Raw genomic sequence first — 57,671 nt, forward strand, 5'->3', positions numbered from 1 at the left:
CATGTTCCCCGGCACGCTTTGTGCGCTGGCAACAAACGCCACAGGGGCTGGAATCACGCCTCAATGATGTGTTGATTGACCGCTATCAGGATGGTGAAAACGCAGGTTATCCAACGCTGTGTAAAGGCCGCTATCTGGTTGATGACCAGAAATATCACGCGCTTGAAGAACCAACCAGCCTGAACACACTTGAACTGTTACCTGAGTTACTTGCCGCAAATATTGCTTCGGTGAAAATCGAAGGCCGTCAACGTAGCCCGGCGTATGTCAGCCAGGTCGCCAAAGTGTGGCGCCAGGCAATTGACCGTTGCATAGCGGACCCGGAGAACTATCGGGCGCAACCCGCCTGGATGGAAGCATTGGGCGCGATGGCCGAAGGCACACAAACCACACTCGGTGCCTATCACCGCAAATGGCAGTAGGAAAACCCATGAAATATTCATTAGGGCCAGTGTTGTACTACTGGCCAAAAGAGACGCTGGAGAAATTTTACCAGGCTGCGGCAAACAGTAGTGCCGAGACGATTTATCTTGGTGAGTCAGTGTGCAGCAAGCGCCGTGCAACCAAAACGGGCGAATGGCTGGATATGGCGAAAAGCCTGGCAAGCCAAGGCAAACAAGTTGTCCTCTCCACGCTGGCACTGGTTCAGGCTCCATCTGAGTTAAATGAGTTGAAACGCTATGTCGAGAACGGCGATTTCCTGATTGAAGCGAACGACCTGGGTGCCGTGAATATGGCCGCAGAACGCAAGCTGCCGTTTGTCGCAGGCCATGCGCTCAACTGCTATAACGCGGTGACGCTGCGCATACTCCTCAAACAAGGTATGGTTCGCTGGTGTATGCCGGTTGAGCTTTCACGTGACTGGCTGGCGAACATGCTGACTCAGTGCGATGAATTAGGTATTCGCAATAAGTTTGAAGTTGAAGTTCTCAGCTACGGCCATTTGCCACTGGCCTATTCCGCACGCTGCTTTACCGCGCGTTCCGAAGACAAACCAAAAGATGAGTGTGAAACCTGCTGCATAAAATATCCGGTCGGGCGCAATATGCTTTCTCAGGAAAACCAGCAAGTGTTTGTGCTTAACGGCATTCAGACCATGAGCGGGTATGTTTACAACCTCGGTAATGAACTTGCGTCGATGAAGGGCCTGGTCGATATGGTGCGTTTGTCGCCAATGGGGATGGAAACTTTGCGCGTTCTGGAAGCCTTCCGCAAAAATGAGAATGGCAATGCACCGTTATCTCTGGCGCAGCAAAGTGATTGTAATGGTTACTGGCGACGCGTCGCTGGCTTAGAGCTGGTGACTCAGAGCTAAAAAAGGCTCACTTTGTTACTTAATTGTGATGGTTTTCGGCAATACTGAAAGACAATCATCACTAAACAGAGTGAGCCGTTATGTCTCAAACTCCTTTTTCACTACTCGATCTAGCCCCTATTCCACAAGGCTCTCAGCCTCGTGATGCGTTTCATCGTTCCTTAGATTTAGCTCGCCTGGCCGAGAAGCGTGGCTATCACCGCTACTGGCTGGCAGAGCACCACAATATGACCGGCATCGCGAGTGCTGCGACGTCCGTGTTGATTGGCTATCTGGCGGCGAATACCGAAACGTTGCGCCTCGGTTCCGGTGGCGTGATGTTGCCGAACCACTCACCTCTCGTGATTGCCGAGCAGTTTGGCACCCTGGAGACACTTTACCCCGGGCGTATTGACTTAGGATTAGGTCGCGCGCCGGGAAGCGATCAGCGCACAATGATGGCATTACGCCGTCATATGAGTGGCGACATCGACAATTTCCCGCGTGATGTGAGTGAACTGGTGTCATGGTTTGATGCGACAGACCCTAACCCGGCAGTGCGCCCCGTACCTGGCTACAACAGCAAAATCCCTGTCTGGTTGCTGGGCTCAAGCCTGTATAGCGCTCAACTTGCAGCACAATTCGGGCTGCCATTTGCTTTCGCCTCGCACTTTGCACCCGATATGTTGTTCCAGGCGCTGCAACTTTATCGCGCCCAGTTCAAACCGTCTGCTCGCCTGCAAAAACCCTATGCAATGGTGTGTATTAATATCATCGCAGCCGACAGCAACCGCGATGCAGAATTCCTGTTCACTTCGATGCAGCAAGCCTTTACGAAATTACGTCGTGGTGAAACCGGCCAGTTGCCACCACCAATCGAAAATATGGACAGCTTCTGGAGCCCGGCTGAAAAATATGGCGTGCAGCAAGCATTAAGCATGTCGCTGGTGGGAGATATTGCGAAAGTCCGCCACGGGTTAATTTCGTTGCTGCGGGAAACCCAGGCCGATGAAATTATGGTTAACGGGCAGATTTTTGATACTGAAGCGCGGATGCATTCGTTTGATTTAGCGATGGATGTGCACGAGAGCCTGAAGGACTAACTTCCCCTCTCCCTGGGGATAGGGAGAGGGTGAAGATCGAGCATTCAATGATAAACCGGCAGTAAATCGAAGCTCGAAAGAATATGAATCGCGGCGTTCGTGACACCGAAGAGAAGAATCAGCGCGATCATTTTATTCCCGCCCCACACCCGGTAAGTCGGGCTGCCAAATTTCTTGCGTGAGGCTTTTGCCAGAAGCGCCGGAACGATAGCGGCCCAAATAGTCGCTGCCAGCCCTGCATAACCAATCGCGTAAATAAATCCGTCAGGCCAGATAACCCCACCCAACATCGGTGGGATAAATGTCACCAGGGCGGTTTTCAAACGGCCAACAGGTGAGTCATCAAATTTAAACAGGTCGGCCAGATAATCGAATAGACCTAATGTCACGCCCAGGAATGAACTGGCAACAGCGAAGTTGGAGAAAACGATCAACAGTAAATCCAGGGTGCGACTGTTCAGTACACCACTCAATGCACCGACCAACACATCAATATTCCCGCCTTTATCAGCAATAGCAATAAAGTCGCTGCGCGGAATATTTCCCATGCTGCCAACTAACCAAATAGCGTACAGCACCAGTGCCATCAGCGTTCCCCAGACAAGGCATCGCTTAATGGTCTGTGGATCTTTGCCGTAATATTTCATCAGGCTTGGTACGTTACCGTGGTAGCCAAACGAGGCCAGGCAAAATGGCAACGTCATAAACAGATACGGCAAATAGCTTGGGTTGATGGCTTTGCTATCGAGAAGTGTTGCGGGTTCGACATGCCACATCAGGCCGCCAAACGTCATAAAGAAAGTCAGGATTTTCGCGCCAAGCACGATGGTCGTCATGCGGCTGACTGCGCGGGTACTAAGCCAGACGATAAAGGCGACCACCAGGGCAAATATCAACCCGGCGAACCTTGCGGGGAAATCGACAGACATTTTGCCAAGCGTGTGGTGAATCACCGAGCCGCTTGCCGAAATATAGGCGTAGGTCAGGATATACAGCACAAAAGCGATAGAGAGGCCGTTAATCAGATTCCAACCTTTCCCCAGCAAATCTTTCGTGACCGTGTCAAAACTTGAGCCGACACGGTAGTTGAGGTTGGCTTCCAGAATCATCAAACCGGAATGCAGCATACAAAACCAGGTCACGACCAATGCAGCTAAAGACCAGAAAAACCAGGCACCCGACATCACCACCGGCAGGGAAAACATTCCCGCCCCAATAATGGTGCCGCCAATAATCATAATGCCGCCGAAGATAGACGGCGAGGCCTGGGTGGTCGATAAGGTTGCCATACGAATTCCTGAAACAATGAACGGCTGTCGAAGCGACAGGTTTACTGCGCTACATTGTACCAGTACATGAGTACAATTTGGATAAAAAAAATCCCGGTTGTATTAACCAGGATTTTTATCACTGCCTGCTGGTAAACAGCAGGCATAAACTTCTGTGATTATGCTTCTGTGGTACGACGACGAGCAGGAGCTGCACCGTCTTCACGACGTGGGCCACGACCGCCTTCACGACGTTCGCCGCTGAAGCTACGTGGTGCACCAGCACCTGCTGGGCCATCACGACGTGGACCGCGACCGCCTTCACGACGCTCACCACCACCGAAACCACGGCCAGCACCTGCTGCTGCACCGCCGCCACGACGTTCGCCGCCACGGTCAGTACGAGGCTGAGCATCACCCATCAACTGCATATTCATTGGTTTGTTCAGAATACGAGTACGGGTAAAGTGCTGCAGGATTTCGCCCGGCATGCCTTTTGGCAGTTCGATAGTAGAGTGAGTACCGAACAGTTTGATGTTACCGATGTAACGGCTGCTGATATCACCTTCGTTAGCGATAGCGCCAACGATATGACGAACTTCAACACCATCATCACGGCCAACTTCAATACGGTACAGTTCCATATCGCCAACATCACGACGTTCGCGACGTGGTGCATCGCCATCACGCTGTGGACGATCTGAACGCTCTGGACGGTCACCGCGTGGTGCACGTTCTGGACGATCGCCACGTGGAGCACGGTCTGAACGCTCGAAACGCTCATCACGTTCACGGAATTCACGACGTGGACGCATTGGTGCATCTGGTGGCAGGATCAGAGGACGTTCGCCCTGTGCCATCTTCAGCAGTGCTGCTGCCAGCGTTTCCATATCCAGCGCTTCTTCAGATTCAGCAGATGGCTGAATTTTTGCAAGCAGACCACGGTACAGATCCAGATCGCTGCTATCCAGTTGTTGCTGAACTTTAGCTGCAAACTTAGCCAGACGACGCTCACTCAGCAGATCGCGGTTTGGCAGTTCAACTTCAGGAATAGTCAGCTTCATGGTGCGTTCGATGTTGCGCAGCAGACGACGCTCGCGGTTCTCAACGAACAGCAAAGCACGGCCAGCACGACCAGCACGGCCGGTACGGCCGATACGGTGAACGTAAGACTCAGAGTCCATCGGGATGTCGTAGTTAACAACCAGGCTGATACGCTCAACGTCCAGGCCACGAGCTGCAACGTCGGTTGCAATCAGGATGTCCAGACGACCGTCTTTCAGACGCTCCAGGGTTTGCTCACGCAGTGCCTGGTTCATGTCACCATTCAGTGCAGCACTGTTATAGCCGCTCTGTTCCAGCGCTTCAGCCACTTCCAGAGTTGCGTTTTTGGTACGTACGAAAATGATCGCCGCATCAAAATCTTCAGACTCGAGGAAACGAACCAGTGCTTCGTTCTTACGCATACCGTGCACAGTCCAGTAGCTCTGGCTGATGTCCGGGCGAGTAGTCACGCTAGATTGAATGCGCACTTCCTGCGGATCTTTCATGAAGCGACGAGTAATACGACGAATCGCTTCTGGCATAGTTGCAGAGAACAGAGCGGTCTGGTGACCTTCTGGGATCTGCGCCATGATGGTTTCAACGTCTTCGATGAAGCCCATACGCAACATTTCATCAGCTTCGTCCAGTACCAGACCTTTCAGGCTGGACAGGTTCAGCGTGCCGCGTTTTAAGTGATCAAGCAGGCGGCCTGGGGTACCAACAACAATTTGTGGTCCCTGACGCAGGGCGCGCAGCTGCACGTCATAACGCTGGCCACCGTAAAGGGCAACAACGTTTACGCCATGCATATGTTTAGAGAAATCCGTCATGGCTTCAGCAACCTGAACCGCCAGTTCGCGGGTCGGTGCCAGCACCAGGATTTGTGGTGCTTTCAGCTCTGGATCAAGGTTGTGCAGCAGCGGTAAAGAGAACGCTGCAGTTTTGCCGCTACCAGTCTGGGCCATACCCAGTACATCGCGGCCAGCCAACAGCTGTGGGATACACTCTGCCTGGATTGGAGATGGTTTTTCGTAACCCAGATCGTTCAGGGCTTTAAGGATGGAGTCGTTAAGACCCAGATCAGAAAAAGTAGTTTCGATAGTAGTAGTCTCGATGATGTCAGTCATGTAGTACACGTGCCTCGTAGATGGCGGCCAGTCTACATAACTCATCGTGAAATTGACCTGCAATTTTCATTGAAAAGTGTGAACCGGCTCAAATTTGGTTGATTAACGAACAAAAACGCCCTCACCCGTTAAGGTGATGACTTTAATAAAAAAGTTTATGGGCTGATCGATGTTCGTCAGCTATTGCTGGTCCGATTCTGCCAGGTCATCTTGCTCCTGGCCCAAGAGCGCTAATTCCAACAATGCATAACGATGCTCAACGTAGTTGTGTACGTTGTTAGCGACCGCTAACTTGAACAGTGCCGTGGCGCTGTCCTTTTCCCCCAGACTTAGGTAATACTTACCTAAATAGAAGTTGGTTTCACTGAGATGCTCAGCGAGCGAGGTGTTATCCGTTGCGTCCGCCTCGAGGCGTTCCATTAACGTTTTTTCGTTAATGTTCCCCAGGTAGAACTCGACAATGTTCCATCCCCATTGTTCTTTGTCCGATTTATCGAGGCGCTGTTGTAACGCCACTTTAGCCTGCTTTGCATCTAAATTGCTTTCAGCAATGTAGAGCCACAGACTACGGAAAGGATCATTGGGATCGTCTTGATAAAACGCTAGCAGATCATCTTGCGCCAAACGATAACGACCACCGTAGTAGAGGGCGATACCGCGATTTAAATGCGCATAGTTGTAAGTTGGATCAAGCTCAAGTACAGAATCAAACGCTTCATAGGCAGCATCAAAATTGCCTGCCTGCGTTAAATATATACCTAAGTAATTGAATACTTCAGGCATATCGGGGCGGATTGCCAACGCTTGTGAAAAATCATTTCGCGCCAGAGCCCGCAAGCCAAGGCTATCATACAACACTCCGCGCTCATATAAAAGCTGCGCGCGTTCATCATCGGTTAAAGCCCGGCTAGCAAGTATCTGCTCCATGCGTGCAAGAATGACTTCTTGCTGCAAAGTCGGCTGCAATGGCACCGCCAGGACTTCACTTTCACGCCAGGCAGAATTGCTGCATCCGGCCAGTGTGAGAGCTGTCGCAACGAAACACCAGCGCAAAAAAGGCTTCATTTCCCACTCCCGAAGACAACATATGGTTGACGTCCTGTCCGCCGGCTCTAAAACGAGACTCCCTGCCCCGTAATAAATAGCTCTCCATGTCGCCATGGAGAGCTTAAACGGTATCGCTTACTCAGCTTCTGGTGCAGCAGGTGCTGCGCTTTCTGCTGGAGACTGCTCAGTTGCTTCTTTGATGCTCAGACGTACACGGCCCTGGCGATCAACTTCCAGTACTTTAACTGGAACTTCTTGACCCATTTGCAGGTAGTCAGTCACTTTCTCTACGCGCTTGTCAGCGATTTGAGAAATGTGCACCAGACCTTCTTTGCCGCCGCCAATTGCAACGAATGCACCGAAATCTACGATACGAGTAACTTTACCCTGGTAGATACGGCCAACTTCGATTTCAGCAGTGATCTCTTCGATACGACGAATAGCAAATTTCGCTTTCTCGCCATCGGTCGCTGCGATTTTCACGGTGCCGTCATCTTCGATTTCGATAGTTGTACCGGTTTCTTCGGTCAGCGCACGAATCACAGAACCACCCTTACCGATCACGTCTTTGATCTTGTCTGGGTTGATTTTGATGGTGTGAATACGTGGAGCGAACTGAGAGATATCGCCACGCGGAGCGTTGATAGCCTGTTCCATTACACCAAGGATATGCAGACGCGCACCTTTAGCCTGGTTCAGAGCCACCTGCATGATTTCGCGGGTGATACCTTCGATTTTGATATCCATCTGCAGTGCAGAGATACCTTCACGGCTACCAGCAACTTTAAAGTCCATGTCGCCCAGGTGATCTTCGTCACCCAGAATGTCAGACAGAACAACAAAGTTCTCGCCTTCTTTAACCAGACCCATCGCAATACCGGCTACAGCGGCTTTGATTGGCACGCCTGCATCCATCAGTGCCAGAGAAGCACCACATACGGAAGCCATGGAAGAAGAACCGTTAGATTCAGTGATTTCAGACACTACACGCACGGTGTACGGGAAGCGGTCAGCTTCTGGCATAACAGCCAGTACGCCACGCTTAGCCAGACGACCATGACCAATCTCACGACGCTTCGGTGAACCGACCATGCCGGTTTCGCCTACGGAGTACGGAGGGAAGTTGTAGTGGAACAGGAAGTTGTCGGTACGTTCGCCCATCAACTCATCCAGGTTCTGTGCGTCACGTGCGGTACCCAGAGTTGCTGTAACCAGCGCCTGAGTTTCACCACGGGTGAACAGTGCAGAACCGTGAGTACGTGGCAGAACGCCAGTACGCACATCCAGACCACGGATCATGTCTTTTTCGCGACCATCGATACGCAGTTCGCCAGCCAGAATACGGCTACGAACAACATTTTTCTCGATAGCGTGCAGGATGTCGCTAACTTCGCCAGCATCAATTGAATCGTCTTCAGCTGACAGTGCAGCGATAACGTCAGATTTGATAACGCCGACTTGTGCGTAACGCTCTTGCTTGTCAGTAATACGGTAAGCATCGCTCAGGCGGGATTCAGCAAGTGCAGCAACGCGCGCATTCAGCACTTCGTTAGCGGCTTCTGGCTGCCAGTCCCAACGTGGTTTGCCAGCTTCAGCAACCAGGGAGTTGATGTTCTGGATAACAACTTGTTGTTGTTCGTGGCCAAATACTACCGCGCCCAGCATCTGGTCTTCGCTCAGCAGTTCAGCCTCGGATTCAACCATCAGCACAGCACCTTCGGTACCGGCAACAACCAGATCCAGCTTGCTGGTTTTCAGTTCGTCAGCAGTTGGGTTCAGCACGTACTGGTCATTGATATAGCCCACGCGAGCAGAACCAATTGGACCATTGAATGGAATACCAGACAGGCTCAGAGCGGCAGAAGCACCGATCATTGCAACGATGTCAGGGTGAACTTGTGGGTTCACGGAAACAACGGTCGCGATAACCTGAACTTCATTCACGAAACCTTCCGGGAACAGCGGACGCACTGGGCGGTCAATCAGACGCGCGATCAGTGTTTCGCCTTCGCTTGGACGGCCTTCACGACGGAAGAAGCTACCTGGGATACGACCAGCAGCGTAAGTACGCTCCTGATAGTTAACAGTCAGTGGGAAGAAATCCTGACCCGCTTTCGCTTTTTTCTGACCGACTACGGTCACGAATACAGCGGTGTCGTCCATGCTTACCATTACTGCTGCGGTAGCCTGGCGAGCCATCATACCGGTCTCTATTGTGACCGTATGCTGACCGTATTGAAATTTACGGACAATCGGAGTTAGCAAAATAATATCCTTAATAATCTTTGGTAGCAGGTGATTGCACTTGCTCCATTTAACCCGATCTCTATCGCATCCTCGCGACTAATGACAACCCTGACCCGCCCTTGCGGATAAAGCCTCTCATTAGCCGCGCGAACCTCTGCAACAAAGATCACACCCTGCAACAATACATTAGTTTCCATAGAATTGCTGCCATATGGTTGAAAAAAGGGGCCTTAAAAGGCCCCTTTTTCTGAAACTCGCAAGACTTAGCGACGCAGACCCAGACGCTCGATCAGGCTGGTGTAACGTGCTACATCTTTACGCTTCAGGTAGTCGAGCAGTTTACGACGCTGAGAAACCATACGCAGCAGACCACGACGGCTGTGGTGATCTTTTTTGTGTTCTGCAAAGTGACCTTGCAGGTGGTTAATCTGTGCAGTCAGCAGTGCAACCTGAACTTCGGTAGAACCGCTGTCGTTAGTACCACGACCAAACTCAGAAACGATTTTAGCTTTAGCTTCAACGCTTAGAGACATTTTAAACTCCAAAATTATAGATAAAAAGATAGAGTGCCGATCTCTAATTCAGCAACTCCAGTGCACTTTCACAACAATGTTAAACAAGGGTATGAAAGTTAAGCTGCTCCATTTTACCTGTAGCCACCTCTTATCGCAAGGCAACTCCAGGTGTCAGAGCGGATACTCAACGACCAGACGACGAGGCGCAACGCGTCCATCATCATCAATTTCGGCCATGCCGATAAATTTGCCTTCATCACCTTCGGTGACGCGAACTAGCCCTTCTGCTGGGCTGCCCGAGACTTGCACCGGCTGCCCATTCTTGAAGTAACCCGCAACAGCAGGTAATAAATTCACGATGGGGAAGTCCGAAGCAGGACTGTCCATTGGCATCAATAACGGGTCTAACAACACGGATGGCTCAATTTCTTGCGCTTGTGCTTGCTCAACCAATGCATGCAATTGCTCAAGCGTTACCATGCGTTCGACAGGATACTTGCTCACTGCAAGGCGACGCAGGAAAGTCACATGGGCACCACAACCGAGTTTCTCACCTAAATCATCAGTGATGGTCCGGATGTACGTTCCCTTAGAACAGTGAATTTCCAACTCAAGTTCATTGCCTTCATGGCGAATAAACAGAAGTTCGTAAACCGTGATAGACCTCGCTTCACGCGGCACTTCGATACCCTGGCGCGCATACTCATAAAGTGGCTTGCCTTGATATTTCAGTGCGGAGTACATCGATGGAACTTGCTGTGTTTCACCACGAAAGCTATCTAACGCTTGCGCCAGCTCTTGTTCGGTAAAGGTTACCGGACGCTCCTGAACGACTGTGCCATCAGCATCAGATGTATCAGTGCGCTGCCCAAGGCGGGCAATAACACGGTAACGCTTGTCGGAATCGAGCAGATAACGCGAGAATTTTGTCGCTTCTCCGAGGCAAATCGGCAGCATTCCGGTTGCAAGCGGGTCAAGCGCTCCGGTATGACCGGCACGGTTAGCGTTATAAATACGCTTCACTTTCTGCAACGCGTCGTTCGAAGATAAACCCTGAGGTTTATCTAACAACAGTACTCCGTGGATATCACGACCACGACGACGAGGACGACTCATTAATCCTCCTTGCTGTCATCCGTATCGTTTACACGGCGCTCATCATCGTTTCTGATGACGTTAGAAACCAGATTCGACATGCGCATACCTTCAACCAACGAGTTATCGTAGAAGAAAGTCAGTTCAGGCACGATACGCAGGCGCATTGCTTTGCCCAGCAAAGAACGAATGTAGCCAGAAGCATCCTGTAAAACCTTGATGCCTTCTTTCACTGCTTGTTCGTCTTTATCGTTCAGGAAGGTTACAAACACTTTGGCATAAGCCAGATCGCGTGACACTTCGACACCAGAAACGGTGGTCATCATACCCAGACGCGGGTCTTTAATTTCGCGCTGCAGGATGATTGCGATTTCTTTCTGCAATTCCTGGGAAACACGCTGTGGGCGACCAAATTCTTTCGCCATAATAAATTCTCCATAAAATCAGGGGGCGCTCGGCCCCCTAAAGATATTAGCTATGTACCCGGCTGATATCAGGCGATGGTACGTTGGATTTCGATGATTTCGAATACTTCGATCACATCACCAACACGCACATCGTTGTAGTTCTTCACGCCGATACCACATTCCATACCGTTACGAACTTCGTTGGCGTCATCTTTGAAGCGGCGCAGGGATTCCAGCTCGCCTTCATAGATAACAACGTTGTCGCGCAGAACACGGATTGGGTTGTGACGTTTGACCACACCCTCGGTAACCATACAACCTGCGATTGCGCCAAATTTAGGTGATTTGAACACGTCGCGAACTTCGGCCAGGCCGAGGATCTGTTGTTTCAGTTCCGGAGACAGCATGCCGCTCATTGCTGCTTTAACTTCGTCAATCAGATGGTAGATGACGGAGTAGTAACGCAGATCCAGGCTTTCTGACTCGATAACGCGGCGTGCAGATGCATCAGCACGAACGTTGAAGCCAACCAGAATAGCGTTAGAAGCTGCAGCAAGCGTAGCGTCAGTCTCAGTGATACCACCAACACCGGAACCGATGATTTTAACTTTAACTTCATCAGTAGACAGTTTCAGCAGGGAATCGCTGATCGCTTCAACAGAACCCTGAACGTCAGCTTTCAGCACAACGTTAACTTCAGACACTTCGCCTTCGGTCATGTTGGCGAACATGTTTTCAAGTTTAGATTTCTGCTGGCGAGCCAGTTTAACTTCGCGGAATTTACCCTGACGATACAGAGCAACTTCACGAGCTTTTTTCTCGTCACGAACAACTGTTACTTCATCACCCGCTGCCGGAACACCGGACAGACCAAGGATTTCAACAGGAATAGACGGACCTGCTTCAGTCACTTCACGACCCATTTCGTCACGCATTGCACGAACACGGCCATATTCGAAGCCACAAAGAACGATATCGCCTTTGTTCAGAGAACCTTCGCGAACCAGAACAGTTGCTACCGGACCACGACCTTTATCCAGGAAGGATTCGATAACCACACCGCTTGCCATGCCATCACGCATTGCTTTCAGTTCGAGAACTTCAGCTTGCAGCAGGATTGCGTCCAGCAGTTCGTCAATACCAGTACCTGCTTTAGCAGATACGTGGATGAACTGGCTTTCACCGCCCCACTCTTCAGGCATGATGCCGTACTGAGACAGTTCCTGCTTAACGCGGTCTGGATCAGCTTCTGGCTTATCGATTTTGTTCACTGCAACCACTACCGGCACCTGCGCCGCTTTCGCGTGCTGGATAGCTTCGATAGTTTGTGGCATCACGCCATCGTCTGCAGCAACAACCAGAACAACGATATCCGTTGCCTGAGCACCACGAGCACGCATAGACGTAAACGCTGCGTGTCCCGGGGTATCCAGGAAGGTAACCATACCGTTATCAGTTTCTACATGGTATGCACCGATGTGCTGGGTAATGCCACCCGCTTCGCCAGACGCTACTTTAGTAGAACGAATGTAGTCGAGCAGGGAAGTTTTACCGTGGTCAACGTGACCCATGATGGTAACAACTGGAGCACGTGACTCAGCAACTGCGTCAGTGTCACGGTCGCTCATCAGCGCTTCTTCCAGCTCGTTTTCACGACGCAGGATAACTTTGTGGCCCATCTCTTCGGCAACCAGCTGTGCGGTTTCCTGGTCGATGACCTGGTTAATGGTTGCCATTGCGCCCAGTTTCATCATCGCTTTGATGACCTGAGAGCCTTTAACAGCCATTTTGTTAGCCAGTTCTGCAACAGTCACTGTTTCGCCGATAACGACATCACGGTTAACTGCCTGCACAGGCTTGTTGAAGCCTTGCTGCAAAGAACTTGGTTTACGCTTACCTTTACCACCACGAACTGCAGCACGCGCTTCTTCACGGTCAGCTTTAGACTCGCCGTGTTTGCCGCCTTTCTTCTGGCGTGGTGCTTTAGTTGTCGCAGTACGAGCACGAGTACGGCCAGCTTCAACTTCGCGGTCGTTTTCGTCTTCAGCCTGGCGAGCGTGTTGAGAAGTGGTTACATGGTAATCAGATTTGTCGTCTTCCACTTTCTCTTCTTCCGTCCAAACACCTGCGTTAGCTTCAGCCATTTTACGGGCCTCTTCAGCTACACGGCGGGCGTCTTCTTCTAATTTGCGACGGGCTTCTTCTTCAGCTTTGCGCTTCAGCTCAGCAGCTTCAGCTTCACGGCGGGCTTTATCGGCCTGGGCGCTTTTGGTCATATCGTCTTGTTGATTGCTCACTTTGTCTTTTTCCGCAGCTTCACGTTTCGCTTTATCAGCGGCTTCACGCTTAGCTTTATCTTCAGCTTCACGTTTAGCTTTTTCTTGCGCCTCACGTTTGGCAGCTTCCTGCGCCTCACGTTGGGCTTGCTCTTCCGCTTCACGCTGCGCCTGTTCTTCCGCGGCAAGACGTTCGGTCTCTTGCGGATCACGTTTCACAAAGGTGCGCTTCTTGCGGACTTCGATTTGTACCGATTTACTTTTCCCACCGGTACCTGGAATGTTTAAAGTACTGCGCGTTTTGCGCTGTAATGTCAACTTATCTGGCGCAGAACCGTGTTCACGATTCAGGTGCGCCAGTAATGTCTGTTTTTCCTGGGCCGAGACAGAATCATCAGCAGCCTTAGGGATCCCTGCATCAGCAAATTGCTGTACCAGGCGGTCCACGGAGGTCTGAATCTCTGCGGCCAGCGCTTTTACGGTTACATCTGTCATGCTGTTCCTTCCTGCTACAGTTTATTACGCTTCGCCGCCAAACCAGCAGATATTGCGAGCAGCCATAATCAATTCCCCGGCTTTCTCGTTGGTTAAACCTTCAATATCTGACAGATCGTCGACACCTTGCTCAGCCAAATCTTCCAGCGAGCTCACACCGCGCGAAGCGAGTTTAAAGGCCAGGTTGCGATCCATACCTTCGAGGTTCAGCAGATCCTCTTGAGGTTTGTTATCGCCCAGGCTTTCTTCCTGCGCCAATGCCAGTGTGGTGAGGGCGTTTTTGGCGCGATCACGTAATGCTTCCACTGTATCTTCATCAAGGCCATCAATTTCCAACAGCTCTTTCATCGGCACATAGGCCAACTCTTCGAGAGAGGAGAAACCTTCTTCTACCAATACAGTGGCAAAGTCCTCGTCGATCTCGAGGTATTTGGTAAAGGTATCAATGGCAGCATGTGCTTCAGCCTGATGCTTGGCTTGCAGGTCATCAACAGTCATAACGTTGAGTTCCCAGCCGCTCAGCTGTGCAGCCAGACGAACGTTTTGTCCGTTACGACCGATTGCTTGCGCCAGATTGCCTGCCTCTACCGCGATATCCATTGTATGTCGGTCTTCATCGACAACAATGGAAGCCACGTCAGCCGGAGCCATAGCATTGATAACGAATTGAGCTGGGTTATCGTCCCACAGCACGATATCAATACGCTCACCGCCCAGTTCAGTAGAAACTGCCTGAACACGCGCACCGCGCATGCCGACACAAGCACCTACCGGGTCGATACGCTTGTCGTTGGTTTTCACGGCGATTTTCGCACGAGAACCAGGATCACGAGCAGCGGCTTTGATTTCAATAACTTCTTCGCCAATTTCCGGCACTTCAATGCGGAACAGTTCGATCAGCATTTCTGGCTTGGAACGGCTAACAAACAGTTGAGCACCGCGAGCTTCCGGACGCACAGCATAAAGCACACCGCGGATACGGTCACCTGGGCGGAAGTTTTCACGCGGCAACATATCTTCGCGAAGAATAACAGCTTCAGCGTTGCTACCGAGATCAAGAGAGATGTTATCGCGGTTAACTTTCTTCACGACACCAGTGATGATTTCGCCTTCGTGCTCGCGGAACTGATCAACCACCATTGCGCGTTCAGCTTCACGTACTTTTTGTACGATAACCTGTTTCGCGGTCTGAGTAGTGATACGGTCGAAAGTCACAGATTCGATCTGGTCTTCAACGTATCCGCCAACATTCAGCTCTGGATCTTCGAATTGAGCTGCATCAAGAGTAATTTCACGCGTTGGTTGGGTAACTTCTTCAACAATGACCCAGCGGCGGAAAGTATCGAAGTCACCACTTTTACGATCGATGCTGACACGCACATCAATCTCTTGTTCGTATTTTTTCTTGGTCGCTGTTGCAAGTGCACTTTCCAGCGCTTCGAAAATTTTCTCGCGCGGCAGTGATTTTTCGTTGGAAACTGCTTCTACAACAGCCAAAATTTCTTTGTTCATCCTGGGTTTTCACCTCAATCCAAACTATTAAAAGTGGGGTACCAGGTTCGCTTTCTGGATGTTGCTCAGCGCGAACACTTCATCTTTTCCTTCCACCGTAACCGTGATCATCTCACCTTCTACGGCTTTAATAATACCCTGCCATTTACGACGGTTTTGCACAGCCATTCGCAACACAATGCTCACTTCTTCGCCGTTAAAGCGAACGTAATGCTCTGCATTGAACATTGGGCGATCTAGGCCTGGTGAGGAAACTTCCAGGTTGTAAGCTACAGTGATAGGGTCTTCGACATCCAGAACTGCACTTACCTGGTGACTGACATCAGCACAATCATCAACATTGATGCCATCTTCACTATCAATATAGATGCGCAGCGTAGATTGGCGACCTCGAACGAATTCGATCCCGACCAGTTCATAGCCCAGCGCCTCAACCGGTGCTGAAATCATCTCTGTTAATTTTTGCTCTAATGTGGACAAGCCCACCCCCAAGAAATAAAAAAAGGGCATATAGCCCAGTTATTCTGAAGTCAGATAACAAAAAACCCCGATAAATCGAGGCTTTAGATAACTGAACCCTGTACACCGCAATTGCGGCCCGGACACCATCCAGGAGAATTTTTTTCTAAATTCTTCGCGAGGCACCAACTGGTGTTCACAGTATATTTGAAAAAGAACTCTCAGGGAAAGTGGTTGCGGGGGCCAGATTTGAACTGACGACCTTCGGGTTATGAGCCCGACGAGCTACCAGGCTGCTCCACCCCGCGTCCGAAAACGTGGCAAATATTACGCCGATATTGCATAAAATGCAAGAAATGCAGATATTTTGGTACCGAGGACGGGACTTGAACCCGTAAGCCCAATCGGGCACTACCACCTCAAGGTAGCGTGTCTACCAATTCCACCACCTCGGCACTTTGAACACGGTAATCACTTCTTACCGTATTGAAGCTTACTACTTATTACTGCGGAATATCGCTGCTCGGCTTGGTAGGTGCCGCTGGCTGTGACTCAGTTTTTGTAGGCTGAGTTAAATTATCCCACACACTTCCTTTATCGGTTTTGTTGGTATTGAGGTTACCCAGTACCAGGCTGATGATAAAGAACAGTGTTGCTAACACAGCGGTCATACGGGTCATGAAATTACCAGAACCATTTGAACCAAACAGTGTAGCGGAAGCGCCTGCTCCGAAGGAGGCTCCCATATCAGCGCCTTTACCTTGTTGCAGCATGATAAGACCCACAAGGCCTAAGGCTACAATAAGGAAAACAACTAAAAGAGCTTCGTACATAATCAACCTGTTCCTTGCGGTATTACCGCATACCAAAGCTTCAAACCAGTCAAGCGGATACGTTTAAGTTTACCCACTGAAGCGGGTGAGAATACTAACCAAAGCCGGTCTTACGCGCAAGGGCAATTTATTCACATTTCGCTGACTGGAGAAAAAAACAGCAATACATTTAGATTTGTTTATAAAAGAGGCGACAAACGCCGCCTTTTTACACAAAAAATAAGATTGCTAATTAAACGGCTTTTACCGCATCGGCAATGCGGTTGGCATATTCGATAACCAGCGCTTCGTCTTCGCCTTCCACCATCACACGAATGAGTGGTTCAGTACCGGATTTACGCAATAGCACACGGCCACGGTTACCCAATGCTTCTTCCACTTCTGCGGTCACTTTTTTCACTGAATCGTGTTCAAGTGGATCGCCACTGCCTGCGGTAAAGCGCACGTTAACCAGAATTTGCGGGAATAATTTCATTCCACTGCACAAATCATGCAGGCTCATATGGTTACGGACCATAGCGGTAAGTACTTGCAAACCTGCCACGATACCGTCACCAGTGGTGGTCTTATCCAACAGAATCACATGGCCGGAGTTTTCAGCGCCAATTCTCCAGCCTTTCTCCTGAAGTTTTTCCAGCACATAGCGGTCGCCCACTTTTGCACGCGCAAACGGAATACCGAGCTGTTTCAATGCCAGCTCCAGCCCCATGTTGCTCATCAGTGTACCGACTGCACCACCGCGCAACTGGCCCTGACGGAGTCCTTCACGAGCAATGATGTAGAGGATCTGGTCGCCATCAACTTTATGGCCCAGATTGTCCACCATGATGACACGGTCGCCATCACCATCCAGTGCAATACCAATGTCAGCTTTCTCAGCCAGCACACGCTCTTGCAGCATACGCACGTCAGTGGCACCACATTTTTCGTTGATGTTAACGCCGTTAGGCTCACACCCTACGGTAATGACCGTTGCACCCAGCTCACGCAGCACATTTGGCGCAATGTGGTAAGTTGCACCATTAGCGCAATCGACAACAATTTTAAGGCTGCTGAGGCTTAATTCATTCGGGAATGTGCCTTTGCAGAATTCGATATAACGACCGGCCGCATCAACAATACGGCTGGCTTTACCCAGTTCCGCAGAATCGACACATGTGATCTCTTTTTCCATTTCCGCTTCAATAGCTTCTTCAACATCATCTGGCAGTTTTGTGCCATCGATAGAGAAGAATTTAATCCCGTTATCATAGAACGGGTTGTGCGATGCGGAGATAACGATCCCTGCTTCGGCGCGGAATGCACGGGTCAGATATGCAACGGCAGGCGTTGGCATCGGGCCGGTGAATGAAGCAGACAGCCCCGCTGCAGCCAGGCCCGCTTCGAGAGCGGACTCAAGCATATAACCAGAGATACGGGTATCTTTGCCTATAATAATTTTACGCGAGCCATGGCGCGCTAAAACTTTGCCCGCAGCCCAACCGAGCTTAAGCACAAAGTCAGGAGTAATAGGGGAATCGCCAACACGACCGCGGATGCCATCTGTGCCAAAATATTTACGGTTACTCATAGCGTTTTTTTTCCTTCGCTGAAAGTGTGGCTTCCACCACGCGCATCGCTTCGACTGATTCTTTCACGTCATGAACTCGAATGATATTAGCCCCCTGCATTGCAGAAATAACTGCACATGCAAGACTGCCGCTCAGGCGTTGATCCGGCCCGACGTTTAGCAGTTGGCCAACCATTGATTTACGCGACATCCCCACCAATAGCGGTAAGCCAAAGTGATGGAATTCTGAAAGTCGGGCCAAAAGTTGGTAATTATGGGTCAGATTTTTACCGAAACCGAAGCCCGGGTCGAGCAACAATTTTTCTTTTGAGATACCTGCTGCTTCACAACGAGCTATTTGGTCGATAAAGAAGCGATTCACATCAGCAAAAACATCGTCGTAATGCGGTGCCTGTTGCATATTTTTGGGCTCACCCTGCATGTGCATAATGCAGACGGGTAAACCCGTTTCTGCCGCCGCTTCCAGTGCGCCGGGTTCCTGTAATGAGCGAATATCATTGATGATATGTGCGCCAACACGGGCAGCTTCACGAATCACTTCAGGTTTCGATGTATCAACTGATATCCAGACTTCAAAGCGCTGAGCAATCGCTTCCACAACAGGGATCACACGCGACAACTCTTCCTCAACGCTCACTTCAGCCGCCCCAGGGCGTGTCGACTCACCACCGATATCAATAATCGTCGCGCCAGCGTTAATCATCGCATTCGCGTGTTTTACGGCTTCAACTAATGAGTTGTGCTGCCCGCCGTCAGAAAATGAGTCTGGCGTGACGTTCAAAATACCCATGATATGAGGATGAGAAAGATCGAGCGTAGTGCCCTGGGCGGTGAGTTTCATCAAAATTCCCTGCATAGACTTTGGTTAAGACAAAAAACAAAAACCCTGGGACAAGCCCAGGGTTTTATAGACTACTGCATTAACATCCGGCAGAAACGACTTATTTGTCGCCCAACTGCTCAGACATGGTGGAGTCACCCGGATTCGGCGTACGCGGTTCATCGACCGGACGCGGAGCACGTGGAGTCGTTCCATTATTGTCTGAATTGTTGCTGCTGTTGGATTCTTCCCAACCTGCTGGCGGACGCACCTCGCGACGGTTCATCAGGTCATCAATCTGTGGCGCATCGATGGTTTCATACTTCATCAGTGCGTCTTTCATGGTGTGAAGAATATCCATATTTTCATTCAGGAGCTGACGAGCACGAGCGTAGTTACGCTCAATCAACAGCTTCACTTCCTGATCGATGATACGTGCAGTTTCATCGGACATATGTTTCGCTTTAGCCACGGAGCGGCCCAGGAACACTTCACCTTCCTCTTCCGCATACAGCAACGGACCGAGTTTCTCAGAGAAGCCCCATTGGGTGACCATGTTACGAGCGATAGATGTTGCTACTTTGATGTCGTTAGACGCACCGGTAGAAACATGTTCCGCACCGTAAATAATCTCTTCAGCAAGACGACCGCCGTACAGCGTAGAAATCTGGCTTTCCAGTTTCTGACGGCTGGCACTGATTGCATCACCTTCCGGCAAGAAGAACGTCACACCCAACGCACGACCGCGCGGAATGATCGTTACTTTATGCACAGGATCGTGTTCTGGAACCAGACGACCGATAATCGCATGCCCTGCTTCGTGATAGGCAGTAGATTCTTTTTGCGCTTCCGTCATCACCATGGAGCGACGTTCCGCACCCATCATGATTTTGTCTTTCGCTTTTTCGAACTCAACCATTGAAACCACACGCTTGTTGCCACGGGCAGCAAACAGAGCAGCTTCGTTGACCAGGTTCGCAAGATCCGCACCGGAGAAGCCTGGAGTACCACGAGCAATGATTGCTGCGTCGATATCTGGAGCCAGCGGCACCCTACGGCTATGCACTTTCAGGATTTGCTCACGGCCACGCACATCTGGCAGACCAACAACAACCTGACGGTCAAAACGGCCTGGACGCAGTAACGCTGGGTCAAGTACGTCTGGACGGTTAGTTGCAGCGATAACGATGATACCTTCGTTACCTTCGAAACCATCCATTTCAACCAGCATCTGGTTCAGTGTCTGTTCACGCTCATCGTGACCACCACCAAGACCCGCGCCACGCTGACGGCCTACGGCGTCGATTTCATCGATGAAGATGATGCATGGTGCCGCTTTCTTAGCTTGTTCAAACATGTCACGAACACGAGATGCACCCACGCCCACGAACATTTCAACGAAGTCAGAACCGGAAATGGTAAAGAATGGTACTTTCGCTTCGCCTGCAATGGCTTTTGCCAGCAAGGTTTTACCGGTACCCGGAGGGCCAACCATCAGCACGCCTTTCGGGATTTTACCGCCCAGTTTCTGGAAACGGCTTGGCTCGCGAAGGTACTCAACCAGCTCAGCAACCTCTTCTTTTGCTTCGTCACAACCAGCAACGTCAGCAAAAGTGGTCTTAATTTGGTCTTCGGTGAGCATACGCGCCTTGCTCTTACCGAACGACATGGCACCTTTGCCACCGCCGCCCTGCATTTGACGCATAAAGAAGATCCAGACCCCTATCAGCAATAGCATTGGGAACCAGGAGATGAAAATAGAAGCCAGCAAGCTTGGCTCTTCAGGCGGTTCGCCTACTACTTTCACATTTTTGGTCAGCAGGTTATCAAGCAGCTTAGGATCGTTAACGGGGATGTAAGTCGTGTATCGGTTACTATCTTTCTTGGTAACTTTGATTTCACGTCCATTGATACTCGCTTCGCGAACCTGGTCTTGATTTACTTCAGACAGGAAAGTGGAGTAATCCACCCTACGGCCGTTTGACTCGCTGGGCCCAAAGCTCTGGAACACAGACATCAGCACAACCGCGATGACCAGCCAGAGTATTAGGTTTTTCGCCATGTCACTCAAGGGATTAACCTCATATTACAACTGTGTTAACAAACAGCGCCAGGGGACTATACTTTTCGCCCAGTCGCTACAATGTACACTTCACGTGAGCGGGCACGAGAAGAGTCCGGTTTACGAACTTTAACTGTCGTAAACAGGGAGCGAATTTCCCGCAGGTACTCATCGAAACCTTCGCCCTGAAACACTTTCACTAAAAAACTACCACCCGGTGCAAGAACATCACGACACATTTCCAGTGCCAGCTCTACTAAATACATAGACCGAGGAATATCAACTGCCGGTGTCCCGCTCATATTTGGAGCCATATCTGACATGACAACCTGAACTTTACTGTCACCAACACGATCCAACAGAGCTTTCACGACTAATTCATCACGAAAGTCACCCTGAAGGAAATCAACACCAACGATAGGATCCATTGGTAAAAGATCGCAAGCAATGATTCGCCCCTGATTCCCGATTTGAGTCACCACATACTGTGACCAGCCTCCGGGAGCAGCGCCAAGATCAACAATAGTCATTCCTGGCTTAAAAAGTTTGTCACTTTGCTGTATTTCATCAAGTTTAAACCAGGCACGGGAACGTAACCCTTTTTTCTGCGCCTGAATTACATATTTATCGCTAAAGTGTTCCTGCAGCCAGCGACTAGAGCTGGCAGAACGCTTTTTACCTGTCATCTCAAATTCCAACTTTGTTCATCGTGAATAGCAGGCTGTAAGAGTTATCAGCACAGCCGATTGGCGATACGGGAGATATGGCGGTAGAATGAACCGTTTTCAATCCCAACGTAAGCAAAAAATACGATGAATCTGAGTACTAAACAAAAACAGCACCTGAAAGGTCTTGCTCATCCGCTCAAGCCAGTAGTTATGCTTGGCAATAACGGTTTGACCGAAGGGGTACTGGCCGAGATTGAACAAGCGCTTGAACATCATGAGTTAATCAAGGTGAAAATCGCAACGGAAGATCGCGAAACTAAAACCTTGATCGTGGATGCCATCGTGCGTGAAACCGGCGCCTGTAATGTACAGGTTATCGGTAAAACGCTGGTGCTCTATCGCGCGTCTAAAGAGCGCAAAATCTCTCTGCCAAAATAAGCAGAGAGTGTGCAAAATGCCACGCTCTGTTAGTTGATAAAAGGCCGCGATGCGGCCTTTTTCCTTTCTTTACAATACTCCACGCTATAAAAAAGCGTAGCAGAAATTATAAATATTCCACTTTGATGATTTCGAACTCCACATCGCCACCTGGCGTGCGGATAACAACAACATCATCACGCTCTTTGCCGACAAGGCCACGAGCAATCGGTGAGTTCACCGAAATAAGATTCTGTTTAAAATCAGCTTCATCATCACCAACGATGCGGTAAGTCTGCTCTTCATCGGTATCCAGATTCAAAACCGTCACGCTTGCACCAAAAATAACACGGCCATTATTTGGCATTTTGGTGATATCAATAATCTGAGCATTAGACAGCTTTGCTTCGATATCCTGGATACGGCCTTCACAAAAACCCTGTTGCTCACGCGCAGCGTGATATTCAGCGTTTTCTTTTAAGTCGCCGTGCTCGCGAGCATCCGCAATCGCGGCAATAATTTGCGGGCGACGCACTGATTTCAGCTGATCCAGCTCTTCACGTAATCTTTCTGCGCCACGTAGGGTCATCGGAATAGGTTGCATTGTTATACCTCTTCAAAACTTTCCTGTTCAGAACTGCCCAACGGCACTCCTGAATCCAGAGCCTGGTTTACGTTAATTCAGCAAACCCCTGGCACTAAGCAAAATAAAACCAACCCAGAGCAAAGCACCAGGTCAGTAACGGTTTCCAAATTGACCTGTATTTTACCCTGGAGTTCACTGAGGGTCATCGTTTACTTTGCACTGCGATGCACCGTAGTATGACGACACGTTTCCAGGTTGTTACCGCGAGATTATGCGATTTTTTAGATTTGTCATTGGATTGACCAGTGCTGTGGTGTTTACCGTTCAGGCTGCCAACGTAGAAAACTATACCTCCCAGTTGCCTGCGGGCGCGAATCTGGCTTTGATGGTACAAAAAATCGGTGCACCTGCCCCGTTAATTGACTATCACAGTCAACAGATGGCGCTGCCCGCAAGTACCCAAAAAGTGATTACGGCTCTGGCGGCGTTACTCCAGTTAGGCCCAGACTTCAGGTTTAACACCACTCTTGAAAGCCATGCGCAAGTCAGTAATGGCGTGTTGCAAGGTGACCTTATTGCGCGATTTGGTGGCGATCCAACGTTAAAACGCCAGGATATTCGCAATATGGTCGCGGTTCTGAAGAAGTCAGGTGTTCAGCAAATTCAGGGAAATGTGTTGGTCGACACCTCTGTTTTTGCCAGCCATGACAAAGCGCCGGGCTGGCCGTGGAACGATATGACGCAGTGTTTTAGCGCCCCACCTGCTGCCGCTATTGTTGACCGTAACTGTTTCTCTATTTCGCTTTACAGCGCCCCTAAACCTGACGATTTAGCGTTCATTCGCGTCGCTTCTTACTATCCTGTGGTGATGTTCAGCCAGGTTCGCACGCTCGCTAAGGGTTCTCCTGACGCACAATATTGCGAACTGGATGTCGTCCCGGGAGACTTGAATCGCTTTACGCTAACCGGTTGTATGACACAACGTGCCGATCCACTTCCGTTGGCCTTCGCAATACAGGATGGAGCCAGTTACGCAGGTGCGATTTTGAAAGCCGAGCTCAAAGAGGCGGGAATCAGCTACAGCGGAACCTTATTGCGCCAGACGCAATCCAATACACCCGGAACGGTTATCGCCAGCAAGCAATCGGCTCCACTGCACGATTTGCTAAAGGTCATGCTCAAGAAATCAGACAACATGATTGCCGATACTGTCTTTCGCACCATCGGCCATAACCGTTTTGGCGTGCCGGGAACATGGCGTTCCGGGGCTGATGCTGTCCGCCAAATTTTGCGGCAGAAAGCAGGTGTAGATCTTGGTAACAGTATTGTGGTCGACGGTTCAGGGTTGTCTCGTCACAACCTGATTTCCCCTGCAACCATGATGCAGGTTTTGCAGTACATCGCCCAGAATGACACCGAGCTTAACTTCATCTCAATGCTACCGTTGGCAGGTTATGACGGCTCGTTACAGTATCGTGCTGGTCTGCATCAGGCAGGCGTTGACGGGAAAGTTTCTGCCAAAACAGGTTCGCTGCAAGGGGTGTATAACCTTGCTGGATTTATCACGACTGCCAGCGGCCAACGTATGGCCTTTGTGCAATATTTGTCAGGCTACGCTGTAGAGCCTGCCGACCAACGTAACCGTCGTATCCCATTAGTGCGCTTTGAAAGCCGGCTCTATAAGGATATCTACCAGAATAATTGAGTTATGAAACTGCTAATAGTTGAAGACGATTTACTGTTACGGGAAGGCCTGGTGCTGGCAATGAACAGCGAAGGTTATGCTCTTGATTGCGCCACGACCGCTGCCGAAGCGGATGCACTGATCGAAAGTGGTGAATACGGCATGGTCATTCTTGATCTGGGCCTGCCCGATAAAGACGGTGCCACTTTGCTAAAGCAATGGCGTCGCCGTAGTATCAGCACGCCCGTGTTGATACTCACGGCGCGCGATGCACTCGAAGACCGTGTGAATGGGCTGGATTCAGGTGCAGATGACTATCTGGTCAAACCCTTCGCGCTCGCCGAATTGCAAGCCCGGACACGAGCACTAATCCGCCGCTACCAGGGGCAAAGCGATAACCTCCTGCAACATGATGATCTGACGCTCAACCTGCAAACTCAGCAAGTGTTGTTACAAGGTCTGCCGGTAGAAATCACGCCGAAAGAGTTCGCGTTACTGACTCGCTTGATGATGCGTATCGGGCAAACCGTGCACCGTGAAACATTGCAGCAGGATATCTATAGCTGGCAGGACGATCCGGGCTCAAATACGCTTGAAGTGCATATCCATAATCTGCGTCGCAAGTTAGGAAAAGACAGAATCAAAACCGTTCGTGGTGTTGGCTATCGACTGGAGAGTCGTGCATGAACAGTATGCGTCAGCGGCTGATGATCCTCCTTGCGCTTATTCTTCTATTTTTTCAATTAATTAGTGTTATCTGGCTGTGGCATGAAAGCCGTGAGCAAATCAGTTTTCTGGTGAGCGAAACGTTATCAGCCAAAGCGCGTAACCAGCACGTCGAAAAAGAAATTCGTGAAGCCATTGCTTCGTTACTGGTGCCTTCACTGGTGATGATTGGTTTCACCTTGTTCTTCTCATTCTGGGCGATTACCTGGATCACCCGTCCGCTAAACCGGCTTCGCACAAGCCTTGCTAATCGATCCGCTGATAATCTGTCACCTCTGCCTATGTATTCTGATATGGACGAGATGGCGGCCGTTACCACATCGCTCAATCAGCTACTCGCACGGCTGGACCACACGATTCAGCAGGAACGCTTGTTTACCGCAGATGCTGCGCATGAATTACGAACTCCGCTTGCGGGTATCCGACTGCATCTTGAGTTGATGGTTAACTCAGGCGTTCAGCAAGCCCCTATGCTGCTGGAGCGCATTGACCAACTCATGCATACCATTGAACAGCTTCTGATGCTCTCACGTGCTGGGCAGGCGCTGGCGAGCGGCCATTACGACACACTGAACTGGTCGCGCGACATCATTTCACCACTGAAAATGGAAATGGAAGAGATGGTCGCTTTACGCCAACAGGAAATTATCTGGCCAAAAGAAAGTGAAAACATCGTTCAGGGTGATGCCGTGTTACTGCGACTGATGCTGCGTAACCTGCTGGAAAATGCATCCCGCTACAGCCCTACTCACAGCACCATTACCGTTTCATTAACCGCTGAGGGTAAAGGTGCAACGCTTATGGTCTCTGATCAAGGGCCAGGCATTGGTGAACAGCACCGTCAGACGATTACTGATCCATTCCGGCGTATGGATCAACGTTATGGCGGCAGCGGGCTCGGGTTGAATATTGTGCAGCGTATTGTTCAGCTTCATAACGGGAAACTAGCGTTAGACAATGGTCCTGAAGAGAAAGGTCTTCAGGCGAGCTGTTGGATCCCTTCGCAAAACCAGTAATTCACAAATAAAAAAAGGGCCGGAAAATTTCCGGCCCTTTCAAAGATAACGTTTTATTTCTGATAGATGATTTCGACACCTTCGTCGTCATCTTCATCCCAGTCGTCATCCCAGTCTTCGTCTTCTTCCGCTTCCACGGCATCGAGTTGCTGCTGATGATAGTCATCCCACATGAACTCAACTTTTTCCGGTGCAATCGGCTGGAGCTCAGCGATTTTCGGGTTAGCAATGATGAAGTCCATTACATCCCAGCACAGCGCATTCACGCCTTCGCGGTTAACGGCAGAAATCAGGTAGTATTTCTCTTCCCAGCCCATAGCGGTCGCAATTTCTTTTGCACGCGCTTCGGCATCTTCTTTGCTCATCAAATCGCATTTGTTGAAGACCAACCAGCGTGGCTTCTCAGCAAGTTTCTCGCTGTATTTTTCAAGCTCACCAATAATGACGCGGCCATTTTCAACCGGATCTGATTCGTCAATTGGTGCGATATCGATGAGGTGCAATAACACGCGGCAACGCTCAAGGTGTTTCAGGAAGCGGATGCCGAGGCCTGCGCCATCAGCTGCGCCTTCGATAAGCCCTGGAATATCGGCAACCACAAAGCTTTTCTCGTTATCCATACGGACAACACCAAGGCTTGGGATAAGCGTAGTAAACGGATAATCCGCCACTTTTGGTTTTGCCGCAGAGACAGAACGAATGAAGGTAGATTTACCGGCATTCGGCAAACCAAGCATACCCACGTCAGCTAACAGCAGCAGCTCAAGTTGGATATCACGCTTCTCGCCAGGCGTACCCATGGTTTTCTGACGCGGTGTACGGTTCACAGATGACTTGAAACGGGTGTTACCCAAACCGTGCCAACCGCCCTTAGCAACCATCAGACGCTGACCATGCAGGGTCATATCACCCATGGTTTCGCCAGTGCCCTGATCGATAACACGCGTTCCTACAGGTACTTTTACAGTAATGTCTTTACCACGTTTACCGGTACAGTCACGGCTCTGGCCATTTTGACCACGTTCAGCGCGGAAAGATTTCTCGAAGCGATAGTCGATCAGGGTGTTGAGGTTTTCATCCGCCTCCAGCCACACATCACCGCCATCACCGCCATCACCACCGTCCGGGCCGCCTCTGGGAATATATTTTTCACGACGGAAGCTAACGCAGCCGTTACCGCCATCACCTGCTACGACCAGGATCGTTGCTTCATCAACAAACTTCATTTCACTTCTCCGTAAATCATTCGCCCGAACGTTGTACTGGAAGAACAGCTTCGGTTTTGCGCCAACGCCCCCAAAGACGGTGACCAATGGCTGAATACATTGCACCTGCAACCACGACGAACGCGCCGATATAACCCACAAGGTTAAGTAACGGCATAGCGAAGAAATCGGGCCAGGCTAACGCTAATAAATCTGAAAATAGCAAAGTAAACAGCGGAGTCAGCGTAATAATTGCGCTAACCTGTGCCGCCTGCCACCGTGCCATGGCTTCTGCCAGTGCCCCATACCCAACCAGTGTATTCAGGCCACAGAAAACTAAACATGCCAGTTGCCAACTACTGAGTTGGAAAATTTTATCCAACTGAGCCAGAGGAAAAAGTGCAACAGTACATAAAGTGTACAGCAAAAGGAGGATCTGTTGCGAGGCCAGGCGGCGTAATAATACCTTTTGTGCCACGCCATAGATGACCCACACTGTCGCCGCCATAACACCGAAAATCACCCCAAGGGTGTAATCTGTCAGGCGGGTAAAAATTTCTATCAGGCTGGTGTTAAAGAACATCACCAACCCGCAAAGAAGCATTGTGGCCCCGATGACCTGCGTACCGCGCATTTTTTCTTTCAGCACAACAACGCTTGCCACCATCATTCCCACCGGGGAAAGCTGGCCAATAACTTGAGATGCCGTCGGGCTCAGGTACTGCAACGACGAACTAAAAAGCAAAAAATTTCCGAACAGACCACCCGTTGCGATGGCAAGTAGTGCCAGCCAACGTGGTTTACGGAACAGGCGTAGAGGCGGCAATTTTCCACGTATAGCAAGAATGCTACCGAGCCCCAGGCTTGCCATCAAGAAGCGATAAAAGACGACTGTTGGCGGTTCCATCACCGTCAGCACCTGTTTCATCGCAATTGGCAATGCTCCCCAGCAAACTGCTGTAGTAAGCGCCAGGATAATGCCAATCCCTGCCTGCTGTTTCATGCTCTAATCCTGCAACCCGAAATCTGAAGAAAATACTTCATTGATTTACCGGTCGCAGAATGTAAAAAGCCCCGCAACGTGTTGCGGGGCTTCTATCCGTTACCGGGACGCGAAAAACTTATTCAGCAACGATGCTGATGAACTTACGGTTTTTCGGACCTTTAACTTCGAACTTAACTTTACCGTCAGTCAAAGCGAACAGAGTATGATCTTTGCCGCAACCTACGTTGGTGCCAGCGTGGAATTTAGTACCACGTTGACGAACGATAATGCTGCCTGCCAGAACTGCTTCTCCGCCGAAACGTTTTACGCCCAGACGTTTAGCTTCGGAATCGCGACCGTTACGAGTAGAGCCGCCAGCCTTTTTATGTGCCATTTAATATGCTCCCCTGTATTAAGCGCTGATGCCGGTGATTTTCACATCAGTGAACCACTGACGATGACCTTGCTGCTTACGGTAGTGTTTACGACGACGAAACTTAACAATCTTAATTTTCTCGCCACGACCATGAGCAACAATTTCAGCTTTGACTACGCCGCCATCGACGAAAGGAACGCCGATTTTGATTTCTTCACCATTAGCGATCATCAGAACTTCTGCGAACTCAACTGCTTCGCCAGTTGCGATGTCCAGCTTTTCCAGGCGAATGGTTTGACCTTCGCTTACTCGGTGTTGTTTACCACCACTTTGGAAAACCGCGTACATATAAAACTCCGCTTTCCGCACGCACCCTACGTATGTTTCAGGTGGCGCTATAAATATTCACAATAGGGCGCGAATATTACGCAAAACGAGAGCCTTTGACAAGCCCTGTCATTAAACAGAGTAGAAAAAAAACGCAACATCACACCAGCCGTTTATCTGCCTCGTTTTTTCAGTACAATCTGTACTACATTATTACTCCTCTACCCTCACGTGATTCCGTAAAGACATGTGGTAAACAGGACTTTAAGCCAGACTTTTGCGATGAATTTAGAAAAAATTAATGAGTTAACCGCGCAAGATATGGCGGGAGTCAATGCGGTCATCCTTGAGCAACTGAACTCAGATGTCCAATTGATCAATCAGTTAGGGTATTACATCGTCAGTGGCGGTGGTAAACGTATCCGCCCGATGATTGCTGTTCTTGCAGCTCGGACACTCGGCTATCAGGGCAATGCGCATATCAATATTGCGGCCCTTATTGAGTTCATTCACACCGCAACATTGCTCCATGATGATGTTGTCGATGAATCAGATATGCGTCGCGGTAAAGCAACGGCCAACGCAGCATTTGGCAATGCAGCCAGTGTTTTAGTGGGTGATTTTATTTATACCCGAGCCTTCCAGATGATGACGCAGCTCGGCTCACTCAAGGTTCTTGAGGTGATGTCCGAAGCGGTGAATGTGATTGCTGAAGGCGAAGTTCTGCAACTGATGAACTGCAATGACCCTGATATCACCGAAGAAAGTTATATGCGGGTGATTTACAGCAAAACAGCACGTTTATTCGAAGCGGCGGCCCAGTGTTCAGGTATTTTAGCCGGCGCAACGGAAGAACAAGAAAAAGCACTTCAGGATTATGGCCGTTACCTGGGAACGGCTTTCCAGCTTATCGACGACCTGCTGGATTACAGCGCTGATGGGCAAACTTTGGGTAAAAATGTCGGTGATGACCTTAACGAAGGCAAGCCAACTCTCCCTCTGCTGCATGCCATGCGTAACGGAAATGCTGAGCAAGCAAAAATGATCCGCGAAGCTATTGAGCAAGGAAACGGGCGTCATTTGCTGCAACCCGTGTTAGATGCAATGACTGCATGTGGTTCCCTGGAATGGACGCAACTGCGTGCAGAGCAAGAAGCGGATAAAGCAATTTCAGCACTGGATATTTTGCCTGAAAGCGAACACAAAGAAGCGTTAATTGCTCTGGCTCACATGTCAGTTCAACGCGATCGCTAATCTTTTCAGCGCGTCTGTTAAAGGCGCGCTAAGTTTCCAATAAAATCTCTCTACAATCTCACCAAAGCCTTCAGCAACTCCCTATACCAATCTGTTTTCATTGATTTTCACTCACTTTGTGTGGATTAACACAGATTTGGTTTTTTACGTTTTAATTGGAATCTTTTGACTCATTGCTATGTTATAAATTCAGTTGAGCAATCCAGTAAAAGTATCGGCACAGGGAGAAACATGGAAAGTAAACAATCTGACTGGCACCCGGCAGATATCATCGCAGGGCTACGCAAACGTGGAACATCACTGGCAGCTGAATCAAGAAAAGCAGGTCTGAGTTCATCAACACTGGCAAACGCGTTGTCGCGTCCGTGGCCGAAGGGTGAGTTAATTATCGCTCAGGCACTGGATACCTCGCCCTGGGTGATTTGGCCATCGCGGTACTACGATCCACAAACCAACCAGTTTATTGACCGTTCAGGTTTGATGCGTAAACGATAAAAAAACCGGGCATGCCCGGTTTCTTTTATTTTTAATGGCGATATTTATTCGCCGCTGCTGCCTTTCACACGTTCAATCTTCGCACCCAGCGCCTGAAGTTTATCTTCAATACGCTCATAGCCACGATCGATGTGGTAAATACGGTCAACAACTGTTGTACCTTCTGCAATACAGCCCGCCAGAACGAGGCTTGCTGAAGCGCGCAGGTCAGTTGCCATCACTTGCGCACCGGACAGTTTCTCAACGCCGTGGCAAATAACAGTATTGCTCTCAATTTCCGCGTGCGCGCCCATACGAATTAACTCAGGGACATGCATGAAACGGTTTTCGAAGATGGTTTCAGTAATAACACCCGTGCCTTCAGCCACCAGGTTCAACAGGGTAAACTGAGCCTGCATATCTGTTGGGAAACCAGGGTGCGGCGCAGTACGGATTGTCACGCCTTTCGGACGCTTACCGTGCATATCCAGACTCACCCAATCTTCACCCACTTCAATATCGGCACCTGCTTCACGCAGTTTCGCTAACACTGCATCCAGCGTATCGGGTTGAGCATTACGGCAAACAATTTTGCCACCGGAAATGGCCGCAGCAACCAGGAACGTCCCGGTTTCAATACGGTCAGGCACGACGCGATAAACACCGCCACCGAGGCGTTCAACGCCCTGAATGGTGATGCGATCGGTACCTGCACCGGTGATTTTCGCACCCAGTGTATTCAGGAAGTTCGCTGTATCAACGATCTCCGGCTCACGGGCAGCGTTTTCAATGATGGTCGTCCCCTCAGCAAGGGTTGCAGCACTCATGATGGTAACAGTGGCACCTACGCTCACTTTATCCATCACGATATGCGCGCCCTTCAGGCGACCATTTACGGAAGCTTTAACGTAGCCTTCTTCCAGTTTAATTTCCGCACCCAATTGCTCAAGGCCGGTAATATGCAAATCAACCGGACGTGCGCCGATTGCACAACCGCCAGGCAATGAAACCTGACCCTGACCAAAACGCGCGACCAACGGCCCAAGCGCCCAGATAGAAGCACGCATGGTTTTAACCAGGTCGTAAGGCGCACAGAAGATATTCACTTCACTGGCGTCAATCCACACTGAACCATTGCGTTCGACTTTAGTACCCAACTGGCTTAACAGCTTCATTGTGGTATCAATGTCTTTCAGTTTTGGAACATTTTGAATCTCAACTGGCTCTTCGGCCAACAGTGCGGCGAAGAGGATTGGCAGCGCGGCGTTTTTCGCCCCGGAGATCGTCACTTCACCACTCAGTCGGGTTGGCCCCTGAACTCGAAATTTATCCATTGCAACTGCTCTCTATTAAATGCAAATCGTTACAACCCGCCGTGGCGAATTGCTCAAAAACCATTAAGTTTACGATCGCGATCCCACTCTTGCGGAGTGTAGGTCTTGATGGAAACCGCATGAATACGGTTATCAGCAATCAGTTCCATCAATGGCGCATAAACTGTTTGTTGCTTCTTCACGCGACTTAACTCGGCGAATAACTCACCCACCGCAATCACCTGAAAATGGCTACCATCGCCTGAGACGTGGACTTCCTGGAGGGGCAGTGCGTTCATCAGCACTGTCTGAATTTCATGATTTTCCATGGGATATAATTCGTCGGTTAAGGAAACAAGCCACACATCTTAGAGGAAAGTGGCGTTGTCTTAAATAAGCAAAAAGCCCCTGATCTCAATAGATCAGGGGCAATGATAGTAACGCTATGAAAACATTAGCCTGCAAAAGCAGGAAGGATGTCTTCTGGCAGGTTATAAAGTTTGGTTAGCGTCTGTAAATTATCGCTGGCGCCCTGCAGTTCAATCTCAACGTTTTGGCGTCTGACAAAGGCCACAAGATGAATCAAAAGCGCGACACCTGAAGTATCAACACGCGATAATCCCGAAAGATTAAGAACCTTAATACCTGCCATGATTTGCTCACGCTGGTTCCATAAAGGCCCCACCGTATCGCTATCTAACTCACCCGCCAGATGCAGCGTTGCTGCTTCACGCTGCCAGTTAAGTTCGCCCGCCATTACTTTTTCGTTTCCAGAGTAATAGGCAGTTTAGAGATTGATTGCAGCTGAGCCGTCAAACCATCGATGCCTTTGGTGCGCAGGATATCACTCCACTCATTTTGCTTAGTGGTAATCATGCTGACACCTTCTGCAATCATGTCGTAAGCCTGCCAGTTGCCTGTCTGGGTATTTTTACGCCACTGGAAATCAAGACGAACTGGAGGACGGCCGTTTGGATCAACGATAGTCACACGAATCGCCAGAATAGTGGCATCACCCAAAGGCTGCTCAGGTGCGATTTGGTAGGATTGCCCGTTATACATGGCAAGTGCCTGACCATATGCTTGTTTCAGGTACTCTTCAAACGCTTTGAAGTAGGCGTCGCGCTGCGCAGGCGTTGCGTCTTTATAATAGCGACCTAAAACCAGTGCACCCGCATATTTCACCTGCACATATGGCAGCAGTTCCTGACCAACAATGTCACGCAGATAGTTTGGGTTCTGACGAATTTTAGGTTGTTCGGTTTTCAGACGATCAAAAGTTTTTTGCGCCGCTTCGCCCATCAGTTTGTATGGGTTACTTTGATCCGCAGCATTCGCCAGTGGTGCGATAACCAGCATGGCAATCATAATAAGTCGTTTAAACATAAAACTTTTCCTCTTAGATTAGTGCGTGGTGCCGGGCTGTGGCGCTGCACTATTTTTCTCTGAATCCTGCGATGAGGAATCCCCTGAGTTCTGATTATCGGAATTACCGCTTTTATACAAGAATTGGCCAATCAGGTCTTCCAGCACCAAGGCTGATTTCGTGTCCTGAATCGTGCCGCCCTCTTTAAGGATAGATGAACCGAGTTCAGGGTCATCAAAACCGAGGTTCAGCGCAAGGTATTGCTCACCCAGCAAACCTGAAGTGCGGATAGCAAGCGAACTGGTATCCGGGATATGGTCATAGCGTTGTTCAATATCCAGAGTCACGCGAGGTAAGTATGTTTTCGGATCAAGAGTGATGTCATCAACACGGCCAATCACCACGCCACCAAGGCGCAATGGAGAACCGTTTTTCAGGCTACCGATGTTATCAAACGTCGCGTAAACCCGGTACGTCGGCTCACTGCGCAGTGAAGTGACGTTTGCCACTTTCAGACATAAAAAGACAATGGCAGCCAGCGCGATAATCAGAAATGCCCCAACCCCAGTTTCAAATTTCTTAGTTTGCATGAACTTAATTCCCAAACATCAGTGCAGTGAGCACAAAATCCAACCCCAAAACGGCCAGTGAAGCGTGCACAACGGTTCTTGTTGTTGCCCGGCTAATCCCTGCGGACGTAGGAATAGCATCATAGCCATTGAATAGTGCAATCCAGGTTACTGTTATCGCGAACACCACGCTCTTGATAACACAGTAAATCAGATCGGTACGCCAGTTGACGGCATCTTGCATCGCCGACCAGAAGAAACCGGCATCGATTCCCTTCCAGTTCACGCCGACCAGTGCGCCACCCCAAATACCCACGGCAACAAAAATAAGCGTCAGCAATGGCAATGAAATGACACCAGCCCAAAAGCGAGGAGACACAACGCGGCGTAAAGGATCAACCGCCATCATTTCCATGCTGGAAAGCTGTTCTGTCGCCTTCATTAAGCCAATTTCTGCGGTCAGAGCAGAACCTGCACGCCCGGCGAACAATAACGCGGCCACAACAGGGCCCAACTCCCGCAACAATGACAAAGCAACCAACATGCCCAGACTTGATTCTGCACTATAGGTTGTCAGCACCAGGTAGCCTTGCAGGCCAAGCACCATGCCAATGAACAAACCGGAAACCACGATAATCAGCAGCGATAATACGCCGACGTTATACAACTGACGAATCAGCAGTGGCGCGTGTTTGCGGAACTCAGGTTTCCCCACCAGCGCATTAAAAAGCATTATCCCGGCCCGGCCGAATGACGCGCAGGTTTTCAGTCCCCGCCGCCCGAACGATGCCAGTGCATTAAAGAGCATGAGTCACTTAACTCCCTGTTTTTGATAATAGGTCATTCCGATAATCCGTTGCCGGATAGCGGAACGGTACAGGCCCATCGGCAATACCATCGAGGAACTGACGTACTCGTGGGTCGCTATTTTCACGCAAGCCTGTAGGCGTCCCTTCAGCCACAATGTGCTGATCTGCAACAATATAGGCGTAATCGGCAATGCTCAGCACTTCAGGCACGTCGTGTGAAACCACGATACAGGTGACGCCCAGAGCGCTGTTTAATTCGGAAATCAATTTGACCAGCACACCCATGGTAATCGGGTCCTGACCAACGAATGGCTCATCGAACATAATGAGATCGGGTTCGAGTGCAATGGAGCGAGCAAGCGCTGCTCGTCGGGCCATACCACCAGACAGTTCGTTAGGCATCAGTTTAGCCGCGCCACGCAATCCCACCGCCTCAAGTTTCATCATGACGGTGCTATGCAGCAACTCTTCCGGCAAACGGCGATGCTCGCGAAGCGGGTAAGCGACGTTCTCAAAAACATTGAGATCGGTAAACAACGCGCCGGACTGAAATAACATGCTCATGCGTTTACGAACGTTGTACAAACGCGAACGCGACATTGCCGGTACGTTTTCACCGTCAAACAGGATTTCACCACTATCCGGCTGAATTTGACCGCCAATCAGCCGCAGCAGTGTCGTCTTACCGATTCCTGAAGGACCCATTATGGCGGTAATTTTGCCACGAGGCACGTTCAGCGAAATATTGTCAAAGATGCGCCGAGTGCCGCGGGTAAACGTCACACCGCGAATTTCGACCAGATTCGTCTGCGTCTGGCTCATCATCTTTCCTTTTATCAATTTCACGGACCAGGTATTGAATGGGAACACCGCCCCAACCCAACATTTTTACAGAATAGTACCTGCTCCAGGTAGCAAAAACTGGCATTTGTTTTACTTTTCTGCCACATAAAGTCAGAATTAAGAATTCCTACCATAGCCTACAGAACTGTATGCTCCGCCGGCACTTTCACAGCGCAAGACCGGCGATTATACCTGAATAAAGGATTTTGCATGCTGTTAGCTACAGCTCTGTTAATTATCGGTTTGCTTTTAGTCGTCTATGGTGCCGACCGTCTGGTGTTTGCGGCTTCAATACTTTGCCGCAGTTTCGGGGTCCCACCGCTGCTTATTGGTTTGACCGTCGTCAGCATCGGTACCTCATTGCCTGAACTTATCGTCGCAAGCACTGCTGCGCTGCATGGTCAGTTGGATTTAGCGGTGGGCACAGCGTTAGGTTCAAATATCACCAATATCTTACTGATTCTCGGCTTAGCGGCACTTTTGCACCCTTTTACCGTGAATTCCGATATTCTACGGCGTGAATTACCCCTAATGTTAGTCGCAAGCGGCGTTATCGGATGGCTTCTTTTCGATAATCAGTTAAGTCGCATTGATGGCGTAATACTGATTGCAGTCGCTATAGCGTATCTGTTGTTTACGATTAAAATAGCGCGCCTCGCCGGCAATGAAGGTGCCGACAACCTGACCCGCGAGCAGCTGGCAGAACTTCCTCGTGAGGGGAGCCGACCTGTCGCCTTTTTATGGCTTGCCGTTGCGTTAATTATTATGCCGATGGCCACGCGTATGGTTATCGACAATGCCAGTGTGGTCGCGCATTACTTCGGTGTGAGCGAGCTTGTGATTGGGCTGACGATTATCTCTGTCGGCACGAGCCTGCCTGAACTTGCCACAACGATCGCGGGTGCCCGTAAAGGCGAAGATGATATTGCGATAGGTAATATCATTGGCTCGAATATTTTCAATATCGTGTTGGTGCTGGGTATCCCGGCGTTAATTGCACCGGGTGAAATAGACCCTTACGCCTTTACCCGGGATTATTGGGTGATGTTGGTCGTAAGTGCCATTTTCGCGGTACTTTGCTGGTGCAGGGCTCGCTCTATCGGCAAGACGGCAGGCGCTCTGTTAACATGTAGTTTCTTCGTATGGATTGTGATGCTGTGGTTTTCTGCATCACCGGTCGTAGGGTAAACGGAACGGAAATTATGTCACAGATAGATTTGCAACCGGGTTTTGACTTTCAGCAAGCAGGCAAAGAAGTACTGAAGATTGAACGTGAAGGCCTGGATCAGCTCGATCAATACATCAACACAGACTTCTCTGCGGCCTGTGAAAAAATGTTCTATTGCCAGGGCAAAGTCGTCGTTATGGGCATGGGTAAATCTGGCCATATCGGTAAAAAAATGGCGGCAACGTTTGCCAGTACTGGCACACCGTCGTTTTTCGTACATCCTGGTGAAGCAAGCCACGGCGACCTGGGCATGGTTAGCGCACAAGATATCGTGATTGCTATCTCTAACTCTGGCGAGTCAAACGAAATCTTGGCGCTGATCCCGGTTCTCAAACGCTTACAGGTGCCATTAATTTGCATCACCAGCCGCCCGGAAAGCTCGATGGGCAAAGCGGCCGATGTCCATTTGTGTGTCAAAGTCCCGCAGGAAGCGTGCCCGCTAGGCCTGGCTCCAACATCCAGCACCACGGCCACACTGGTAATGGGTGACGCTCTGGCTGTTGCCTTATTGAAAGCTCGCGGCTTTACCGCAGAAGATTTTGCACTTTCTCACCCAGGCGGTGCATTGGGACGTAAACTGTTACTACGTGTCAGTGACATTATGCACAGCGGTGACGAGATCCCCCATGTCAGTAAAGATGCATCTTTGCGCGACGCGTTGCTGGAAATTACGCGCAAAAATATGGGGATGACCGTAATCTGTGACTCCCTGATGAAAATCGAAGGGATCTTCACCGATGGTGACTTGCGTCGGGTCTTTGATATGGGCGTTGACCTCCACTCCCTGAATATTGCAGATGTCATGACCGTTGGCGGAATTCGTGTTCGCCCAACATTACTGGCGGTTGATGCACTGAACTTGATGCAGTCTCGCCATATTACCTCGGTACTGGTTGCTGATGGCGACCAACTACTCGGTGTGGTACATATGCACGACATGCTGCGCGCAGGCGTGGTTTAACAAAGGATTAGCATTAATGAGTAACCATGAAGCGTCACTTGCCACCTGCTACGGTCCGGTAAGCACGCACGTGATGGAGCGGGCAGCCAACGTGCGCCTGCTCATTTTAGACGTTGACGGTGTGATGTCTGATGGCCTGATTTATATGGGCAATAGCGGCGAAGAGCTGAAAGCATTCAACGTGCGTGACGGTTATGGCATTCGCTGCGCGCTGACTTCCGATATCGAAGTCGCCATCATCACTGGGCGCAAAGCAAAACTGCTTGAAGACCGCTGTGAAACGCTGGGCATTACCCATCTCTATCAAGGGCAGTCTGACAAGCTTCTGGCTTTTCACGATCTCCTGGGTAAGCTCAACATTCCGGCGGAGCAAGTTGCCTATGTCGGTGATGATTTAATCGACTGGCCTGTAATGGCGAAAGTCGGTTTGAGCGTGGCGGTATCTGATGCTCATCCACTGCTTATTCCCCGTGCCGACTACGTTACCCGCATTGCTGGCGGCCGTGGGGCAGTGCGCGAAGTCTGCGATCTCCTTCTATTGGCACAAGGAAAGCTTGATGAGGCCAAAGGGCTATCTATATGAGTAAGACCAGACGTTGGGTTATCATCCTGCTTTCATTGCTGGCGTTGGTGCTAATTGGCTTTAATCTGGTCGATAAAGACACCGTTGCACCTGTGACGGTAAACAGCAACGAGCCAACCTATAAAAGTGAACATTCCACGACTCTCGCCTACAGTCCTGAAGGGGCTCTAAATTATCGGCTGGTCGCGGAACACGTTGAATATTTTTCCGATACCGCCGTTTCGTGGTTCACCAATCCGGTGATGACACAGTACGACGAAAACAAAGTTGCGACCTGGTCATTACGAGCAGATCGCGCCAAACTGACTAACGATCGGATGCTGTATTTGTATGGGAATGTGGTGCTGACTGCTCTGACACCAGATTCCCAGCTACGCAAAATTACCACGGACAATGCGCAGGTTAATTTAGTCACTCAGGATGTTGCCTCTGATGACCAGGTAACCTTGTACGGAACCAGCTTTAACTCCACCGGCCTCAAAATGCGTGGAAACTTACGCAGCAAAAATGCCGAGCTGATTGAAAAGGTTAGAACATCCTATGAAATCCAGAATAAACAAACTCAGCCTTAATTTAGTACTGACGAGTACGCTTTTAGCCGCCAGTTTTTCGGCATTTGCGCTGACGGGTGATACCGACCAGCCGATTCACATTGAATCTGACCAACAGTCGCTGGATATGCAAGGCAACATCGTCACTTTCACCGGCAACGTTATCGTGACGCAAGGCAGTATCAAAATTAACGCCGATAAAGTCGTTGTAACCCGTCCAGGCGGCGAGGAAGGCAAAGAAGTGATTGATGGCTATGGTAACCCAGCCACTTTCTATCAGATGCAAGATAGCGGTAAGCCAGTCAATGGACACGCAGCGACCATGCACTATGAGCTGCAAAACGACTTTGTGGTACTGACCGGCAACGCTTATCTCGAGCAGGTCGACAGCAACATCAAAGGCGACAAAATTACCTATCTGGTTAAAGAGCAGAAAATGCAGGCCTTTAGCGAGAAAGGTAAACGAGTCACCACCGTTCTGGTCCCTTCTCAATTGCAGAAAAAAGACGGCCAGGCTCCGGCACCTGCCCCGAAAAAGAGTAACTAATTCGTTATGGCTACTTTAATTGCAAAAAACCTCGCCAAAGCCTACAAAGGCCGCCGCGTTGTAGAAGATGTCAGCCTGACCGTTAAGTCCGGAGAAATTGTGGGTTTGCTTGGCCCTAACGGTGCGGGTAAAACCACAACCTTTTACATGGTTGTAGGGATTGTGCCGCGCGACGCTGGTAACATCATTATTGATGATGAAGATATCAGCCTGCTGCCGCTTCATGCTCGTGCCCGTCGTGGTATTGGCTATTTGCCGCAGGAAGCGTCTATCTTCCGCCGCTTAAGCGTGTTTGACAACCTGATGGCTGTCTTGCAGATCCGTGACGATCTTTCCGCCGAGCAGCGTGAAGATCGCGCCAATGAGCTGATGGAAGAGTTTCACATCGAACATTTGCGTAATAACCTCGGGCAGTCTCTGTCTGGTGGTGAACGCCGTCGTGTCGAAATTGCCCGCGCATTGGCCGCAAACCCGAAATTTATTCTTTTGGACGAACCTTTTGCAGGTGTTGACCCAATCTCCGTCATCGACATCAAGCGAATTATCGAGCATTTGCGCGATAGCGGCCTTGGTGTGCTGATTACCGACCATAACGTACGCGAAACGTTGGCCGTGTGTGAACGCGCTTACATCGTCAGCCAGGGCCAGTTAATTGCCCATGGCACGCCTGCGGAAATCCTGGAAGATGAGCATGTTAAGCGCGTCTATCTGGGCGAAGAGTTCAGACTCTGATAGGGTAGGAAGTATAACTATTAATACTCTGGGTAAATCGAGTTGCCCACGTTCCAGCAACTCGAAGTATGACGAGTATATACCTGAGGAAGTTCGCTCTGAATATGAAGCAAGGTTTGCAATTAAGGCTTAGCCAACAACTTGCTATGACTCCCCAGTTGCAGCAGGCCATTCGTCTGTTACAACTGTCGACGTTAGAGCTACAGCAAGAACTTCAGCAAGCACTGGAAAGTAACCCACTGCTTGAGCAAACCGATCTGCATGAAGAAATTGAAACTCAGGAAGTTCGTGAAAATGAAGCTTTAGACACTCGTGAGGCGCTTGAACAAAAAGAGATGCCTGACGAGCTGCCGCTGGATACCAGCTGGGACGAGATCTACACCGCAGGCACGCCATCAGGAACGGGATCCGATTACAGTAGTGATGACGAGCTGCCGGTTTATCAAGGGGAAACAACCCAGTCACTTCAGGATTACCTGATGTGGCAGGTCGATCTCACCCCGTTCTCTGATACCGATACAGCCATTGCGACATCTATTGTCGATGCTGTCGATGAGATGGGCTATCTCACGGTTTCGCTGGAAGAAATTCTGGAAAGCATGGGCGATGACGAAATCACGATCGACGAAGTGGAAGCGGTACTCAAACGCGTCCAGCGTTTTGATCCTGTTGGCGTTGCCGCACGCGATCTCCGCGATTGCTTGCTCATCCAACTTTCTCAGTACGCCAGAGAAACACCCTGGCTGGTAGAAGCACGCCTGATCGTCAGCGATCATCTGGATCTGCTGGCCAACCATGATTTCCGTAGCCTGATGCGCGTCACGCGCCTGAAAGAAGAAGTGCTGAAAGAGGCAATGTGCCTGATTCAGTCTCTTGATCCACGTCCAGGGCAATCCATTCAAACCAGCGAGCCCGAATATGTTATTCCCGATATTCTGGTGAAAAAAACTCAGGGGCGCTGGACGGTAGAACTGAATGCTGACAGCATTCCACGCCTTAAAATAAACCAGCAGTACGCTGCAATGGGCACAAATGCCCGCAATGACAGCGACTCACAGTTTATTCGCAGTAACCTGCAAGAGGCCAAGTGGCTAATTAAGAGTCTTGAAAGCCGCAACGATACGCTGCTGCGCGTCAGCCGTTGCATCGTTGAGCAGCAACAAGGCTTTTTTGAGCATGGCGAAGAACACATGAAACCGATGGTTCTGGCTGATATCGCTCAGGTGGTCGAGATGCATGAATCGACCATTTCCCGTGTGACGACGCAAAAATATTTGCATAGCCCACGCGGAATTTTTGAATTGAAGTATTTCTTCTCAAGCCATGTGAATACCGAAGGTGGAGGCGAAGCCTCTTCAACGGCGATTCGGGCATTGGTGAAGAAATTAATTGCGGCGGAAAACCCTGCGAAACCACTGAGTGATAGCAAGTTAACGACTATGCTATCGGCTCAGGGGATCATGGTTGCACGCCGCACTGTTGCGAAGTACCGAGAGTCTTTATCCATACCACCGTCAAACCAGCGTAAACAACTGGTGTGACTTAACCGATAAGGAAGACACTATGCAGCTCAACATTACAGGACAAAACGTCGAAATCACTGACGCACTGCGCGATTTTGTGAGTACGAAGTTTGCCAAACTGGAGCAGTACTTCGATAGAATTAACCAGGTCTACATTGTGTTAAAGGTGGAAAAGGTCACGCACATTGCTGACGCAACGCTCCATGTAAATGGGGGTGAAATACATGCCAGCTCAGATGGGCAGGATATGTATGCGGCAATTGATGGTTTGATTGATAAACTGGCACGCCAGTTAACCAAACATAAAGATAAACTAAAACAACACTAATAATCCGGGCAACTGTTTCAGCATATAGCCATTAGTTTTCGAGTTGCAGGCGTGTGGCTGTAACTAAAAAGATGATGGGTATAGACGGCTCGTTACCAGGAGTAACGGGCCGTTAGCATAACAGGGGGCTTAGGTGAACTTATGATGAACAACGATTCTGCTCTACAACTTAGTCATGTCCTGAACAAGGAATGTACGCGTACCAATGTACATTGCCAAAGTAAAAAACGTGCGCTGGAAATCATCAGTGAGCTGGCGGCGAAGCAACTCGGCCTGCCACCACAAGTGGTCTTTGAAGCTGTGCTGACGCGTGAACGCATGGGCAGTACCGGCATCGGTAATGGTATCGCCATTCCCCATGGGAAACTGGAAGAAGATACCACCCGCGCTGTTGGGGTGTTTATTAAACTCGAAACGCCTATCGCCTTCGACGCTATTGATAATCAACCCGTAGATTTGATGTTTGCGCTGCTGGTACCAGCAGATCAAACAAAAACGCATTTACATACTTTGTCCCTGGTGGCTAAACGCCTGGCAGACAAAACAATTTGTCGACGCCTGCGTTCAGCACAGAGCGATGAAGAGCTTTATCAGATCATTACCGAAACAGAACAAGGTAGTGAAAATGAATAATCTGGCTGCGGTTATCTTGATGCCACAGCAAGAGAAGTTGGGGGAGTGATAAAATGGTGCTGATGATTGTCAGCGGCCGCTCTGGTTCAGGGAAGTCTGTAGCCTTGCGTGCACTAGAAGATATGGGATTCTACTGCGTAGATAACCTACCAGTGGTGCTGTTGCCTGATCTTGCCAAAACTCTCGCAGAGCGAAAAATTTCTGCGGCAGTCAGCATCGATGTGCGTAACATGCCGGAAAACCCGGAAATTTTTGAACAGGCGATGACCAATCTGCCTGATTCATTCTCGCCGCAATTATTGTTCCTCGATGCCGATCGCAACACGCTGATTCGTCGTTATAGCGACACGCGTCGTTTGCATCCGCTTTCCAGCAAAAATCTGTCGCTGGAAAGTGCAATTGATGAAGAAAGTGACCTGCTGGAGCCACTGAAATCCAGAGCTGACTTGATCATCGACACCTCTGAAATGTCGGTACATGAACTCGCGGAAATGCTGCGTACGCGCCTGCTTGGTAAACGCGAGCGCGAACTGACGATGGTGTTCGAATCCTTCGGCTTTAAACACGGTATCCCGATCGATGCGGACTACGTGTTTGACGTGCGCTTCTTGCCAAACCCGCACTGGGATCCAAAACTGCGTCCTATGACCGGTCTTGACAGGCCTGTTGCGGCGTTCCTCGACCGTCACACCGAAGTGCATAACTTTATCTACCAGACGCGCAGCTATCTTGAGCTATGGTTACCTATGCTGGAAACTAATAACCGCAGCTATCTGACTGTGGCGATTGGCTGTACTGGCGGTAAACACCGTTCGGTATATATTGCTGAGCAACTGGCAGACTACTTCCGCTCACGCGGTAAAAACGTGCAATCCCGTCACCGTACGCTGGAAAAACGCAAAACATGACCGTAAAACAGACCGTTGAGATAACCAACAAGCTGGGCATGCACGCACGCCCGGCGATGAAACTGTTCGAACTGGTGCAAAGCTTTGATGCCGAAGTGATGCTGCGTAATGAAGCAGGTACGGAGGCTGAAGCTAACAGCGTGATTGCCCTGCTGATGTTAGATTCAGCCAAGGGTGGTCATATTGAAATTGAAGTCACCGGGCCGGAAGAAGAACAAGCATTGAATGCCGTTATCGCGCTGTTTAATTCCGGGTTTGATGAAGACTAACTCACTTCAATTCATTCTGCGCCAGGAACGATTCGCCACCTAGCTGGCGCATCTGGCGCAAAATCCATTGCTGCCGCTGCCGTACATAGCCTGAAGGCGCATTCGCTTTAAAGCGAATAGGATTGGGTAATACTGCGGCGAGCAATGCAGCTTCCGATGCTGTCAGACGACTTGCAGGTTTATGGAAATAGCGCTGTGACGCTGCTTCCACGCCAAAAATCCCTTCGCCAAATTCCGCAATATTCAGGTAAACCGTCAAAATGCGGCGCTTAGTCCAGACCACTTCCATGCCGAGTGTTAACCCAGCCTCAAGACCTTTTCGCACGTAGCTACGACCATCCCACAGGAACAGATTTTTAGCTGTCTGTTGAGAAAGTGTCGAGGCACCACGAACGCGGTTTTCATTGCGTTCATTGTGAGCCACAGCCTTTTCGATAGCCGCAACATCAAAGCCCCAGTGGTCAGGGAATTTCTGATCTTCTGCTGCAATAACCGCAAGCCCCATCCACGGTGAGATTTCATCCATGCTGACCCAATCAGAATGTGCCACATAGCCAAAATCACCTGAGAACCAGGCACTGAATTGCCGTTCTACCATCACTGCCGAAAATGGCACCGGTAAAAAACTAAACAGAATAATTCCCGCCAGCCAGATCCCTGCCAGCGCCAGAACGCCGCGTAACAACCAGCGCTTGAGAAGAGGCCAAAGCGCAAAACGCCCTTTCCTCATGCCGTTAGATCCAGAACGCGAGCCACCAGCTTCTCGATACCCATCGCGGCCTCATCAATGCGCGTCGCCAGCATATAAGCAGGCGTCGTCACGACTTTATGCTCTTCATCAACCACGATGTCATCGACCGGGCAAGGGACGTGTTCAGCCCCCATCTCTTCGACTATTTCTGCGGTATCAATATCGGTACCAATGGTTAAACGTACCGGGACGTCGAGGATTTTTGGCAGCATTACAGGCGCGATGCACATAAAACCGAGCGGTTTTCCCTGAGCATGGCAGTCTCGAACCAGGCGGCGAAAATCAGCATCAACCTGGCATTCAATGCCCTGGCTGGCAAAATCGCACAAATTCTTAGCGGCACCAAAACCGCCCGGAACAATCAGCGCATCCAGTTCACTGGCATCGGCCTGAGCTAATGGAGTGATCGCACCGCGAGTGATTCGCGCCGCTTCTGCGAGCACATTACGATGCTCGTTAACCTTATTATTAGTCAGGTGATTAATAACGTCTGCTTGAGGTTTATCAGGTGCAAAACAAACGGCTTCAGCGCCAGAACGAGCGATTGCCAGCAGGGTAATAACAGCTTCATGAATCTCACTACCGTCGTAAACCCCACAACCACTGAGCACCACACCAATCTTCTTCATTCAGCCATTCCTTTTCATCATGCAATTTTTTATCATCAGTTATGATAATTAGATCGCTATGGTTCACACATTTTACTGATTCACGTAACAATCTATTTAAGATTTGCTATCTTAATGCCTGAGCAGCACACAAGATTATCGGCTGTGCCATTTAGATAAATACTTATAACTCAACGGCGCAGCCTACTTTTTCCCTGGTGTTGGCGCAGAATTCGCGCACCCCGGTTTATCCGGGGTCATTTTTTGGGAGCGTTCGCCACCCAGACCTTCAGAACATCAACATCGTGTTGCCACTCTTGCTTCAACTCTTCAATCCACTCACCGACATTTTCTGACCAGGCTGGTAAGTCCGGAGACTGAATTTGTTGAGCTATTTGCTGCAAGTGACGCAACCCAATGGAACCCGCCGCACCTTTAATTTTATGGCCTTCTTCCACCACGCCTTTTTGGTCGCGAGCCGTCATATTGGAGTCCAGCACACTCAGGTAACCCGGCATCATTTTTTCAAACATCGCCAGCCCATCAGTAATCAGTTTTGGCCCTACTAAGTCCATGTATTGCTCAAGCATCGGGATATCGAGCAATGCTTGTTGCTTTTCGCTATTAACTTGAGGCATTTGAGACTCCTTTTCAGACTCTGACTGTTGGTTGTCCCAGAATTTTTGGATCATCGCCATCAACGCCGGAACTGCGAGTGGTTTGCTTAGCACATCATCCATGCCAGCATCCAGGTACTCTTTTTTATCTTTCAATACGTTAGCCGTCAAGGCTACCAGCGGCGGTAACTCGTCACGCGTGTAACGTGTGGTTAGCTGCCGGGAAATATCCAGCCCGGTCATGTCCGGTAACTGGATATCCAGCAGCACCAGGTCATATTCCCCTGGGGTGAATTTTTCCAGCGCCTCTTTGCCGGTCATCGCAACATCCACGCTGTTGCCCAATTTCTCAAGCACCGAACGCGCAACAATGACGTTGAGTTCAATATCTTCCACCAGCAGAACGTGTAAAGCAGGCAGCGGCATTTCATCATCGTCGAGAGTATCTTCGACTTCATCCGCAACGCGTGGAGCCTGAATGGTCAGGGTAAACAGCGAGCCTTCACCCGGTTTGCTGCTGACGGTAATATCACCGCCCATACTCTTGGCCAGGCGACGCGACACTGCCAAACCGATTCCTGTACCCGTTGCCGGTTTACCACCGTGGCTGTCTTTCACCTGATAGTACATAGCAAAAATCTTGTCTTGCTCATCCTGCGGAATGCCAATACCGGAATCCTGCACTTCGAAGCGAAGCGTATTTTCTTCTTCATACTGCACACGCACAGCGACTAACCCGCCTTTCGGGGTGAACTTCACGGCGTTGCTGATAAGGTTCCACAAGATCTGGCGCAAACGCGTTCCGTCCGTCACGACTTTGTGCGGCAACGGTAGCGTCGGGTTCATTTCAAGCTTCAGCCCTTTTTGCTGCGCCTGTAAACCGGAGAGGTTTTCCAGATCAGCCAGGAAACTGGTGAAATCAATCGGCTGGTTATCAAGCTGAACTTTACGGCGCTCAAGCTTATCCATATCAATGATATCGTTGAAAATATTACCAAGCGTAATCGCTGAAACGTGAATGGTTTTCAGGTAGTTTGTTTGTTCCGGGTTAAGCTCAGTATCCAGCAAGATACGGCTCAAACCGACAATGCCATTGAGCGGTGTACGCAGCTCGTGGCTGATTGTAGAAATGAAGGTGGTCTTGTCACGGCTGGCACGCTCAAGCGCATCCTGGTAGCGTTTACGCTCGGTTATATCGCGACCAAAGCCCATTAACCCGTGGCGTTTACCCACGCGGTCGTAATAAGGCACTTTACGAATTTCAAAACAGGCTTTGCGCCCATCCGGGTAATCCAGCCATTGTTCGTAGGTGAGAGAAACATTGTGGCGGAAGACTTTTTCGTCGGTTTCGATAACCTTCTGCGCCGCTTCTGGCGAATAGACATCTTCCGGTTTCAGGCTGATCAGCTGTTTTTCGCTTTTGCCCGTCAACAGCTCCATCGCACGGTTACAACCCGAAAACTCTTTGTCCTCATTGCGATAGAAAACCAGGTCCGGGGAAGCATCAAGGAAAGAGCGTAAGAATGACGACTGCTGCTCAAGCTGGAGTTGCGTCTCTTCACGCTCCTGCATCTCAACTTTCAACTGCTCGAGCATGGTATGGCGTTCATCTTCAGCTTTAACGCGGTCGGCAATTTCCTGGTTCAACTGTGCAATGTTGTCTTTGAGCTGCACATTGAGTTTTAGATCGCGTTCGCGCATCTCTTCAAGTTTCTGCACCAGCTTTGAAAGCCGCTGGCGCGACTCTTCGAGCTGCTCAACCACCACGGAAAGGAAATAGACGGCCCAGGGCGTAATTAACAGGCCAAAGAAGATAGAACGGACGACATCAATACTTTCAACCTGGCCACGTAACAGCATGGTCACGGCCATTTGCACCACAATAGCCAGCACCACAAGGGCAGAGGCCAGCAACAACGAGAAGCGCACTAATCCGAGCTTCACCATCAAATCAACGTAATATTGTGCCAGTAACCGGATTTGCTTCATGGAACGTTTCCCTCGCTTACAATCTGCTAAATATACCGCAAAAAGATCACACGCTCAGGAATTACAACAGAATTGTCGGGTTCCACGGGGTACCGAGTGCCGAACCTTGCGTACCGTGCTCATTCAGATAGCTGTCAATCGCCCCCATTCCACTCCAGCGGTTCTCACACCACAGCGGTGCCAGCAACGTGGGCCGTCGGGCATTCGCCGAAATGCGATGGAACACAACATCAAGCGGAGTATGGCGAATCATCTCCCCTGCGATGGCCGCATACTCTTCTAATTCAATAGCCTGTAACCGCCCTACCTGCCAGCTTTTGGCCATCGTGCTGCCGTCAACAATGTGTAATGGATGAAGTTTGATGCCATCAACACCGGTCTCAACCACTTTTTCCAGCGTTTCCATACAGTGATCGTGTTTTTCACCCGGCAAGCCGACAATCAAATGGCTGCACACTTTTAAACCCCGATCCCGGGCGCGGCGCGTGGTTTCCTGGTAGCAGGCAAAATCATGCCCACGATTAATACGATGTAGCGTTTTATCATGTGCCGTCTGCAAGCCCAGCTCTAACCAGACCTCATAGCCTTTCTCATGGTATTCGCTTAACAAATCCAGCACGCTGTCCGGTACACAATCCGGGCGTGTGCCAACGCATAGCCCAACAATAGATGCCTTACTGACGGCTTGTTGGTACATCGAACGCAGCACCTGTACTTCCGCCCACGTACTGGTGTACGCCTGAAAATATGCAAGATAGTGTTGTGCACGGTTCACCAACTGCGACTGGCGCTCCAGTTGATCAGCGATAGTGTGGTTTTGTTGGGTTTCATCGGCAAAAGAGGCCACATTGCAAAAAGTACAGCCACCACGCCCAATAGTGCCGTCGCGGTTTGGGCAACTGAAACCGCCGTGTAGCGTGAGTTTATGGACCTTATGGCCGTAACGACGCTGAAGATCCCCACCAAACATATTGACTAATTTTTGTAACTGCATAATCTGATGGGCCGCCCTGTAAAAGGGACGTAGCCTGCCATTTTCTGTCCAATTTAGCGATGACCTGGATCAATCGCTTTGGCGCAGCTTTATCTATTGCATAATAATGCAAAATTAGTGCAATTTTACGCACACAAAAGATGATTACTTTTCCTTATATTGACCCTCTATTTTTAAAGAATATGTGCCCTTGTGAAAAACAGTGGCATACAACACGCCAGACCTCATTGATAGCACAAGATCCTGCCAACTTAAGCATTGCCAGCACGGTCTGGAATTTTGCAGCCCGCCAGATAGTGAGAGAGATCACAATACCCAGGCGATCCTCCTGCCGCTTAAATACGACAAAAATGATAATAAAATGTTTACATTCATGATGTTAAATAGAATTTAGTACATAATCGTATAAATAAGAATGCCATTTGACCTGTGTGCGCTTTCCCGATAACTTGGAAATCCGCTGGAAGCTTTCTGGGTGGGTTCTGTGCCCACCATATTTATGCAGTAATTAAGATTCCCTCTAAAGCAAGTCCTCAATACTTGTGCAACCGGATGCGTTAGACATAAAGAGGGCGACACGCGAGGTGAGCGTAGATGCGCAAACCCCGTCGCCATGCCCTTGCTGCGTCTGGACGCAATCGGTATCGGGAATCACGTAGAGCCTGGGGAGGTTCACTGATATGTTGTACGATAAATCCCTTGAGAAGGATAACTGTGGTTTCGGCCTGATCGCCCACATAGAAGGCGAACCTAGCCACAAGGTAGTGCGTACTGCTATTCACGCACTGGCCCGAATGCAACACCGTGGAGCAATCCTCGCCGATGGTAAAACCGGTGATGGTTGTGGCCTGCTGTTGCAAAAGCCTGACCGTTTCTTCCGAATCGTTGCGGAAGAGCGTGGCTGGCGTTTGGCAAAAAATTATGCCGTCGGCATGATTTTCTTAAACAAAGACGATGCACTGGCTAAAGCAAGCCGTCGTATCGTTGAAGAAGAGTTGCAAAACGAGACCCTGTCGATTGTTGGCTGGCGCGAAGTGCCAACTAACGAAGACGTACTCGGTGAAATCGCCCTCTCCTCAAAGCCTCGCATCGAACAAATTTTTGTTAATGCTCCGGCCGGCTGGCGCCCACGTGATATGGAACGTCGCCTGTTTATCGCCCGTCGCCGCATTGAGAAACGTATCCAGGATAAAGACTTCTACGTTTGTAGTCTCTCCAACCTGGTTAACATCTATAAAGGTCTGTGTATGCCGGCAGATTTGCCGCGCTTTTACCTGGACCTGGCGGACTTGCGCCTGGAATCGGCTATTTGCCTGTTCCACCAGCGTTTCTCCACCAACACCGTACCACGCTGGCCGCTGGCTCAGCCGTTCCGCTACCTGGCACACAACGGTGAAATCAACACCATCACCGGTAACCGTCAGTGGGCGCGTGCGCGTACCTATAAATTCCAGACTCCGCTGATCCCAGATTTGCATGACGCAGCGCCATTCGTGAACGAAACGGGTTCCGACTCAAGCTCAATGGATAACATGCTGGAACTGCTGCTGGCAGGCGGGATGGATATTGTTCGTGCCATGCGTCTGTTAGTGCCACCAGCCTGGCAGAACAACCCGAACATGGACCCGGAGCTGCGCGCCTTCTTCGACTTTAACTCCATGCACATGGAGCCGTGGGATGGTCCGGCCGGTATCGTTATGTCCGATGGGCGCTACGCCGCCTGTAACCTGGACCGTAACGGCCTGCGTCCGGCACGCTACGTTATCACCAAAGATAAGCTCATCACTTGTGCGTCTGAAGTCGGGATCTGGGATTACCAGCCTGATGAAGTCGTCGAGAAAGGTCGTGTAGGCCCTGGTGAGCTGATGGTAATCGATACCCGTATCGGCCGTATTTTGCATTCAGCTGAAACGGATGGCGATCTGAAAAGCCGCCACCCGTATAAAGAGTGGATGGAAAATAACGTTCGCCGTCTGGTGCCGTTTGAAGATTTGCCAGATGAAGAAGTCGGTACACGAGAACTCGATGACGATACGCTGGCCAGTTTCCAGAAGCAGTTCAACTACAGCGTTGAAGAACTGGATTCAGTGATTCGTGTGCTGGGTGAGAATGGCCAGGAGGCAGTCGGCTCAATGGGTGACGATACCCCATTTGCCGTGCTCTCAAGCCAACCGCGTATCATTTATGACTACTTCCGTCAGCAGTTTGCGCAGGTAACCAACCCGCCAATCGATCCGCTGCGTGAAGCACATGTCATGTCGCTTGCGACCAGTATTGGCCGTGAAATGAACGTCTTCTGTGAAGCTGAAGGCCAGGCTCACCGCCTGAGCTTCAAATCGCCAATTCTGTTGTGGTCTGATTTCCAGCAGCTTACAACGCTTGAAGAAGAGCATTACCGCGCAGACACGCTGGACATCACTTACGATGCCGCCGCTCAGTCGCTGCACGAAACGGTTTGCGCACTGTGCGATGAAGCTGAACGCATGGTTCGCAACGGTACGGTTCTGTTAGTGCTGTCTGACCGTAACATCGCGAAAGATCGCCTGCCGGTTCCTGCACCAATGGCAGTAGGTGCGATTCAGACTCGCCTGGTCGAGAAGAATCTGCGTTGCGATGCGAACATTATTGTCGAAACGGCAAGTGCGCGTGACCCGCACCACTTCGCTGTTCTGCTCGGCTTTGGCGCAACCGCAATCTACCCATACCTCGCTTATGAAACGTTGGCGAAGCTGGTTGATAACGGCGCTATCGAAAAATCTTACCGTGCAGTGATGCAAAACTACCGCAACGGCATCAATAAAGGCCTGTACAAGATCATGTCCAAAATGGGCATCTCGACTATCGCCTCTTATCGTTGCTCGAAGCTGTTTGAAGCGGTCGGCCTGCATAAAGAAGTTTCTGAGCTGTGCTTCCAGGGCGTTGTCAGCCGTATTGGTGGTGCAGGTTTCAACGACTTCCAGCAAGACTTGCTGAATCTGTCCAAGCGCGCATGGTTAGCGCGTAAGCCGTTAGATCAAGGCGGCCAGCTGAAATATGTCCACGGTGGCGAATATCACGCTTATAACCCTGATGTGGTTCAGACGCTGCAAAAAGCGGTGAACAGCGGCGATTACAAAGACTACCAAGCGTACGCGAAGCTTGTAAACGAGCGCCCGGTGGCAACACTGCGCGATATGCTCGCACTCGATCCGCAAGGCGAAACGGTCAAAATTGAAGACGTGGAGCCAGCGACTGAACTGTACAAACGCTTTGATACTGCCGCGATGTCTATCGGTGCGTTAAGCCCGGAAGCACACGAATCTCTGGCAGAAGCGATGAACAGCATCGGTGGCAATTCCAACTCCGGTGAAGGTGGTGAAGACCCTGCGCGTTACGGCACCAATAAAGTGTCCCGTATCAAACAGGTGGCTTCTGGCCGCTTCGGTGTGACCCCGGCTTACCTGGTGAACGCCGATGTTATCCAGATTAAAGTCGCTCAGGGTGCTAAGCCTGGCGAAGGTGGTCAGTTGCCGGGTGATAAGGTCACGCCGTATATTGCAAAACTGCGTTATTCCGTGCCTGGCGTTACGCTGATTTCGCCTCCGCCACACCACGACATTTACTCTATCGAAGATTTGGCGCAGCTGATTTTCGACCTGAAACAGGTCAACCCGAAGGCGATGATCTCTGTCAAACTGGTTTCCGAACCTGGCGTTGGCACCATCGCAACAGGTGTGGCGAAAGCCTATGCCGACCTGATTACTATCGCCGGTTACGACGGTGGTACCGGCGCAAGCCCGCTGTCATCAGTGAAATATGCGGGTTGCCCGTGGGAACTGGGTCTGGTGGAAACACAACAGGCACTGGTTGCCAACGGCCTGCGTCATAAGATTCGCCTGCAAGTTGATGGCGGCCTGAAAACGGGCTTAGACATCATCAAGGCCGCGATTCTTGGCGCTGAAAGCTTTGGTTTCGGTACCGGTCCAATGGTCGCATTGGGTTGTAAATACCTGCGTATTTGCCACCTGAATAACTGCGCAACCGGTGTTGCAACTCAGGATGAAAAACTGCGTAAAAACCACTATCACGGCCTGCCATTCAAAGTGACAAACTACTTTGAATTCATTGCCCGTGAAACACGTGAGTTGATGGCGCAGTTAGGCGTGAAGCGCCTGGTTGACTTGATTGGCCGTACCGAACTGCTCAAAGAGCTGGAGGGTTTCACTGCCAAACAACAAAACCTGGATCTGTCTAACCTGCTGAAAACGGCTGAGCCTATGCCGGGCAAAGCAGTGTACTGGACCGAAACGAACCCGCCGTTTGATAAAGGTGACCTGAACGCTCAACTGCTCGCTCAGGCGAAACAGTATGTGGATGACAAACAGAGCAAAACGTTCTGGTTTGATATCCGCAACACCGACCGTTCTGTCGGCGCTACGCTGTCTGGTTATATCGCACAGCATAACGGTGACCAGGGTCTGGCTGCCGATCCGATTAAAGCGCATTTCAGCGGTACTGCCGGGCAGAGTTTCGGCGTGTGGAATGCCGGTGGCGTTGAACTGCACTTGACTGGCGATGCCAACGACTACGTCGGCAAAGGTATGGCAGGCGGTTTAATCTCGTTGCGTCCTCCGGTGGGCTCCGCCTTCCGCAGCCACGAAGCGACCATCATCGGTAACACCTGTTTGTACGGTGCAACAGGCGGCAAACTTTATGCTGCTGGCCGTGCGGGTGAGCGTTTCGCAGTGCGTAACTCCGGTGCTATTACCGTTGTTGAAGGCATTGGCGATAACGGTTGTGAATACATGACTGGCGGTATCGTCTGCGTCATCGGTAAAACAGGGGTGAACTTCGGTGCGGGTATGACCGGTGGTTTCGCTTACGTGCTGGATGAAGACGGTGATTTCCGTAAACGCGTTAACCCTGAGCTGGTTGAGCTTATCAATGTTGAAGAACTGGCCATCCACGAAGAACACCTGCGCGGTATGATTACCGAGCATGTGCAACTGACGGGTTCCCAGCGCGGTGAAGAAATTCTGGCTAACTGGCCGGCATTTGCCCCGAAATTCACGTTGGTTAAACCTAAGTCCAGTGATGTCAAAGCATTGTTGGGTCACCGTAGTCGCTCTGCAGCAGAGCTGCGGGTACAGGCGCAGTAAGAGGTCACGATGAGTCAAAACGTTTATCAATTTATCGACTTACAGCGCGTAGATCCGCCAAAGAAACCGCTCAAGATCCGTAAAATTGAATTTGTGGAAATTTACGAGCCGTTCTCAGAAGGCCAGGCCAAAGCACAGGCAGATCGCTGCCTGTCTTGCGGTAACCCGTACTGTGAATGGAAATGCCCGGTTCATAACTACATTCCAAACTGGCTGAAACTGGCCAACGAAGGGCGCATCATTGAAGCAGCTGAATTGTCCCACCAGACAAACAGCCTGCCGGAAGTGTGTGGCCGAGTTTGCCCACAAGACCGTCTTTGCGAAGGTTCTTGTACGCTGAACGACGAGTTTGGTGCCGTCACCATCGGTAACATCGAGCGCTATATCAACGATAAAGCGATTGAGATGGGCTGGAAACCCGACCTGACTGGCGTGAAACAAACCGGCAAACGCGTGGCTATCATCGGTGCTGGCCCTGCTGGGCTTGCATGTGCTGATGTGCTGGCGCGTAACGGTGTGAAAGCGGTGGTTTATGATCGTCACCCTGAAATTGGTGGCCTGCTGACCTTCGGTATTCCAGCGTTCAAGCTGGAAAAAGAAGTGATGACCAAACGCCGTGAGATCTTCGGCGGCATGGGTATCGAATTTAAGCTCAACACCGAAGTTGGCCGTGACGTTCAGATTGACGACCTGCTTAAAGAGTATGATTCCGTATTCCTTGGCGTGGGGACTTATCAGTCAATGCGCGGTGGTTTAGAGAATGAAGACGCAACAGGCGTGTTTGACGCCCTGCCGTTCCTCATTGCTAACACCAAAAAGATCATGGGCTTCGGTGACTCACCAGAAGAGCCGTATGTGAATATGGAAGGCAAGCGTGTCGTGGTACTTGGCGGTGGTGATACTGCGATGGACTGCGTACGTTCTTCTATTCGCCAGGGTGCAACGCACGTCATCTGTGCTTACCGCCGTGATGAAGAGAACATGCCAGGCTCTAAGCGCGAAGTGAAAAACGCGCGCGAAGAAGGTGTGGAATTCCAGTTTAACGCACAGCCATTAGGTGTTGAAACTAATGCCAACGGTAAAGTATCGGGCGTGAAGTTTGCCCGCACCGAGCTGGGTGCTCCGGATGCCAATGGCCGCCGTCGCCCGGAAATCGTTGCCGGTTCAGAGCACGTTGTACCTGCTGATGCGGTCATTATGGCGTTCGGTTTCCGCCCACACGCTATGCATTGGCTGGAAAAACACAGCGTTGAGCTGGACAGCCAGGGTCGTATTATCGCCCCGGAAGGTAGCGAAAATGCATTCCAGACCAGCAACCCGAAAATCTTTGCTGGCGGCGACGCCGTTCGTGGTTCTGACCTGGTTGTAACCGCTATTGCTGAAGGCCGTAAAGCCGCTGATGGGATCCTGAACTTCCTCGAAGTTTAACGAACCGCCGATGTTAAAAAGCCCGGTGATGTTCATATCACCGGGCTTTTTTATGCTTCGAGCGCGCTGCGATGCAGTTTGACAACCACTTTCTTGATAGGCTCCGCGTGCGTAACCACACATCCAGGCTTATGGGGTTCCAGCGGCATAAATACGGCAAACTGACCGGGATGGAGTGTTAGCACCTGTTGCTTATCAATACGGTTGCAAAGCTGGTAATCCTCTTCCGCATGAAATTCCTCACACTCACGCGCACTCTCAAAATTCCCATAGAAAATCCTTTCCGTCCCTTCCAGTAACACTTGAATATCGATGTATTCCCGATGTTGTTCCGCTTTCTTCTCATCGGCATGCTGGGTGGCAAACGCCATGACGTTCATAAACAGCGTCTCGCCTTGCAGAACGTACTTCCCCGACTCCTTAAGCTGCGGCTGTTCGGCTAACGCAACACGAAGTGCATTCAGAATGGCTGCGGGTAAACCTGCGGCTTCTGGCTGATAAATATCTCCGGCGATCATGGCATGGCTTCCTGTGCTAAACGTGCAGCCCCTAGCAGGCCCGCGTTGTGTTGATAATGCGCGGCGAAAAGCTGCGGGTGATAGATATCCGGCTCCTGGCCGAGAAACTCTTTAACCAACGGCAAATAGCCAGCAGCAAGCCCGACACTGCCGCCAATCACCACACACTGGCAATCGGTAGCCGCTTTGATATCAGCAATCAGCCGCGCCAGGGTCTGCGCGGAACGTTGTACCAGAGCATTCGCCTGGGGATCGCCTTGAGCTGCACGAGCAAAAATCGTTTTCGTATCACAACCTGCCAGCTTCCCTTGTGCCGCAGCAGCGATGCCCCGCCCGGATGCGATAGCCTCCACGCATCCTCTGCGCCCACAGCCGCAACGCGGCCCGTTTGGATCGGCAAGCGTATGACCCAGGTGCCCTGCTAATCCTCCTGCGCCAACCAGCAGATGGCCATTGCTCACAATCCCACCACCCACTCCTGTCGACACCGTCAAAAACACCATATCGCGGGCTTCTACTGTAAGTGCGTGATACTCCGCCCACGCCGCCGCCTGCGCATCATTCACAGCGATACAGGGTAAATGGGTCAAACGAGTCAGCACCTCGACCAGCGGAAAATGCGCCAGCCCACCCAGGTTATCCGGGTTAATAGCCGTCAAAGCACCATTTTCGATAATGCCGGTGGAAGCAATAGCAACGCGCTGCGCACTGAACGCCAGCGGAGCAACGAGTTCTGTAAGACAGGCCTGTAAAGCATCGGGATTTTGGCCGGCTTGCGTCATCACCTCCCGCCTTTCGATGATATTCAGTTCGCTATCCACCAGGGCTGCGGCCAGTTTTGTGCCACCGAGATCTATCGCAAGCGTTGTCATTTAACCGCCTTTGTCAGCGCATCCTGATACCACTGGCAAATGTGCTCCAGACGCGTAATGGCAGAGCCAACGGTCACCGCCCATGCACCATGCTTCATAGCCTGCGCCGCCCATTCTGGCGAGTTATAACGGCCTTCTGCAATGACACGACAACCTTCATCGCTTAACGCCCGCACTAACGCAAGGTCAGGCTCATTGGGCGTGTGTGCCGTTAGATAACCAGACAGCGTGGTGCCTATCAGTTCAGCCCCCTGCCGCTGGCAATAGAAACCGTCCTGAACCGAAGAACAATCTGCCATCGCCAACAAATCGTGTTGATGAATACGTGCCAACAGTTCACTGACTGGCACCGGGCGCACCCGATCGGTGCCATCAAAAGCGATGATATTCGCCCCGGCTTGCGCCAGGGCATCAACATCTTCGAGAAATGGCGTAATTCGCACCGGCGAATCGGGAAGATCGCGTTTGATAATGCCGATAATCGGCAGTGAAACTAGCGCCCGCGTGGCTTTCAGATTCTCTATACCTTCGATACGTAGCGCGACAGCACCCGCTTGTTCCGCCGCAAGCGCCATAGCCGCAACGATTTCAGGCTTATCAAGTGGGCTTGCAGGAACCGGCTGGCAGGAGACAATCAGGCCGCCTGCCACTTCTATCTGCCGGGACATTTTTTCAATCAGTGACATATCAGTTCCCTATCA

Annotated in this window: 58 protein-coding genes and 2 tRNA genes (2 of these 60 running past the window's edge); 22 read left to right on the forward strand and 38 right to left on the reverse strand. The window is 50.4% G+C overall.

The annotated features are described in order from the left end of the window. The 3 genes from ubiU to M975_RS16370 form a co-directional block, all read left to right on the forward strand. Positions 1–422, forward strand: the final stretch of a protein-coding gene (gene ubiU / locus M975_RS16360; RefSeq protein ID WP_064560976.1) for a ubiquinone anaerobic biosynthesis protein UbiU. Its footprint begins 574 nt before the window's first position; only the last 422 of its 996 coding nucleotides appear in the window; its start codon lies off the left edge, out of view; the stop codon is at positions 420–422. Between the two features lie 8 nt (positions 423–430). Next, positions 431–1,315: a U32 family peptidase gene (locus tag M975_RS16365; protein WP_064560977.1), complete on the forward strand. Its 885-nt coding sequence runs from the start codon at positions 431–433 to the stop codon at positions 1,313–1,315. An 80-nt stretch (positions 1,316–1,395) separates the two neighbouring features. Further along, on the forward strand, positions 1,396–2,397 hold the full coding sequence (locus tag M975_RS16370; RefSeq protein WP_064560978.1) for a luciferase-like monooxygenase: 1,002 nt from the start codon (positions 1,396–1,398) through the stop codon (positions 2,395–2,397). A 44-nt stretch (positions 2,398–2,441) separates the two neighbouring features. Here the strand turns inward: M975_RS16370 and mtr are convergent, their stop codons facing one another. The 18 genes from mtr to rlmE form a co-directional block, all read right to left on the reverse strand. Next, the gene (gene mtr, locus M975_RS16375; protein ID WP_064560979.1) at positions 2,442–3,686 is read right to left on the reverse strand and encodes a tryptophan permease; all 1,245 of its coding nucleotides are present in this window, start codon (positions 3,684–3,686) and stop codon (positions 2,442–2,444) included. 158 nt (positions 3,687–3,844) lie between these two features. Then, entirely contained in the window at positions 3,845–5,836 is a 1,992-nt protein-coding gene (locus M975_RS16380; protein ID WP_064560980.1) for a DEAD/DEAH family ATP-dependent RNA helicase, read from the reverse strand. Further along, entirely contained in the window at positions 5,829–5,906 is a 78-nt protein-coding gene (gene yrbN, locus M975_RS23020; RefSeq protein WP_110510645.1) for a protein YrbN, read from the reverse strand. The genes M975_RS16380 and yrbN overlap by 8 nt, the downstream gene beginning before the upstream one ends. A 110-nt stretch (positions 5,907–6,016) precedes the next feature. After that, a complete protein-coding gene (gene nlpI / locus M975_RS16385; protein WP_064560981.1) occupies positions 6,017–6,901 on the reverse strand; it encodes a lipoprotein NlpI in 885 nt (294 codons plus the stop codon). Between the two features lie 117 nt (positions 6,902–7,018). Further along, positions 7,019–9,148 (reverse strand): polyribonucleotide nucleotidyltransferase, encoded by a 2,130-nt coding sequence (gene pnp / locus M975_RS16390; protein WP_064560982.1) that lies wholly within the window; start codon positions 9,146–9,148, stop codon positions 7,019–7,021. Between the two features lie 245 nt (positions 9,149–9,393). After that, positions 9,394–9,663 carry a 30S ribosomal protein S15 gene (rpsO, locus tag M975_RS16400; RefSeq protein WP_002434239.1) on the reverse strand — a complete coding sequence of 90 codons (270 nt, stop codon included), beginning with the start codon at positions 9,661–9,663 and terminating at the stop codon, positions 9,394–9,396. Positions 9,664–9,816: 153 nt separating this feature from the next. Then, complete coding sequence (gene truB / locus M975_RS16405; RefSeq protein ID WP_064560984.1) at positions 9,817–10,761, reverse strand: tRNA pseudouridine(55) synthase TruB; 945 nt, start codon at positions 10,759–10,761, stop codon at positions 9,817–9,819. Then, a complete protein-coding gene (rbfA, locus tag M975_RS16410) occupies positions 10,761–11,165 on the reverse strand; it encodes a 30S ribosome-binding factor RbfA (protein ID WP_034459684.1) in 405 nt (134 codons plus the stop codon). Before rbfA ends, truB begins: the two co-directional genes overlap by 1 nt. A 68-nt stretch (positions 11,166–11,233) precedes the next feature. Next, positions 11,234–13,918: a translation initiation factor IF-2 gene (infB, locus tag M975_RS16415; protein ID WP_064560985.1), complete on the reverse strand. Its 2,685-nt coding sequence runs from the start codon at positions 13,916–13,918 to the stop codon at positions 11,234–11,236. A gap of 24 nt (positions 13,919–13,942) precedes the next feature. Continuing rightward, positions 13,943–15,430, reverse strand: a complete 1,488-nt coding sequence (nusA, locus tag M975_RS16420) for a transcription termination factor NusA (protein WP_064560986.1) — start codon at positions 15,428–15,430, stop codon at positions 13,943–13,945. A 27-nt stretch (positions 15,431–15,457) separates the two neighbouring features. Further along, complete coding sequence (gene rimP, locus M975_RS16425) at positions 15,458–15,910, reverse strand: ribosome maturation factor RimP (RefSeq protein WP_064561087.1); 453 nt, start codon at positions 15,908–15,910, stop codon at positions 15,458–15,460. Between the two features lie 210 nt (positions 15,911–16,120). Further along, positions 16,121–16,197 (reverse strand) — tRNA-Met (locus M975_RS16430). A gap of 60 nt (positions 16,198–16,257) precedes the next feature. Further along, positions 16,258–16,344, reverse strand: a tRNA-Leu gene (locus M975_RS16435). A 48-nt stretch (positions 16,345–16,392) separates the two neighbouring features. Then, positions 16,393–16,722, reverse strand: coding sequence for a preprotein translocase subunit SecG (secG, locus tag M975_RS16440; protein WP_034498820.1), 330 nt, complete (start codon positions 16,720–16,722; stop codon positions 16,393–16,395). A gap of 232 nt (positions 16,723–16,954) precedes the next feature. Then, the gene (glmM, locus tag M975_RS16445) at positions 16,955–18,292 is read right to left on the reverse strand and encodes a phosphoglucosamine mutase (RefSeq protein ID WP_064560987.1); all 1,338 of its coding nucleotides are present in this window, start codon (positions 18,290–18,292) and stop codon (positions 16,955–16,957) included. Further along, positions 18,285–19,133 carry a dihydropteroate synthase gene (gene folP, locus M975_RS16450; protein ID WP_064560988.1) on the reverse strand — a complete coding sequence of 283 codons (849 nt, stop codon included), beginning with the start codon at positions 19,131–19,133 and terminating at the stop codon, positions 18,285–18,287. The genes glmM and folP overlap by 8 nt, the downstream gene beginning before the upstream one ends. A gap of 100 nt (positions 19,134–19,233) precedes the next feature. Further along, entirely contained in the window at positions 19,234–21,174 is a 1,941-nt protein-coding gene (gene ftsH / locus M975_RS16455) for an ATP-dependent zinc metalloprotease FtsH (RefSeq protein WP_064560989.1), read from the reverse strand. A gap of 56 nt (positions 21,175–21,230) precedes the next feature. Further along, positions 21,231–21,860 (reverse strand): 23S rRNA (uridine(2552)-2'-O)-methyltransferase RlmE, encoded by a 630-nt coding sequence (gene rlmE / locus M975_RS16460; RefSeq protein WP_064514064.1) that lies wholly within the window; start codon positions 21,858–21,860, stop codon positions 21,231–21,233. A 126-nt stretch (positions 21,861–21,986) separates the two neighbouring features. Between rlmE and yhbY the strand changes: the two genes are divergently transcribed. Next, the gene (yhbY, locus tag M975_RS16465; protein ID WP_064514066.1) at positions 21,987–22,280 is read left to right on the forward strand and encodes a ribosome assembly RNA-binding protein YhbY; all 294 of its coding nucleotides are present in this window, start codon (positions 21,987–21,989) and stop codon (positions 22,278–22,280) included. A gap of 106 nt (positions 22,281–22,386) precedes the next feature. On the opposite strand, the gene greA is transcribed toward yhbY, so the two are convergent. Further along, positions 22,387–22,863, reverse strand: coding sequence for a transcription elongation factor GreA (greA, locus tag M975_RS16470; protein ID WP_064560990.1), 477 nt, complete (start codon positions 22,861–22,863; stop codon positions 22,387–22,389). Between the two features lie 253 nt (positions 22,864–23,116). Here greA and dacB point away from each other — a divergent pair, with 253 nt between their 5' ends. From dacB to pmrB, 3 genes are read left to right on the forward strand one after another with little or no spacing between them, the layout of a single operon-like run. Beyond that, positions 23,117–24,550, forward strand: coding sequence for a serine-type D-Ala-D-Ala carboxypeptidase (gene dacB, locus M975_RS16475; RefSeq protein WP_064560991.1), 1,434 nt, complete (start codon positions 23,117–23,119; stop codon positions 24,548–24,550). Positions 24,551–24,553: 3 nt separating this feature from the next. Continuing rightward, positions 24,554–25,216 carry a two-component system response regulator PmrA gene (gene pmrA / locus M975_RS16480; protein ID WP_064560992.1) on the forward strand — a complete coding sequence of 221 codons (663 nt, stop codon included), beginning with the start codon at positions 24,554–24,556 and terminating at the stop codon, positions 25,214–25,216. Next, positions 25,213–26,271 (forward strand): two-component system sensor histidine kinase PmrB, encoded by a 1,059-nt coding sequence (gene pmrB / locus M975_RS16485; protein ID WP_064560993.1) that lies wholly within the window; start codon positions 25,213–25,215, stop codon positions 26,269–26,271. The genes pmrA and pmrB overlap by 4 nt, the downstream gene beginning before the upstream one ends. Before the next feature lie 53 nt (positions 26,272–26,324). On the opposite strand, the gene cgtA is transcribed toward pmrB, so the two are convergent. From cgtA to rplU, 4 genes are all read right to left on the reverse strand, one after another. Continuing rightward, on the reverse strand, positions 26,325–27,497 hold the full coding sequence (gene cgtA, locus M975_RS16490) for an Obg family GTPase CgtA (protein ID WP_064560994.1): 1,173 nt from the start codon (positions 27,495–27,497) through the stop codon (positions 26,325–26,327). Positions 27,498–27,513: 16 nt separating this feature from the next. Then, entirely contained in the window at positions 27,514–28,479 is a 966-nt protein-coding gene (locus M975_RS16495) for a DMT family transporter (RefSeq protein WP_064560995.1), read from the reverse strand. 118 nt (positions 28,480–28,597) lie between these two features. After that, positions 28,598–28,855 (reverse strand): 50S ribosomal protein L27, encoded by a 258-nt coding sequence (gene rpmA / locus M975_RS16500; RefSeq protein WP_024549632.1) that lies wholly within the window; start codon positions 28,853–28,855, stop codon positions 28,598–28,600. Between the two features lie 18 nt (positions 28,856–28,873). Then, positions 28,874–29,185: a 50S ribosomal protein L21 gene (rplU, locus tag M975_RS16505; RefSeq protein ID WP_034498836.1), complete on the reverse strand. Its 312-nt coding sequence runs from the start codon at positions 29,183–29,185 to the stop codon at positions 28,874–28,876. Positions 29,186–29,446: 261 nt separating this feature from the next. On the opposite strand from rplU, the gene ispB reads away from it, so the two are divergent. After that, complete coding sequence (ispB, locus tag M975_RS16510) at positions 29,447–30,418, forward strand: octaprenyl diphosphate synthase (protein WP_064560996.1); 972 nt, start codon at positions 29,447–29,449, stop codon at positions 30,416–30,418. A gap of 231 nt (positions 30,419–30,649) precedes the next feature. Continuing rightward, positions 30,650–30,913: a DNA-binding transcriptional regulator SfsB gene (sfsB, locus tag M975_RS16515; RefSeq protein ID WP_064560997.1), complete on the forward strand. Its 264-nt coding sequence runs from the start codon at positions 30,650–30,652 to the stop codon at positions 30,911–30,913. Between the two features lie 44 nt (positions 30,914–30,957). Here the strand turns inward: sfsB and murA are convergent, their stop codons facing one another. From murA to mlaF, 7 genes are all read right to left on the reverse strand, one after another. Continuing rightward, entirely contained in the window at positions 30,958–32,226 is a 1,269-nt protein-coding gene (gene murA / locus M975_RS16520) for a UDP-N-acetylglucosamine 1-carboxyvinyltransferase (protein WP_064560998.1), read from the reverse strand. 53 nt (positions 32,227–32,279) lie between these two features. Then, positions 32,280–32,534: a BolA family iron metabolism protein IbaG gene (ibaG, locus tag M975_RS16525; RefSeq protein WP_034459734.1), complete on the reverse strand. Its 255-nt coding sequence runs from the start codon at positions 32,532–32,534 to the stop codon at positions 32,280–32,282. A 125-nt stretch (positions 32,535–32,659) separates the two neighbouring features. Further along, positions 32,660–32,962 carry a lipid asymmetry maintenance protein MlaB gene (mlaB, locus tag M975_RS16530; protein ID WP_064560999.1) on the reverse strand — a complete coding sequence of 101 codons (303 nt, stop codon included), beginning with the start codon at positions 32,960–32,962 and terminating at the stop codon, positions 32,660–32,662. Beyond that, positions 32,962–33,591, reverse strand: a complete 630-nt coding sequence (gene mlaC, locus M975_RS16535; RefSeq protein WP_064561000.1) for a phospholipid-binding protein MlaC — start codon at positions 33,589–33,591, stop codon at positions 32,962–32,964. The genes mlaB and mlaC overlap by 1 nt, the downstream gene beginning before the upstream one ends. An 18-nt stretch (positions 33,592–33,609) precedes the next feature. After that, a complete protein-coding gene (gene mlaD, locus M975_RS16540; RefSeq protein ID WP_064561001.1) occupies positions 33,610–34,161 on the reverse strand; it encodes an outer membrane lipid asymmetry maintenance protein MlaD in 552 nt (183 codons plus the stop codon). Between the two features lie 4 nt (positions 34,162–34,165). Then, positions 34,166–34,948 carry a lipid asymmetry maintenance ABC transporter permease subunit MlaE gene (gene mlaE, locus M975_RS16545; protein ID WP_064561002.1) on the reverse strand — a complete coding sequence of 261 codons (783 nt, stop codon included), beginning with the start codon at positions 34,946–34,948 and terminating at the stop codon, positions 34,166–34,168. 7 nt (positions 34,949–34,955) lie between these two features. Next, a complete protein-coding gene (gene mlaF / locus M975_RS16550; RefSeq protein ID WP_064561003.1) occupies positions 34,956–35,771 on the reverse strand; it encodes a phospholipid ABC transporter ATP-binding protein MlaF in 816 nt (271 codons plus the stop codon). A 231-nt stretch (positions 35,772–36,002) separates the two neighbouring features. Between mlaF and M975_RS16555 the strand changes: the two genes are divergently transcribed. The 11 genes from M975_RS16555 (at position 36,003) to npr (ending at position 44,055) form a co-directional block, all read left to right on the forward strand. Then, positions 36,003–36,980 (forward strand): calcium/sodium antiporter, encoded by a 978-nt coding sequence (locus tag M975_RS16555; RefSeq protein ID WP_064561004.1) that lies wholly within the window; start codon positions 36,003–36,005, stop codon positions 36,978–36,980. Between the two features lie 14 nt (positions 36,981–36,994). Next, positions 36,995–37,981, forward strand: a complete 987-nt coding sequence (gene kdsD / locus M975_RS16560) for an arabinose-5-phosphate isomerase KdsD (protein ID WP_064561005.1) — start codon at positions 36,995–36,997, stop codon at positions 37,979–37,981. Positions 37,982–37,997: 16 nt separating this feature from the next. Further along, positions 37,998–38,564: a 3-deoxy-manno-octulosonate-8-phosphatase KdsC gene (gene kdsC / locus M975_RS16565; RefSeq protein WP_064561006.1), complete on the forward strand. Its 567-nt coding sequence runs from the start codon at positions 37,998–38,000 to the stop codon at positions 38,562–38,564. Then, entirely contained in the window at positions 38,561–39,136 is a 576-nt protein-coding gene (gene lptC / locus M975_RS16570; RefSeq protein ID WP_064561007.1) for an LPS export ABC transporter periplasmic protein LptC, read from the forward strand. Before kdsC ends, lptC begins: the two co-directional genes overlap by 4 nt. Continuing rightward, complete coding sequence (lptA, locus tag M975_RS16575; protein ID WP_064561008.1) at positions 39,105–39,662, forward strand: lipopolysaccharide ABC transporter substrate-binding protein LptA; 558 nt, start codon at positions 39,105–39,107, stop codon at positions 39,660–39,662. Before lptC ends, lptA begins: the two co-directional genes overlap by 32 nt. A 6-nt stretch (positions 39,663–39,668) precedes the next feature. Continuing rightward, on the forward strand, positions 39,669–40,394 hold the full coding sequence (gene lptB / locus M975_RS16580) for an LPS export ABC transporter ATP-binding protein (protein ID WP_064561009.1): 726 nt from the start codon (positions 39,669–39,671) through the stop codon (positions 40,392–40,394). A 104-nt stretch (positions 40,395–40,498) separates the two neighbouring features. After that, a complete protein-coding gene (rpoN, locus tag M975_RS16585; RefSeq protein WP_064561010.1) occupies positions 40,499–41,935 on the forward strand; it encodes an RNA polymerase factor sigma-54 in 1,437 nt (478 codons plus the stop codon). Between the two features lie 22 nt (positions 41,936–41,957). Further along, positions 41,958–42,245 (forward strand): ribosome hibernation promoting factor, encoded by a 288-nt coding sequence (gene hpf / locus M975_RS16590; RefSeq protein ID WP_064514104.1) that lies wholly within the window; start codon positions 41,958–41,960, stop codon positions 42,243–42,245. Positions 42,246–42,386: 141 nt separating this feature from the next. Beyond that, positions 42,387–42,878 (forward strand): PTS IIA-like nitrogen regulatory protein PtsN, encoded by a 492-nt coding sequence (gene ptsN / locus M975_RS16595; RefSeq protein WP_064561011.1) that lies wholly within the window; start codon positions 42,387–42,389, stop codon positions 42,876–42,878. Positions 42,879–42,931: 53 nt separating this feature from the next. Beyond that, positions 42,932–43,786 (forward strand): RNase adapter RapZ, encoded by an 855-nt coding sequence (gene rapZ, locus M975_RS16600; RefSeq protein ID WP_064561012.1) that lies wholly within the window; start codon positions 42,932–42,934, stop codon positions 43,784–43,786. Further along, positions 43,783–44,055 (forward strand): PTS phosphocarrier protein NPr, encoded by a 273-nt coding sequence (npr, locus tag M975_RS16605; RefSeq protein WP_034459769.1) that lies wholly within the window; start codon positions 43,783–43,785, stop codon positions 44,053–44,055. The genes rapZ and npr overlap by 4 nt, the downstream gene beginning before the upstream one ends. Position 44,056: 1 nt before the next feature. Here the strand turns inward: npr and mtgA are convergent, their stop codons facing one another. The 4 genes from mtgA to mnmL form a co-directional block, all read right to left on the reverse strand. After that, complete coding sequence (gene mtgA, locus M975_RS16610; protein WP_064561013.1) at positions 44,057–44,785, reverse strand: monofunctional biosynthetic peptidoglycan transglycosylase; 729 nt, start codon at positions 44,783–44,785, stop codon at positions 44,057–44,059. Beyond that, positions 44,782–45,435 (reverse strand): isoprenoid biosynthesis glyoxalase ElbB, encoded by a 654-nt coding sequence (gene elbB / locus M975_RS16615; RefSeq protein WP_064561014.1) that lies wholly within the window; start codon positions 45,433–45,435, stop codon positions 44,782–44,784. Before elbB ends, mtgA begins: the two co-directional genes overlap by 4 nt. A gap of 236 nt (positions 45,436–45,671) precedes the next feature. Further along, a complete protein-coding gene (gene arcB, locus M975_RS16620) occupies positions 45,672–48,020 on the reverse strand; it encodes an aerobic respiration two-component sensor histidine kinase ArcB (RefSeq protein ID WP_064561015.1) in 2,349 nt (782 codons plus the stop codon). 61 nt (positions 48,021–48,081) lie between these two features. Continuing rightward, positions 48,082–49,014, reverse strand: coding sequence for a tRNA modification radical SAM protein MnmL/YtqA (gene mnmL, locus M975_RS16625; RefSeq protein ID WP_064561016.1), 933 nt, complete (start codon positions 49,012–49,014; stop codon positions 48,082–48,084). Between the two features lie 680 nt (positions 49,015–49,694). Here mnmL and gltB point away from each other — a divergent pair. Together gltB and M975_RS16635 are read left to right on the forward strand one after the other, a co-directional pair. Further along, positions 49,695–54,152 carry a glutamate synthase large subunit gene (gene gltB, locus M975_RS16630; RefSeq protein ID WP_074388390.1) on the forward strand — a complete coding sequence of 1,486 codons (4,458 nt, stop codon included), beginning with the start codon at positions 49,695–49,697 and terminating at the stop codon, positions 54,150–54,152. A 9-nt stretch (positions 54,153–54,161) separates the two neighbouring features. Then, positions 54,162–55,580: a glutamate synthase small subunit gene (locus M975_RS16635; protein ID WP_064561017.1), complete on the forward strand. Its 1,419-nt coding sequence runs from the start codon at positions 54,162–54,164 to the stop codon at positions 55,578–55,580. A 50-nt stretch (positions 55,581–55,630) separates the two neighbouring features. On the opposite strand, the gene nanQ is transcribed toward M975_RS16635, so the two are convergent. The 4 genes in view from nanQ to M975_RS16655 are tightly spaced (at most 1 nt apart) and all read right to left on the reverse strand, a layout consistent with a single transcriptional unit that may run on beyond the window. Continuing rightward, complete coding sequence (gene nanQ / locus M975_RS16640; RefSeq protein WP_064561018.1) at positions 55,631–56,098, reverse strand: N-acetylneuraminate anomerase; 468 nt, start codon at positions 56,096–56,098, stop codon at positions 55,631–55,633. Then, complete coding sequence (gene nanK / locus M975_RS16645) at positions 56,095–56,970, reverse strand: N-acetylmannosamine kinase (protein ID WP_064561019.1); 876 nt, start codon at positions 56,968–56,970, stop codon at positions 56,095–56,097. Before nanK ends, nanQ begins: the two co-directional genes overlap by 4 nt. Continuing rightward, positions 56,967–57,656, reverse strand: a complete 690-nt coding sequence (locus M975_RS16650; RefSeq protein ID WP_064561020.1) for an N-acetylmannosamine-6-phosphate 2-epimerase — start codon at positions 57,654–57,656, stop codon at positions 56,967–56,969. The genes nanK and M975_RS16650 overlap by 4 nt, the downstream gene beginning before the upstream one ends. A 1-nt stretch (position 57,657) precedes the next feature. Next, a protein-coding gene (locus M975_RS16655; RefSeq protein ID WP_064561021.1) for an MFS transporter crosses the window boundary here: on the reverse strand, positions 57,658–57,671 show its 3' end. 1,471 nt of this gene lie beyond the right edge of the window; the window shows 14 of its 1,485 coding nt (coding positions 1,472–1,485); its start codon lies beyond the right edge, outside the window; its stop codon occupies positions 57,658–57,660.

It is taken from the genome of Buttiauxella brennerae ATCC 51605, assembly GCF_001654925.1.
Lineage (GTDB): Bacteria > Pseudomonadota > Gammaproteobacteria > Enterobacterales > Enterobacteriaceae > Buttiauxella > Buttiauxella brennerae.

Bases quoted from the DNA above. Each gene is read 5' to 3' on its own strand.
- rpmA (WP_024549632.1), bottom strand. From the start codon at position 28,855: ATGGCACATAAAAAGGCTGGCGGCTCTACTCGTAACGGTCGCGATTCC.
- mlaD (WP_064561001.1), bottom strand. From the start codon at position 34,161: ATGCAAACTAAGAAATTTGAAACTGGGGTTGGGGCATTTCTGATTATC.
- pmrA (WP_064560992.1), top strand. From the start codon at position 24,554: ATGAAACTGCTAATAGTTGAAGACGATTTACTGTTACGGGAAGGCCTG.
- rplU (WP_034498836.1), bottom strand. From the start codon at position 29,185: ATGTACGCGGTTTTCCAAAGTGGTGGTAAACAACACCGAGTAAGCGAA.
- greA (WP_064560990.1), bottom strand. From the start codon at position 22,863: ATGCAACCTATTCCGATGACCCTACGTGGCGCAGAAAGATTACGTGAA.
- hpf (WP_064514104.1), top strand. From the start codon at position 41,958: ATGCAGCTCAACATTACAGGACAAAACGTCGAAATCACTGACGCACTG.
- M975_RS16555 (WP_064561004.1), top strand. From the start codon at position 36,003: ATGCTGTTAGCTACAGCTCTGTTAATTATCGGTTTGCTTTTAGTCGTC.
- sfsB (WP_064560997.1), top strand. From the start codon at position 30,650: ATGGAAAGTAAACAATCTGACTGGCACCCGGCAGATATCATCGCAGGG.
- lptA (WP_064561008.1), top strand. From the start codon at position 39,105: ATGAAATCCAGAATAAACAAACTCAGCCTTAATTTAGTACTGACGAGT.
- lptB (WP_064561009.1), top strand. From the start codon at position 39,669: ATGGCTACTTTAATTGCAAAAAACCTCGCCAAAGCCTACAAAGGCCGC.
- folP (WP_064560988.1), bottom strand. From the start codon at position 19,133: ATGAAACTCACCGCCCAGGGCACTACGCTCGATCTTTCTCATCCTCAT.
- infB (WP_064560985.1), bottom strand. From the start codon at position 13,918: ATGACAGATGTAACCGTAAAAGCGCTGGCCGCAGAGATTCAGACCTCC.
- M975_RS16370 (WP_064560978.1), top strand. From the start codon at position 1,396: ATGTCTCAAACTCCTTTTTCACTACTCGATCTAGCCCCTATTCCACAA.
- mlaE (WP_064561002.1), bottom strand. From the start codon at position 34,948: ATGCTCTTTAATGCACTGGCATCGTTCGGGCGGCGGGGACTGAAAACC.
- nanQ (WP_064561018.1), bottom strand. From the start codon at position 56,098: ATGATCGCCGGAGATATTTATCAGCCAGAAGCCGCAGGTTTACCCGCA.
- truB (WP_064560984.1), bottom strand. From the start codon at position 10,761: ATGAGTCGTCCTCGTCGTCGTGGTCGTGATATCCACGGAGTACTGTTG.
- mtgA (WP_064561013.1), bottom strand. From the start codon at position 44,785: ATGAGGAAAGGGCGTTTTGCGCTTTGGCCTCTTCTCAAGCGCTGGTTG.
- rbfA (WP_034459684.1), bottom strand. From the start codon at position 11,165: ATGGCGAAAGAATTTGGTCGCCCACAGCGTGTTTCCCAGGAATTGCAG.
- mlaB (WP_064560999.1), bottom strand. From the start codon at position 32,962: ATGGCGGGCGAACTTAACTGGCAGCGTGAAGCAGCAACGCTGCATCTG.
- nanK (WP_064561019.1), bottom strand. From the start codon at position 56,970: ATGACAACGCTTGCGATAGATCTCGGTGGCACAAAACTGGCCGCAGCC.
- kdsD (WP_064561005.1), top strand. From the start codon at position 36,995: ATGTCACAGATAGATTTGCAACCGGGTTTTGACTTTCAGCAAGCAGGC.
- lptC (WP_064561007.1), top strand. From the start codon at position 38,561: ATGAGTAAGACCAGACGTTGGGTTATCATCCTGCTTTCATTGCTGGCG.
- secG (WP_034498820.1), bottom strand. From the start codon at position 16,722: ATGTACGAAGCTCTTTTAGTTGTTTTCCTTATTGTAGCCTTAGGCCTT.
- ptsN (WP_064561011.1), top strand. From the start codon at position 42,387: ATGATGAACAACGATTCTGCTCTACAACTTAGTCATGTCCTGAACAAG.
- cgtA (WP_064560994.1), bottom strand. From the start codon at position 27,497: ATGAAGTTTGTTGATGAAGCAACGATCCTGGTCGTAGCAGGTGATGGC.
- pmrB (WP_064560993.1), top strand. From the start codon at position 25,213: ATGAACAGTATGCGTCAGCGGCTGATGATCCTCCTTGCGCTTATTCTT.
- yrbN (WP_110510645.1), bottom strand. From the start codon at position 5,906: ATGAAAATTGCAGGTCAATTTCACGATGAGTTATGTAGACTGGCCGCC.
- arcB (WP_064561015.1), bottom strand. From the start codon at position 48,020: ATGAAGCAAATCCGGTTACTGGCACAATATTACGTTGATTTGATGGTG.
- M975_RS16635 (WP_064561017.1), top strand. From the start codon at position 54,162: ATGAGTCAAAACGTTTATCAATTTATCGACTTACAGCGCGTAGATCCG.
- elbB (WP_064561014.1), bottom strand. From the start codon at position 45,435: ATGAAGAAGATTGGTGTGGTGCTCAGTGGTTGTGGGGTTTACGACGGT.
- rapZ (WP_064561012.1), top strand. From the start codon at position 42,932: ATGGTGCTGATGATTGTCAGCGGCCGCTCTGGTTCAGGGAAGTCTGTA.
- npr (WP_034459769.1), top strand. From the start codon at position 43,783: ATGACCGTAAAACAGACCGTTGAGATAACCAACAAGCTGGGCATGCAC.
- ibaG (WP_034459734.1), bottom strand. From the start codon at position 32,534: ATGGAAAATCATGAAATTCAGACAGTGCTGATGAACGCACTGCCCCTC.
- nlpI (WP_064560981.1), bottom strand. From the start codon at position 6,901: ATGAAGCCTTTTTTGCGCTGGTGTTTCGTTGCGACAGCTCTCACACTG.
- glmM (WP_064560987.1), bottom strand. From the start codon at position 18,292: ATGAGTAACCGTAAATATTTTGGCACAGATGGCATCCGCGGTCGTGTT.
- rpsO (WP_002434239.1), bottom strand. From the start codon at position 9,663: ATGTCTCTAAGCGTTGAAGCTAAAGCTAAAATCGTTTCTGAGTTTGGT.
- murA (WP_064560998.1), bottom strand. From the start codon at position 32,226: ATGGATAAATTTCGAGTTCAGGGGCCAACCCGACTGAGTGGTGAAGTG.
- nusA (WP_064560986.1), bottom strand. From the start codon at position 15,430: ATGAACAAAGAAATTTTGGCTGTTGTAGAAGCAGTTTCCAACGAAAAA.
- mlaF (WP_064561003.1), bottom strand. From the start codon at position 35,771: ATGAGCCAGACGCAGACGAATCTGGTCGAAATTCGCGGTGTGACGTTT.
- dacB (WP_064560991.1), top strand. From the start codon at position 23,117: ATGCGATTTTTTAGATTTGTCATTGGATTGACCAGTGCTGTGGTGTTT.
- M975_RS16380 (WP_064560980.1), bottom strand. From the start codon at position 5,836: ATGACTGACATCATCGAGACTACTACTATCGAAACTACTTTTTCTGAT.
- mnmL (WP_064561016.1), bottom strand. From the start codon at position 49,014: ATGCAGTTACAAAAATTAGTCAATATGTTTGGTGGGGATCTTCAGCGT.
- M975_RS16495 (WP_064560995.1), bottom strand. From the start codon at position 28,479: ATGAAACAGCAGGCAGGGATTGGCATTATCCTGGCGCTTACTACAGCA.
- mtr (WP_064560979.1), bottom strand. From the start codon at position 3,686: ATGGCAACCTTATCGACCACCCAGGCCTCGCCGTCTATCTTCGGCGGC.
- mlaC (WP_064561000.1), bottom strand. From the start codon at position 33,591: ATGTTTAAACGACTTATTATGATTGCCATGCTGGTTATCGCACCACTG.
- rlmE (WP_064514064.1), bottom strand. From the start codon at position 21,860: ATGACAGGTAAAAAGCGTTCTGCCAGCTCTAGTCGCTGGCTGCAGGAA.
- ftsH (WP_064560989.1), bottom strand. From the start codon at position 21,174: ATGGCGAAAAACCTAATACTCTGGCTGGTCATCGCGGTTGTGCTGATG.
- kdsC (WP_064561006.1), top strand. From the start codon at position 37,998: ATGAGTAACCATGAAGCGTCACTTGCCACCTGCTACGGTCCGGTAAGC.
- yhbY (WP_064514066.1), top strand. From the start codon at position 21,987: ATGAATCTGAGTACTAAACAAAAACAGCACCTGAAAGGTCTTGCTCAT.
- M975_RS16365 (WP_064560977.1), top strand. From the start codon at position 431: ATGAAATATTCATTAGGGCCAGTGTTGTACTACTGGCCAAAAGAGACG.
- rpoN (WP_064561010.1), top strand. From the start codon at position 40,499: ATGAAGCAAGGTTTGCAATTAAGGCTTAGCCAACAACTTGCTATGACT.
- ispB (WP_064560996.1), top strand. From the start codon at position 29,447: ATGAATTTAGAAAAAATTAATGAGTTAACCGCGCAAGATATGGCGGGA.
- M975_RS16650 (WP_064561020.1), bottom strand. From the start codon at position 57,656: ATGTCACTGATTGAAAAAATGTCCCGGCAGATAGAAGTGGCAGGCGGC.
- gltB (WP_074388390.1), top strand. From the start codon at position 49,695: ATGTTGTACGATAAATCCCTTGAGAAGGATAACTGTGGTTTCGGCCTG.